The sequence below is a fragment of the Micromonospora sp. NPDC005413 genome (genome assembly GCF_040606435.1).
In the GTDB taxonomy this organism is placed as follows: domain Bacteria; phylum Actinomycetota; class Actinomycetes; order Mycobacteriales; family Micromonosporaceae; genus Micromonospora.
Genome location: NZ_JBEXEV010000001.1, coordinates 520,612 through 576,131 on the forward strand (window position 1 = coordinate 520,612; position 55,520 = coordinate 576,131).

The 55,520-nt window shown below is 70.1% G+C and carries 56 protein-coding genes (2 of these 56 only partly in view); 34 read left to right on the top strand and 22 right to left on the bottom strand.

The window, feature by feature from the left end:
* A protein-coding gene (locus ABZS37_RS02025; RefSeq protein ID WP_355164936.1) for a discoidin domain-containing protein crosses the window boundary here: on the top strand, nucleotides 1–267 show its 3' portion. Its footprint begins 3,045 nt before the window's first position; 267 of the gene's 3,312 nt are visible here — the last part of the coding sequence; its start codon lies beyond the left edge, outside the window; it ends in the stop codon at nucleotides 265–267.
* Nucleotides 268–434: 167 nt separating this feature from the next.
* Here the strand turns inward: ABZS37_RS02025 and ABZS37_RS02030 are convergent, their stop codons facing one another.
* Both ABZS37_RS02030 and ABZS37_RS02035 read right to left on the bottom strand, forming a co-directional pair.
* The gene (locus ABZS37_RS02030; protein ID WP_355164937.1) at nucleotides 435–1,889 is read right to left on the bottom strand and encodes an alkaline phosphatase PhoX; all 1,455 of its coding nucleotides are present in this window, start codon (nucleotides 1,887–1,889) and stop codon (nucleotides 435–437) included.
* Between the two features lie 117 nt (nucleotides 1,890–2,006).
* Nucleotides 2,007–2,918: an IclR family transcriptional regulator gene (locus ABZS37_RS02035; RefSeq protein WP_355164938.1), complete on the bottom strand. Its 912-nt coding sequence runs from the start codon at nucleotides 2,916–2,918 to the stop codon at nucleotides 2,007–2,009.
* Between the two features lie 94 nt (nucleotides 2,919–3,012).
* Here ABZS37_RS02035 and ABZS37_RS02040 point away from each other — a divergent pair, with 94 nt between their 5' ends.
* The 3 genes from ABZS37_RS02040 to ABZS37_RS02050 all read left to right on the top strand — a co-directional run bounded on the left by ABZS37_RS02040 (nucleotide 3,013) and on the right by ABZS37_RS02050 (nucleotide 7,574).
* A complete protein-coding gene (locus ABZS37_RS02040; protein WP_355164939.1) occupies nucleotides 3,013–4,221 on the top strand; it encodes a fumarylacetoacetate hydrolase family protein in 1,209 nt (402 codons plus the stop codon).
* A complete protein-coding gene (locus tag ABZS37_RS02045; protein ID WP_355164940.1) occupies nucleotides 4,218–5,735 on the top strand; it encodes an aldehyde dehydrogenase (NADP(+)) in 1,518 nt (505 codons plus the stop codon). Before ABZS37_RS02040 ends, ABZS37_RS02045 begins: the two co-directional genes overlap by 4 nt.
* 111 nt (nucleotides 5,736–5,846) lie before the next feature.
* Nucleotides 5,847–7,574 (top strand): IlvD/Edd family dehydratase, encoded by a 1,728-nt coding sequence (locus ABZS37_RS02050; RefSeq protein ID WP_355164941.1) that lies wholly within the window; start codon nucleotides 5,847–5,849, stop codon nucleotides 7,572–7,574.
* An 84-nt stretch (nucleotides 7,575–7,658) separates the two neighbouring features.
* On the opposite strand, the gene ABZS37_RS02055 is transcribed toward ABZS37_RS02050, so the two are convergent.
* Together ABZS37_RS02055 and ABZS37_RS02060 are read right to left on the bottom strand one after the other, a co-directional pair.
* A complete protein-coding gene (locus tag ABZS37_RS02055; protein WP_355164942.1) occupies nucleotides 7,659–8,915 on the bottom strand; it encodes an FHA domain-containing serine/threonine-protein kinase in 1,257 nt (418 codons plus the stop codon).
* A gap of 26 nt (nucleotides 8,916–8,941) precedes the next feature.
* Nucleotides 8,942–9,628, bottom strand: coding sequence for an SAVMC3_10250 family protein (locus ABZS37_RS02060; RefSeq protein ID WP_355164943.1), 687 nt, complete (start codon nucleotides 9,626–9,628; stop codon nucleotides 8,942–8,944).
* 96 nt (nucleotides 9,629–9,724) lie between these two features.
* On the opposite strand from ABZS37_RS02060, the gene ABZS37_RS02065 reads away from it, so the two are divergent.
* Nucleotides 9,725–13,318 carry a protein kinase gene (locus ABZS37_RS02065; RefSeq protein ID WP_355164944.1) on the top strand — a complete coding sequence of 1,198 codons (3,594 nt, stop codon included), beginning with the start codon at nucleotides 9,725–9,727 and terminating at the stop codon, nucleotides 13,316–13,318.
* Here ABZS37_RS02065 and ABZS37_RS02070 read toward each other — a convergent pair.
* Nucleotides 13,301–14,017, bottom strand: a complete 717-nt coding sequence (locus ABZS37_RS02070) for a hypothetical protein (RefSeq protein ID WP_355164945.1) — start codon at nucleotides 14,015–14,017, stop codon at nucleotides 13,301–13,303. The genes ABZS37_RS02065 and ABZS37_RS02070 overlap by 18 nt on opposite strands.
* 107 nt (nucleotides 14,018–14,124) lie before the next feature.
* The gene (locus ABZS37_RS02075; RefSeq protein WP_355164946.1) at nucleotides 14,125–14,616 is read right to left on the bottom strand and encodes a MarR family transcriptional regulator; all 492 of its coding nucleotides are present in this window, start codon (nucleotides 14,614–14,616) and stop codon (nucleotides 14,125–14,127) included.
* A gap of 238 nt (nucleotides 14,617–14,854) precedes the next feature.
* Here ABZS37_RS02075 and ABZS37_RS02080 point away from each other — a divergent pair, with 238 nt between their 5' ends.
* The gene (locus ABZS37_RS02080) at nucleotides 14,855–15,853 is read left to right on the top strand and encodes an IS481 family transposase (protein ID WP_355164947.1); all 999 of its coding nucleotides are present in this window, start codon (nucleotides 14,855–14,857) and stop codon (nucleotides 15,851–15,853) included.
* On the opposite strand, the gene ABZS37_RS02085 is transcribed toward ABZS37_RS02080, so the two are convergent.
* Nucleotides 15,850–16,560, bottom strand: a complete 711-nt coding sequence (locus ABZS37_RS02085) for a DNA alkylation repair protein (RefSeq protein ID WP_355164948.1) — start codon at nucleotides 16,558–16,560, stop codon at nucleotides 15,850–15,852. The genes ABZS37_RS02080 and ABZS37_RS02085 overlap by 4 nt on opposite strands.
* A 71-nt stretch (nucleotides 16,561–16,631) precedes the next feature.
* Nucleotides 16,632–17,264, bottom strand: coding sequence for a DUF6518 family protein (locus tag ABZS37_RS02090; protein ID WP_355164949.1), 633 nt, complete (start codon nucleotides 17,262–17,264; stop codon nucleotides 16,632–16,634).
* A gap of 316 nt (nucleotides 17,265–17,580) precedes the next feature.
* Here ABZS37_RS02090 and ABZS37_RS02095 point away from each other — a divergent pair, with 316 nt between their 5' ends.
* On the top strand, nucleotides 17,581–18,294 hold the full coding sequence (locus tag ABZS37_RS02095) for a GAF and ANTAR domain-containing protein (protein ID WP_355164950.1): 714 nt from the start codon (nucleotides 17,581–17,583) through the stop codon (nucleotides 18,292–18,294).
* 102 nt (nucleotides 18,295–18,396) lie between these two features.
* Here the strand turns inward: ABZS37_RS02095 and ABZS37_RS02100 are convergent, their stop codons facing one another.
* Nucleotides 18,397–18,744, bottom strand: coding sequence for a hypothetical protein (locus ABZS37_RS02100; RefSeq protein WP_355164951.1), 348 nt, complete (start codon nucleotides 18,742–18,744; stop codon nucleotides 18,397–18,399).
* Between the two features lie 46 nt (nucleotides 18,745–18,790).
* Here ABZS37_RS02100 and ABZS37_RS02105 point away from each other — a divergent pair, with 46 nt between their 5' ends.
* Nucleotides 18,791–19,129, top strand: coding sequence for a hypothetical protein (locus ABZS37_RS02105; RefSeq protein ID WP_355164952.1), 339 nt, complete (start codon nucleotides 18,791–18,793; stop codon nucleotides 19,127–19,129).
* 162 nt (nucleotides 19,130–19,291) lie between these two features.
* Nucleotides 19,292–20,176, top strand: coding sequence for a pyridoxal-phosphate dependent enzyme (locus tag ABZS37_RS02110; protein WP_355164953.1), 885 nt, complete (start codon nucleotides 19,292–19,294; stop codon nucleotides 20,174–20,176).
* A gap of 4 nt (nucleotides 20,177–20,180) precedes the next feature.
* Here ABZS37_RS02110 and ABZS37_RS02115 read toward each other — a convergent pair whose 3' ends face one another.
* A complete protein-coding gene (locus tag ABZS37_RS02115) occupies nucleotides 20,181–20,819 on the bottom strand; it encodes an HD domain-containing protein (RefSeq protein WP_355164954.1) in 639 nt (212 codons plus the stop codon).
* A gap of 185 nt (nucleotides 20,820–21,004) precedes the next feature.
* Here ABZS37_RS02115 and ABZS37_RS02120 point away from each other — a divergent pair, with 185 nt between their 5' ends.
* From ABZS37_RS02120 to ABZS37_RS02135, 4 genes are all read left to right on the top strand, one after another.
* Nucleotides 21,005–21,634 carry an AraC family transcriptional regulator gene (locus tag ABZS37_RS02120; RefSeq protein WP_355164955.1) on the top strand — a complete coding sequence of 210 codons (630 nt, stop codon included), beginning with the start codon at nucleotides 21,005–21,007 and terminating at the stop codon, nucleotides 21,632–21,634.
* Nucleotides 21,624–21,962 carry an AraC family transcriptional regulator gene (locus ABZS37_RS02125; protein ID WP_355164956.1) on the top strand — a complete coding sequence of 113 codons (339 nt, stop codon included), beginning with the start codon at nucleotides 21,624–21,626 and terminating at the stop codon, nucleotides 21,960–21,962. The genes ABZS37_RS02120 and ABZS37_RS02125 overlap by 11 nt, the downstream gene beginning before the upstream one ends.
* Nucleotides 21,963–22,113: 151 nt before the next feature.
* Complete coding sequence (locus ABZS37_RS02130) at nucleotides 22,114–22,530, top strand: MarR family transcriptional regulator (protein ID WP_355164957.1); 417 nt, start codon at nucleotides 22,114–22,116, stop codon at nucleotides 22,528–22,530.
* A gap of 195 nt (nucleotides 22,531–22,725) precedes the next feature.
* Nucleotides 22,726–23,355, top strand: coding sequence for a VOC family protein (locus tag ABZS37_RS02135; RefSeq protein WP_355164958.1), 630 nt, complete (start codon nucleotides 22,726–22,728; stop codon nucleotides 23,353–23,355).
* Between the two features lie 40 nt (nucleotides 23,356–23,395).
* On the opposite strand, the gene ABZS37_RS02140 is transcribed toward ABZS37_RS02135, so the two are convergent.
* Nucleotides 23,396–24,004: a TetR/AcrR family transcriptional regulator gene (locus ABZS37_RS02140; RefSeq protein WP_355164959.1), complete on the bottom strand. Its 609-nt coding sequence runs from the start codon at nucleotides 24,002–24,004 to the stop codon at nucleotides 23,396–23,398.
* Nucleotides 24,005–24,114: 110 nt separating this feature from the next.
* Between ABZS37_RS02140 and ABZS37_RS02145 the strand changes: the two genes are divergently transcribed.
* On the top strand, nucleotides 24,115–25,125 hold the full coding sequence (locus ABZS37_RS02145; protein WP_355164960.1) for an aldo/keto reductase: 1,011 nt from the start codon (nucleotides 24,115–24,117) through the stop codon (nucleotides 25,123–25,125).
* A gap of 29 nt (nucleotides 25,126–25,154) precedes the next feature.
* On the opposite strand, the gene ABZS37_RS02150 is transcribed toward ABZS37_RS02145, so the two are convergent.
* Nucleotides 25,155–26,450 (bottom strand): helix-turn-helix transcriptional regulator, encoded by a 1,296-nt coding sequence (locus ABZS37_RS02150; RefSeq protein WP_355164961.1) that lies wholly within the window; start codon nucleotides 26,448–26,450, stop codon nucleotides 25,155–25,157.
* A gap of 524 nt (nucleotides 26,451–26,974) precedes the next feature.
* On the opposite strand from ABZS37_RS02150, the gene ABZS37_RS02155 reads away from it, so the two are divergent.
* Both ABZS37_RS02155 and ABZS37_RS02160 read left to right on the top strand, forming a co-directional pair.
* Nucleotides 26,975–27,208 carry a hypothetical protein gene (locus ABZS37_RS02155; protein WP_355164962.1) on the top strand — a complete coding sequence of 78 codons (234 nt, stop codon included), beginning with the start codon at nucleotides 26,975–26,977 and terminating at the stop codon, nucleotides 27,206–27,208.
* 13 nt (nucleotides 27,209–27,221) lie between these two features.
* Entirely contained in the window at nucleotides 27,222–28,355 is a 1,134-nt protein-coding gene (locus tag ABZS37_RS02160) for a cupin domain-containing protein (RefSeq protein ID WP_355164963.1), read from the top strand.
* Between the two features lie 88 nt (nucleotides 28,356–28,443).
* Here the strand turns inward: ABZS37_RS02160 and ABZS37_RS02165 are convergent, their stop codons facing one another.
* The 5 genes from ABZS37_RS02165 to ABZS37_RS02185 are packed head-to-tail and all read right to left on the bottom strand — an operon-like array spanning nucleotide 28,444 to nucleotide 33,601.
* A complete protein-coding gene (locus ABZS37_RS02165) occupies nucleotides 28,444–29,124 on the bottom strand; it encodes an ATP-binding cassette domain-containing protein (protein ID WP_355164964.1) in 681 nt (226 codons plus the stop codon).
* Nucleotides 29,121–30,125 carry an ABC transporter ATP-binding protein gene (locus ABZS37_RS02170; protein WP_355164965.1) on the bottom strand — a complete coding sequence of 335 codons (1,005 nt, stop codon included), beginning with the start codon at nucleotides 30,123–30,125 and terminating at the stop codon, nucleotides 29,121–29,123. The genes ABZS37_RS02165 and ABZS37_RS02170 overlap by 4 nt, the downstream gene beginning before the upstream one ends.
* On the bottom strand, nucleotides 30,122–31,006 hold the full coding sequence (locus ABZS37_RS02175; RefSeq protein ID WP_355164966.1) for an ABC transporter permease: 885 nt from the start codon (nucleotides 31,004–31,006) through the stop codon (nucleotides 30,122–30,124). The genes ABZS37_RS02170 and ABZS37_RS02175 overlap by 4 nt, the downstream gene beginning before the upstream one ends.
* Nucleotides 30,999–32,015 (bottom strand): ABC transporter permease, encoded by a 1,017-nt coding sequence (locus ABZS37_RS02180; protein ID WP_355164967.1) that lies wholly within the window; start codon nucleotides 32,013–32,015, stop codon nucleotides 30,999–31,001. The genes ABZS37_RS02175 and ABZS37_RS02180 overlap by 8 nt, the downstream gene beginning before the upstream one ends.
* Nucleotides 32,012–33,601 carry an ABC transporter substrate-binding protein gene (locus ABZS37_RS02185; protein WP_355165083.1) on the bottom strand — a complete coding sequence of 530 codons (1,590 nt, stop codon included), beginning with the start codon at nucleotides 33,599–33,601 and terminating at the stop codon, nucleotides 32,012–32,014. Before ABZS37_RS02185 ends, ABZS37_RS02180 begins: the two co-directional genes overlap by 4 nt.
* Nucleotides 33,602–33,965: 364 nt before the next feature.
* Between ABZS37_RS02185 and ABZS37_RS02190 the strand changes: the two genes are divergently transcribed.
* Nucleotides 33,966–34,703 carry a VOC family protein gene (locus ABZS37_RS02190; protein ID WP_355164968.1) on the top strand — a complete coding sequence of 246 codons (738 nt, stop codon included), beginning with the start codon at nucleotides 33,966–33,968 and terminating at the stop codon, nucleotides 34,701–34,703.
* A 56-nt stretch (nucleotides 34,704–34,759) separates the two neighbouring features.
* Here the strand turns inward: ABZS37_RS02190 and ABZS37_RS02195 are convergent, their stop codons facing one another.
* The 4 genes from ABZS37_RS02195 to ABZS37_RS02210 are packed head-to-tail and all read right to left on the bottom strand — an operon-like array spanning nucleotide 34,760 to nucleotide 38,298.
* Entirely contained in the window at nucleotides 34,760–35,377 is a 618-nt protein-coding gene (locus tag ABZS37_RS02195; RefSeq protein WP_355164969.1) for an LUD domain-containing protein, read from the bottom strand.
* Nucleotides 35,374–36,843, bottom strand: coding sequence for a LutB/LldF family L-lactate oxidation iron-sulfur protein (locus tag ABZS37_RS02200; protein WP_355164970.1), 1,470 nt, complete (start codon nucleotides 36,841–36,843; stop codon nucleotides 35,374–35,376). Before ABZS37_RS02200 ends, ABZS37_RS02195 begins: the two co-directional genes overlap by 4 nt.
* Nucleotides 36,840–37,550, bottom strand: a complete 711-nt coding sequence (locus ABZS37_RS02205; protein ID WP_355164971.1) for a (Fe-S)-binding protein — start codon at nucleotides 37,548–37,550, stop codon at nucleotides 36,840–36,842. Before ABZS37_RS02205 ends, ABZS37_RS02200 begins: the two co-directional genes overlap by 4 nt.
* A gap of 28 nt (nucleotides 37,551–37,578) precedes the next feature.
* A complete protein-coding gene (locus ABZS37_RS02210; protein WP_355164972.1) occupies nucleotides 37,579–38,298 on the bottom strand; it encodes a GntR family transcriptional regulator in 720 nt (239 codons plus the stop codon).
* 126 nt (nucleotides 38,299–38,424) lie between these two features.
* Here ABZS37_RS02210 and ABZS37_RS02215 point away from each other — a divergent pair, with 126 nt between their 5' ends.
* From ABZS37_RS02215 to ABZS37_RS02260, 10 genes are all read left to right on the top strand, one after another.
* Nucleotides 38,425–39,474, top strand: coding sequence for a sugar ABC transporter substrate-binding protein (locus tag ABZS37_RS02215; RefSeq protein ID WP_355164973.1), 1,050 nt, complete (start codon nucleotides 38,425–38,427; stop codon nucleotides 39,472–39,474).
* Nucleotides 39,474–40,562: a mandelate racemase/muconate lactonizing enzyme family protein gene (locus ABZS37_RS02220; RefSeq protein WP_355164974.1), complete on the top strand. Its 1,089-nt coding sequence runs from the start codon at nucleotides 39,474–39,476 to the stop codon at nucleotides 40,560–40,562. Before ABZS37_RS02215 ends, ABZS37_RS02220 begins: the two co-directional genes overlap by 1 nt.
* On the top strand, nucleotides 40,559–41,632 hold the full coding sequence (locus ABZS37_RS02225; protein WP_355164975.1) for an ABC transporter permease: 1,074 nt from the start codon (nucleotides 40,559–40,561) through the stop codon (nucleotides 41,630–41,632). Before ABZS37_RS02220 ends, ABZS37_RS02225 begins: the two co-directional genes overlap by 4 nt.
* Complete coding sequence (locus tag ABZS37_RS02230; protein WP_355164976.1) at nucleotides 41,629–42,579, top strand: ABC transporter permease; 951 nt, start codon at nucleotides 41,629–41,631, stop codon at nucleotides 42,577–42,579. Before ABZS37_RS02225 ends, ABZS37_RS02230 begins: the two co-directional genes overlap by 4 nt.
* Nucleotides 42,576–44,108 (top strand): sugar ABC transporter ATP-binding protein, encoded by a 1,533-nt coding sequence (locus tag ABZS37_RS02235; protein WP_355164977.1) that lies wholly within the window; start codon nucleotides 42,576–42,578, stop codon nucleotides 44,106–44,108. Before ABZS37_RS02230 ends, ABZS37_RS02235 begins: the two co-directional genes overlap by 4 nt.
* Complete coding sequence (locus tag ABZS37_RS02240; protein ID WP_355164978.1) at nucleotides 44,105–45,082, top strand: aldo/keto reductase; 978 nt, start codon at nucleotides 44,105–44,107, stop codon at nucleotides 45,080–45,082. The genes ABZS37_RS02235 and ABZS37_RS02240 overlap by 4 nt, the downstream gene beginning before the upstream one ends.
* A gap of 109 nt (nucleotides 45,083–45,191) precedes the next feature.
* Nucleotides 45,192–46,031, top strand: a complete 840-nt coding sequence (locus ABZS37_RS02245; RefSeq protein WP_355164979.1) for a fumarylacetoacetate hydrolase family protein — start codon at nucleotides 45,192–45,194, stop codon at nucleotides 46,029–46,031.
* Nucleotides 46,031–47,335, top strand: coding sequence for an enolase C-terminal domain-like protein (locus ABZS37_RS02250; protein WP_355164980.1), 1,305 nt, complete (start codon nucleotides 46,031–46,033; stop codon nucleotides 47,333–47,335). Before ABZS37_RS02245 ends, ABZS37_RS02250 begins: the two co-directional genes overlap by 1 nt.
* Before the next feature lie 72 nt (nucleotides 47,336–47,407).
* Nucleotides 47,408–48,208: an SDR family oxidoreductase gene (locus ABZS37_RS02255; protein ID WP_355164981.1), complete on the top strand. Its 801-nt coding sequence runs from the start codon at nucleotides 47,408–47,410 to the stop codon at nucleotides 48,206–48,208.
* A gap of 12 nt (nucleotides 48,209–48,220) precedes the next feature.
* A complete protein-coding gene (locus ABZS37_RS02260) occupies nucleotides 48,221–49,129 on the top strand; it encodes a hypothetical protein (RefSeq protein ID WP_355164982.1) in 909 nt (302 codons plus the stop codon).
* A 59-nt stretch (nucleotides 49,130–49,188) separates the two neighbouring features.
* On the opposite strand, the gene ABZS37_RS02265 is transcribed toward ABZS37_RS02260, so the two are convergent.
* On the bottom strand, nucleotides 49,189–49,986 hold the full coding sequence (locus ABZS37_RS02265; protein WP_355164983.1) for a siderophore-interacting protein: 798 nt from the start codon (nucleotides 49,984–49,986) through the stop codon (nucleotides 49,189–49,191).
* A 239-nt stretch (nucleotides 49,987–50,225) separates the two neighbouring features.
* Between ABZS37_RS02265 and ABZS37_RS02270 the strand changes: the two genes are divergently transcribed.
* From ABZS37_RS02270 to ABZS37_RS02300, 7 genes are all read left to right on the top strand, one after another.
* Nucleotides 50,226–51,254, top strand: coding sequence for an iron-siderophore ABC transporter substrate-binding protein (locus ABZS37_RS02270; RefSeq protein WP_355164984.1), 1,029 nt, complete (start codon nucleotides 50,226–50,228; stop codon nucleotides 51,252–51,254).
* Entirely contained in the window at nucleotides 51,251–52,294 is a 1,044-nt protein-coding gene (locus ABZS37_RS02275; protein ID WP_355164985.1) for an iron ABC transporter permease, read from the top strand. The genes ABZS37_RS02270 and ABZS37_RS02275 overlap by 4 nt, the downstream gene beginning before the upstream one ends.
* The gene (locus ABZS37_RS02280) at nucleotides 52,291–53,325 is read left to right on the top strand and encodes an iron chelate uptake ABC transporter family permease subunit (RefSeq protein ID WP_355164986.1); all 1,035 of its coding nucleotides are present in this window, start codon (nucleotides 52,291–52,293) and stop codon (nucleotides 53,323–53,325) included. The genes ABZS37_RS02275 and ABZS37_RS02280 overlap by 4 nt, the downstream gene beginning before the upstream one ends.
* The gene (locus tag ABZS37_RS02285) at nucleotides 53,322–54,176 is read left to right on the top strand and encodes an ABC transporter ATP-binding protein (RefSeq protein WP_355164987.1); all 855 of its coding nucleotides are present in this window, start codon (nucleotides 53,322–53,324) and stop codon (nucleotides 54,174–54,176) included. The genes ABZS37_RS02280 and ABZS37_RS02285 overlap by 4 nt, the downstream gene beginning before the upstream one ends.
* A gap of 214 nt (nucleotides 54,177–54,390) precedes the next feature.
* Entirely contained in the window at nucleotides 54,391–54,822 is a 432-nt protein-coding gene (locus ABZS37_RS02290; protein WP_355164988.1) for a hypothetical protein, read from the top strand.
* The gene (locus tag ABZS37_RS02295; RefSeq protein WP_355164989.1) at nucleotides 54,786–55,220 is read left to right on the top strand and encodes a hypothetical protein; all 435 of its coding nucleotides are present in this window, start codon (nucleotides 54,786–54,788) and stop codon (nucleotides 55,218–55,220) included. Before ABZS37_RS02290 ends, ABZS37_RS02295 begins: the two co-directional genes overlap by 37 nt.
* A 17-nt stretch (nucleotides 55,221–55,237) precedes the next feature.
* On the top strand, nucleotides 55,238–55,520 hold the 5' portion of the coding sequence (locus ABZS37_RS02300; RefSeq protein ID WP_354992147.1) for a hypothetical protein. It continues 113 nt past the right edge of the window; 283 of the gene's 396 nt are visible here — the first part of the coding sequence; the start codon lies at nucleotides 55,238–55,240; its stop codon lies off the right edge, out of view.

Below are 55,520 nucleotides of genomic sequence, written 5' to 3' on the forward strand. Positions count from 1 at the left end.
TTGACCTGGCCAGCGGCGCAATCCATCAGATCGGCGCAGGTCTACTTCTTCGACGACAACGGCGGGGTGCGTCTGCCCGCCTCCTGGAAACTGCAGTACTGGACCGGCAGCGCGTACGCCGACGTGCCCGGCGTCAGCGGCTACCCGACCGTGCTCAACCAGTACAACCAGGTCACCTTCCCGAGCCTGAGCACGACCCGTCTGCGGGTGGTGCTGCAGAGTGGCACGGGTTCGGTCGGACTGCTGGAGGTGAAGGCGTTCGGCTGACGTGATGACGCGGGTGGCCGGCGCCGACGAGTACGCCGCCGGCCATCCGCGCTGGGTGCCCTGGTCAAGGCCTCGGGGCGTCCGCGCCGGACCGCGAGGGCGTCGGCCGAACCTGGCGTCGTAGATGCGGTGGGGGGCAGGCGGATCGCCTGCCCCCCAACGGTCTGTCAGCCCAGGTACTTCTCCCACGGGCCGGTGATGGCCAGGGTGAGGCCGGGGTCCTGCATGTTGACGAAGAGCACCTTGCCGTCGGCCGTAAAGGTCGGCCCGCAGAACTCTGAGTCGTTGAGCTGATTGCGGGCAATCGCGTACGTCGGGCCGCCCGGGACCGTGCTGAGCACGTGGGAGGCGCCCGAGCCGTCCTCGGCGAGCACGAGGCTTCCCCACGGGGTGACGGTCACGTTGTCCGGGCCGTCGAAGGTGAGATCGTTGTACCTGACCGGCGTCCCCTCCTCCGAGGCGGTCTGGTGCGGGAAGTACGTCACCAGCTGGATGGTCTGGGCCTTGTCGTTGTAGAACCAGACCATGCCGTCGTGCGGAGCCGCGTCCGCCGGCAGGTCACCGTCGTCCCAGGCGTAGGAGTTGACCACGTACACGCCCTCGTCGGTGCCCCACACGCCCTCGAACTTGCGCCCGCGGGTGACCTGGCCATCGGTGAACTGCTCGCGCACGGGCTTGTTCCGCGCGTCGCGGTCAGGCACCTCGATCCACCGTACGGGGAAGGGCCGGCCCAGCTGGGCGGAGGTCAGGTAGGCCACGTCCGGCAGCACCGAGCCGTCGTCCATGATGATCTGCATCGCGGCGAGCACGCCGGCGTTCGGTGCGAGGCGGGTGAGCACGCCGGGGCCCAGCTTGACGCCGCGTGGCGCCGCCCAGCGGTAGAAGAGGCCGTTGGGCTCGTCGGCGTCCTCGGAGAGGTAGATCCTGGTGCGGTCCTTGTCGATCGCCAGGGCCTCGTGGGAGTAGCGGCCCAGGCACTTGATCGGGGTGGGGTCCGCGCCGCCGTCGGCCCGAGCCTCGAAGACGTAGCCGTGATCCTTCTGGAAGACGCCGGACCGGCCGTCCTCCTCCCACTTGTCGCCGGCGCGGTCCTCGGTCTCCTCGCAGGTCAGCCAGGTCCCCCAGGGGGTAGGCCCGCCGGCGCAGTTGGCGACGGTGCCGGAGAGGGCGACGAACTCACCCAGGTTCCGGCCCGCTCGGTCAGTGGTGATCACGGTGCAACCGCCGGCGTCGACGGCGCCCGAGTCGTAGACCGTGCCCTTGACGTGCGGTACGCCGAATTCGGCGCCCGGGTCGTTCTCGTGGTTCTGGATCAGGATGTACCGGCCGTGGCCGCCGTCGTAGACAGCCATGCCGTCGTGGTCGGACGGGGTCATGCCCTGGCCGCGGTCGAGGCGGGTGACGCCGGTCCGGGTGACCACGGTGTAGCGGAAGCCCTCGGGCAGGGCCAGGACACCGTGGGGGTCGTCCACGAGCGGCGGGAAGGGCATGTGGCCGGCCTTGACCGGCGGGTGCGGCCGGCTCGGATTGGCCTGAGCCAGGGACGGCAGGCCGCCGGCGACGGCGAGGCCCACGCCAGCGGCGGCGCCGCCAGCGAGGAAGGTACGACGAGAGGAAGGCACGTGGATCAGCTCCTGATCAAGGCAAGCGCGACGACTGACAGCCAACTCCGGCGGGCAGACACCGACACGTCACCTATGGGAGCGACTGATGACATCGGAGTGAAGAATCAGGGTGACTCACGCATCGGCGAAGCCGAGCTCGTACGAGATCCGGTTCGCAGTCTCCATCAGGAGTGAGAGGTTGCTCTTCAGCTGGTCGAGGCTTGCGATGACCTCGATCGCCGTGATCGAGGCGGCGGCGATGACCAGCCCTCGCGAATCTCTGATCGGTGCGGCGATGCACATCACGTAGGCGTCGTGCTCCCCGTTGTCCGCGGCCCAGCCTTGTTCGGGAATGCGAGCGAGTTCTGCTTCGAGGGAGTCGCGGTCGGCGAAGGTGGTGTCGGTGAACCGTTCGAAGACGACGTGGGAGAGAAGACGGTCGCGTTCCTGCGAGGGTAGGTAAGCCAGGATGGTCTTGCCCACGGCGCTCGCGTAGATCGACACTGCGCGCCCTACCCGGGATGGCAGCTTTACCGAGTCGAACGCCTGACTGTCGACCTTGTCGATGTAGATGATCTCATCGCCGGTCAGCTGCGCCAGGTGCACGGTGTGGCCGGTCTCCCGTTGCAGCGCACGTAGGTGTGCGGCGGCGAACTGGCGCAGGTCCATCGAGCCGAGCGCAAGCTCGGACAGCTCGATCACCCCGCTGCCGAGTACATAGGTGCCCGCGCCGGTCCGGCGCACGAAGCGGGCGGCCTCCAGTGTCTGCAGGATCCGCAGAGCCGTGGACTTGTGGACGCCGAGCACCTCCGCTGCGTCCGTGAGCGACAGCGGGTGCTCCGCCGATCGACGGATGAGGTCGATCGCGCGGCGAATCGATTGCGCCAAGGTTCTGTCTCCCCTCGCGTGACGGGGGACCCCGTCGCTGCCGTTGCGTAATATGCAATGTAGTGCCTGCGATGCGCAACCATCCCTTGACACCGTTGCACATGACGCTACGATCGTTGCAATTTCATCGAGGTGAATCTCGATGCGATCGAGCAGCACCCGTTCACACCGCATCCGCTCCGGATGTTCCGGGACGCCGTCTACGACATCCGTCCTCGGACGAGCGGCCCTTCTTCAACCTGGGGAGCGGTTCATGACGGTCCCACAGCCCCGAGGGCTGGCCGTTGCTGCGGACTGGTTCGGGTCCGCCGCTGAGGCGCTGCCGGACGACGACCGCAGCGTCCTCATCGGCCGGGTCTGGGACCCGGCCGCCGACGGCCCCTCACCCGTGATCGTCCGGGACGGCGAGGTCATCGACATCAGCCACCGGTTTGCGACCGTCCGGGACACCTGTGAGCTGCCGGATCCGGCAGCGACGGTGGCCGGGCTCGACGGGCCGCGGTTGGGCGACTTCGGGGAGATCCTGGCCAACACGGGTGCCGCGTCTCCTGATCGCACCCGGCCCTGGTTGCTCGCCCCGGTCGACCTCCAGGCGCTCAAGGCCGCCGGCGTGACCTTCCCGGTCTCGTTGATCGAACGCGTCATCGAGGAGCGGGCACGGGGAGACCTGGCGGTGGCGGCGGACATCCGACACCGTATGTCCGCCGACATCGGCGCCGACCTGGACAGCCTGACGCCGGGCTCGGCGGAGGCGGAGCGGCTCAAGAACCTGCTGGTCGGCGAGGGGATCTGGAGTCAGTACCTGGAGGTGGGGATCGGGCCGGACGCCGAGATCTTCACCAAGGGTCAGATCCTCTCCGCCGTCGGCACCGCCGTTCCCGTCGGCGTGCTCGCCGCGTCGACCTGGAACAACCCGGAACCCGAGGTCACGCTCGTCGTCCAGTCCAGCGGCCGGATCGTCGGCGCCACCCTCGGCAACGACGTGAACCTGCGGGATGTCGAGGGCCGCTCGGCGCTCCTGCTCCCTTTGGCGAAGGACAACAACGCCTCGTGCGCCCTCGGTCCCCTGATCCGGCTCTTCGACGAGCGGTTCGGCCTGGAGCAGGTGCGCGAGCTCGAGGTGCGTCTGGACGTCCGCGGTGTGGACGGCTTCCAACTGGAGGCGGTCTCGGAGATGACACGGATGTCGCGCGACCCGGTGGCGCTGGTGCGGCAGTTGATCGGCCCACACCACCACTATCCCGACGGCGCCGTCCTGATGCTCGGCACGATGTTCGCGCCCATTCAGGATCGGGACCGCCCCGGTGAGGGCTTCACCCACAAGGTCGACGACGTGGTACGGATCAGCTGCCCGGCGCTCGGCACCCTGGTCAATCGGGTGCGGCACGCGGAGAGGTGCGAGCCATGGACGTTCGGCGTCCGGGATCTCATGGCGAATCTGGGGAAGAGAGGACTGCTGTGAACGTGGTCGGCACGGTCGATCCGCGCGATGGCCGACGTCGCGCGACGGATCTCACCGAGACGGACGAGTCCCGGCTGGAGGTGATCGCCGGCCAGGCGACCCGGGCCGTGCAGTGGCTGTCCGGCCTGGGGCGACTCGGCAGAGCGGAGCTGCTGGACGCGATCGCCGCGTCCCTGGAGTCCCGTCGCGTGGACCTGGTCGCGACCGCGGAGGCGGAGACCGGGCTGAGCCACGCGCGACTCGACCAGGAACTCACGCGGGCGGCGCTCCAGTTCCGGATGTTCGGCGACGTGCTGCGCGACGGAGGGTACGTCGAGGCAGCCATCGACCATGCCGCCGACACACCGCTCGGACCCGGCCCGGACCTGCGGCGGATGCTCGTACCTCTCGGGCCGGTTGCCGTCTTCGGAGCCAGCAACTTCCCGTTCGCCTTCTCGGTCGCCGGGGGCGACACCGCCGCCGCGCTCGCCGCGGGTTGTCCCACCGTCCTGAAGGCCCACCCGTCGCACCCGCTGACATCGCACGCCTCCGCCGAGGCGATCGAGTCGGCCATCCGCGACCTGGGCGGGCCCGAGGGCGTGATCGCCACCGTGTACGGGGAGCAGGCCGGCCGCTCACTGGTGGGCCACCCCGCGATTCGCGCGGCCGCCCTGACCGGCTCCGTCGGCGCCGCCCGTGCCATCCAGGCGGCCATCGACGAACGACCGGATCCCATTCCGTTCTACGCCGAGCTGAGCAGCGTCAACCCGATCGTCGTCCTGCCCGGCGCGGCCGCCGACCGGGGAGACCAGATCGCCGAAGGGTTGTTCGCCTCCTTCACAGGCTCGGGCGGTCAGCTGTGCACCAAGCCCGGTCTGGCGTTCATCCCGTCGGATCCAGCTGGTGAGCACCTGCTCGACACGGTGCGGGGGAGGGTCGCGGCCTCGGGCGGCACGGTCCTGCTGAACGAGCGCATCCGGGACGCGTACGAGAACGGGGCCAAGGGCCTTGAGCGGGCCGGCGCTCACGTCGCGGCGCGGCCTCAGGTCGACCCTGGCGTGGGCTTCACCGTCGCGCCGACGCTCCTGGAGGTTGGTCTGGCGGGCCTGACCGCCGAGATCGCCGACGAGTGTTTCGGCCCGATCATGGTCGTGGTCCGGTATCGCGACGTCGCCGAACTCGACGCCGTGCTGGCGACCGTCCCACCGTCGCTGACCGGCTCCGTCCATCGCGGACCGGGTGACGATGCCGGCGTCGTGGGCCGGCTGGTCGACGTGCTCGCCGCTCGCTCGGGTCGCATCGTCTTCGACGGCTATCCCACAGGTGTCCGCGTGTCGTGGGCTCAGCACCACGGTGGGCCCTGGCCCTCGACCAACGCCGTGCACACCTCGGTGGGCGCCACGTCGATCCGGCGATTCCTTCGCCCGCTCGCGTGGCAGAACGCCCCGGAATGGATTCTTCCCGAGGAATTGCGAGACGAGTTCACCGCCATTCCACGACGAGTCGACGGGAGGCTGGAATCAGGGGTGGAATAGCCCTGTGGAGCCTCATCATCCTGGGCTTGCTCGTGCCACCAGCCCAATTCACCACGCGCCCATTGATCGCCGCGCACCCCGCGGCCGGACGGATGACAGAGAGGTGTGCTGATGTCGACGACGAATCGACCGCTGCGCAGCGGGCAGTGGTTCGGTGCGGAAGGCCGCAACGGCTTCATCCATCGGTCCTGGATGCGCAACCAGGGTTTCGCGGACGACGTCTTCGACGGTCGCCCGGTGATCGGCATCGCCACCACCTGGTCGGAGCTGACACCCTGCAACGCCCACCTGCGCGACCTGGCCGAATCGGTGAAGCGGGGCGTGTGGGAGAGCGGCGGCCTGCCGCTGGAGTTCCCCGCGATGAGCCTGGGCGAGCCCCTCATGCGACCCACGACCATGCTCTACCGCAACCTGCTGGCGATGGAGCTGGAGGAGCTGGTCCGAGCCAACCCGCTCGACGGGGTGGTCCTGCTCTCCGGCTGTGACAAGACCACTCCCGGCCTGCTGATGGGTGCGGCGAGCGTCGACCTGCCGACTCTGATGATCACCGGCGGCCCGATGCTGAACGGCAAGTTCCGTGGCCAGGACATCGGCTCGGGCACCGTCGTCTGGCGCTTCACCGAGGAGATGCGGGCCGGCCGGATGACCGCGGCCGACTGCGCCGAGGCAGAGGTCGGCATGTCGCGCAGCCGCGGCCACTGCATGACCATGGGTACCGCCTCCACGATGGCCTGCGTGACCGAGGCGCTGGGCGTGCAACTGCCCGGGGCCGCCGCCGTGCCGGCGGTCGACTCGCGGAGGTACGCGCTCGCGCAGGCCGCCGGGCGTCGGATCGTCGCCATGGTCGAAGAGGACCAACGGCTGTCCACGGTGCTCACCCGCCACGCGTTCGAGAACGCCATCCGGGTCAACGCCGCGATCGGCGGTTCCACCAATGCCGTCGTACACCTGCTGGCGATTGCCGGACGCCTCGGCGTCCCCCTGTCACTGGAGGACTTCGACACACTCACCGCCGACGTGCCCATGATTGTCAATTTGATGCCGTCCGGGGCGTACCTGATGGAGGATTTCGCCTACGCGGGCGGAGTTCCGGTGGTGATGAGCGAGATCGCCCCGCTGCTGCACCTGGACCACGTCACCGTCAGCGGGACGAGCGTGGCCGACAACATCAACGGTGTCCAGTGCTGGAACCGGCAGGTCATCGGCACCCTGGCGGAGCCATTCCAGCCCGCCGGCTCGGGCACCGTGGTGCTGCGCGGGTCGCTCGCACCGTCCGGGGCCGTTCTGAAGGTCTCCGCCGCCTCCGCCCACCTGCTCACGCACACCGGGCCGGCGCTCGTCTTCGACCGGATCGAGGACTACGTGGTCGCCTCCGACGACCCGGACCTCGATGTCACCCCCGAGACCGTGATCGTGGTACGAAACGCCGGACCACGCGGCTACCCCGGCTTCCCGGAGGTGGGTAACGTGCCCATGCCACGGCGGCTGCTCGCCGACGGCATCACGGACATGGTCCGGATCTCCGACGCCCGCATGAGCGGCACCGGCTATGGCACCTGCGTCCTGCACGTGGCCCCGGAGGCGTCCGTCGGCGGCCCTCTCGCGCTGGTGCGCACCGGCGACCTGGTCCGTGTCGACGTTTCGACGCGGCGCCTGGACCTCCTGGTCGACGACGCGGAACTCGCAGAACGCCGTTCCGTCTGGCAGCCACCACCGCTGGCGGCCGATCGGGGTTGGGCCCGGTTGTACAGCGAGCACGTCCTGCAGGCCGACAGGGGCGCGGACCTCGACTTCCTTGTCGGTGGCAGCGGCAGCGACGTGCCCCGTCATTCACACTGACCACCACGGAACGGACGAGGCCCAACGGTGTGCCGAGTCTTCAACCTCGCGTCCCGTGCGCCCACCAGCCGCGCTGGGTTTCCGTCAGAGGGCCTGCCGTAGAGCGTCGGCCAGTTCGGCCGCCGTTGTCGCGGGGACGCGAGGGTTGTCGACGAGCATCTCGTCGATCACGCCGGCCAGCCGCGGCGGGAGGGACCCGAGGCGCTGCCGCACGGGCACCGGCCGCGTACGCAGGACCACCGCGATCGGGTCGGTTCCGGAGGGAAAGTCCCGGGGTGTCATCCCCGTCAGCATCCAGTAGAGGCAGGCGGTGACCGCCCAGAGATCGACTTCTGGCCGGGCGTACTTGTAGTCGATCAGTTGGGCGCGGGCCTGGAAGGCGATGCTTCCGCCGATGGCGCCGGTCCTGGTGTGTCCGGACAGGCCCGCCTGGTCGAATGCCTTGGCAAGCCCGAAGTCCGCGACCTTGGTGACGGTCTCACCGTGGGGCCCGGCGGTGAGGAGGAGGTTCTGTGGCGTGATGTCCCGGTGCACCAGGCCACGGGCCACCTCGGTCCGGCTGTCGGCCAGCATGACCGGAAGCTCCGCCCGATGGGCGTAGGCCAGGCCGGCCAGGGCGTCGAGCGCGATCGGTACGGCCTCGTCGACCGTGAGACGGCCACCCCGCCGGGCGACGAGCTCGGCCACGCTGCCGCCCGGGCAGTATTCGCAGGTGAAGAAGAACGCTGTCCCTGCCGAGCCGCCGCTGTGCAGGGCAACGACATTCGGGTGCCGCAGCCCTCTGGTGCAGGCGAACTCCCGCAGGAAGCCGTCGCGGGCGGCCGGATCCACGGCCCGGTCGGCAAGAAGGGTCTTCAGCGCGACGATCCGGCCGGACGGCTCATGGCGGGCCAGGTAGACCACGCTCTGGCCGCCCCGGCCGATCTCGTGGAGCACTCGGTGGTCGGTGAAGTCGTCGAGACCGGGGGAGCCGTCCGCCGCGGCGGCCAGCAGCGCCGGCAGGGCTCGACCCGGATCCGGACCGGTCGGTGCGGCGGCTGTGGGCGTCCGGTTGTCGGGGACGGTGACTCGCAGCCTCGCGCGCCCGATGCGGACCTCGTCGCCATGCGACAGATCCTGCTCGCCGTCGATCGGGTGACCGTTGACGTAGGTGCCGTTACGGCTGCCGAGGTCCCGCACCCGTACCGTCGGCGGGTTGATGTCGAGCAGGCAGTGGTAGCGGGAGATCCGTCGCCGCTCGTCGTCGACGCGGATCCCGCAGCCGGGGGCACGCCCCACCACGACGGTCGTGCGGTCGACGAACACGTGCGCGTCGGTGGTGGACCCAACCTGAACGGTCACCGTGACGGGTGGGCAAGCCTGCACTGTCAGTCGACCAGCGCCACGTACAGCGGGCTGCCCAGCAGCACGGTCATGCCGGGTCGGCCGTCGAGCTCGGGGTACGGGCTGGGCCCGGACAGCAGTCGCTTGGCGAGGAACTCGACGTTCTGCACAGGCCCTCGGAGACGGGTGCCGGCCCGGTGCACCGAGGCCAACGCCTGCGCGTCAGCGGCGTCCGCGCCCGTGATGCCGTCGTTTAGCACGCCCGGGTCCAGGTCGGTGTCGTCGCCTTCGACGAGCCCGTCGAGCAGAGCGGGCATCGTGGACGATCCGCCGAACGCGTGCGAGGCCGGGTCCGGCGGAGACGCGCCGATGACGTGAAACGGTGACCCGCCGAGGCCGATGATCGTGTCCTCGGTGCGGCCGCCGAAGTAGACCAGCGCACGTTCGTTCGTGGTCGGGACGATTCCCCACTGCATCGGCAGCAGCCCGCGGAAGAACTGCCCGGGCGCGTCCACGTCTCCGACGTCGGCGTGGTCGTCCAGATAGCGCGTCACCCGTTCCAGCCGGGCCACCTGATCCGCGGCAGGGCTTTCGACGGTGTGCTTCGCGCCGACGAACGTGAGGTTCACGCTGAACTCGGCGGATCGTTTGCGGTGATAACCCGGGTCGATCTGTGACAGCAGCATGTCGACCTTGGCGTCGCTGATGTAAAGGTAGTAACGAAAGCTCACTGTCACTCCCTCACCGGCCCGGTCCGCCACCCGAGATTACCGTCCGCCATCGACCGGCAGTTGTCCCGCGCGCTGTCGGGGTGCCAGGCTTCCGCTATGCCGTGGCGTCCCGGGGATCTGATTCTGGACCTGTACGAGGTGCTCGACCAGCCCCTCGAAGGCGGCATGGGCCTGGTCTACCGGGTCCGACACCGCGGCTGGGGCACCGACCTCGCCATCAAGGTGCCGCGCCCCGAACAACTGGCCTCCGAGGTGAAGCGCGGCCGCTTCGAGACCGAGGCGGGCACCTGGGTCGGGCTCGGACTACACCCCCACGTGGTCAGCTGCGCGTACGTGCGCCGTGTCGACGGGCTTCCCTGTGTGTTCGCCGAATGGATTGCCGGTGGGTCACTGGAGCAGGTCGTACGGGCCGGGCGGCTGCACGGAGATCCGGACGACCTCGGCGGCGGTTTCCTCGCCCGTGCGCTCGACCTCGCCGTGCAGTCCGCGTGGGGCATCGATCACGCCCACCAGCAGGGCCTCGTTCATCAGGACATCAAACCCGCGAACATCATGGTGGACCTCGACGGTGACTGGACCGCGAAGGTCACCGACTTCGGGTTGGCAGGTGCCCGGGCCGCGGCCGACGAGAGCGCCAACACGGTGGCGCAAGCCAGTCTGGGGGCCAGTTTCGGTGGAATGACCCCGGCCTACTGCTCGCCCGAGCAGGCCGAGGCCGCCGCTGGCGGGCAGGTCACGCTCACCCGGGCCACGGACGTGTGGTCGTGGGCTCTCTGCGTACTCGAAATGTTCGCCGGTCGCCGGCCCTGCCGCTACGGCCAGACGGCGCGGGAGGCTTTTGCCGACTTCCTCGCGGCGGGGCAGACCTGGCCGGGCGCCCAGCCGATGCCGCCGGGGCTCGCCGACCTGCTGTGGCGGTGTTTCGACGTCAACCCGGCGACGCGGCCGCACAGCCTCGCCGAACTGGCCACGGCAGTCGCCGAGACATACGCCGACAGCGTCGGCGCACCGTACCCCCGAGTGCCGCCACAGGCGGCGAGCCTGCTCGCCGGCAGCCTCTCCAACCAGGCGCTCTCCCTCCTCGACCTCGCCCGCACGGAGGAATCGGAACGGCTGTGGCGTAGCGCCATCGACATCGACCCGCACCACCCCTCCGCCGTCTACAACTGGGCGTTGTACCGGTGGCGACGCGGGACGATCACCGACGAACAGGTCCTGGCCGAGTTGCGAACCACGCAGGTGATCGCGGGGGAACGCTGGCAGGCCGATCACCTGTTGGGTTTCGTGCACGCCGAACGGGGAGATGACGAAGCCGCCCGCGAGCTGTTGGCCCCCGCTCCGGCAAGCCCCGACGTGGATGCCGCGGCCAGCGCTCTGGCGCGCCGCGCGACGGTGCCGGAACCCGAGCGCCTGCCCGGCCAACCCGGTGCCGTGACCGCCGTCGCCATCGACGAGAGCGGTCGCGTGGCGATCACTGGGGGCGGGGACGGGTGCATCCGGATCTGGTCCCTGAGCGACGGCCGCTGCGAACGCGAGCTGACGGCTGATGACACCACGGCGGCAGCTGTCACGGCCCTCGCGATCGCCCGGGACGGTCGTACCGCGCTCGTCGCACGGCCCGAGGGTCGGGTCGAGCTGTGGGATCTGAGGCAGGCCGTCCTCGTACGGGCATTGAACAGCCAGCGGTCGACCGTGACCGCGCTCGCGCTGAGCAGCTCGGGTGCCGCCGCGATCGGGTACGACAACGGACGGATCGAGGTGTGGGACACGACCCGCGGGCGCGTGCGGCGCAAACTCGACCACCCGCCCCACACGTACCAGAAGGTCGATCCGGGAACGGGTCGCGTACTGCCGAAGATCCATGAAAGCCCCGCACCCGTTACGGTGCTGGGCTTGAGCGAGGACGGCGCGGTCGCGGTGTCGGCCGCGCCCGAGGACGGCAGTGTGGTGGTCTGGGACGTCCGGGGCGGCCGCCGGATGCACTGGCTGCTCAAGTCCGCGGACATGCGGATGACCGGCGTCGACCAGGTGGCGTTGAGCCCGTCCGGCACGTACGCCCTCCTGATCGGTCACCAGACACGCGTGACACACCTCTGGGAGACCAGGCCCAACCGGCTGCGGGAGCCGGTGCCGAACAACCTGAACCGCTACTCCACGATCGCGCTCAGCGGCGACGCCGGCCGGGCCGTCTCGATCGGAACCAGCGGCCTCGACAAACCGGTACGGATCTGGGAGACGAGTTCCGGCCGCTGCCTGCGGACCATCGTTCCCCGCTCCGACGGGCTGCCACCGGAGTTGTCCGGCCTCGTCTCGCTCACCTGCGTGGCGATCAGCGCGGACGGCAGCGCGGCCGTCGTCGGCGACGGGTATGGCGGCCTGCACCTCTACCGGCTGCCGCGACCTGAGTTCCGGGCGCCGTGGAGCTACGAGCGGCCGCTGGCGGTCAGAACGCTGCTGTCGACCGAGGCGCAGGTCCGGGAACGGATCGGGCGCGCGGCCGATCTCGCCGAGCGGGGCATGACGGCCAGGGCTGCCGAGGAACTGCGTACCGCCCGTGACGTCGTCGGGTTCGAGCGTCATCCGGAGCTGCGTGAGCTGTGGGAGCGACTGGGCCGGACGGCGGGGGAGCGGACCGACCTGCTGGGCATCTGGCAACGGTACGAACTGCGTGGCGGCACGTTCACCTTCGTGCCAGGGCTGAGCCCGGCACTGAGCGTCGACGGCGAGCTGGCGGTGACGGGTGGCGTCGACGGACGGGTGCGGGTGTGGGAGTTGCAGACCGGGCAGCAGCTGCACACGTTCCCGGAGCGAGTGGGCAAGCCGCACACCATCGAGCTCTCCGCGGATGCGCACCTCGCGGTCACCGCCGACTGGGGTGGCCCCGCGCACCTGTGGGATCTGGAGGCGGGGACGAGGCGGGCGGTGCTGCACGGCGATCACGGTGCGGTCAGGGCGGTCGCCATGGATCGCGCGGGCCAGTACGCGATCGTCGGCGACGCCGACGGTGCACTGTGCCTGTGGCGCCTACGGCCGGCCCACCTGGTCCGCACGATGGTGGCGCATCAGGGACCGGTCGGATCGGTACGCCTCAGCGACGACGGTCGCTACGCCGTTTCCGCCGGCGTCGAGGACCGGACGTGCCGCCTCTGGCGAACGGGCACTGGCAGCCCGCTGCTCACGATTCCCACCGGATTCGGGACGGTGCCGCTGCGCTTCACCCCCGACAGCCGGCGGCTACTGGTCAACACGCCGGGGCAGTTGACCGCCTGGGACGTGCTCACCGGCCGGCAGTTGTACGCCAAGGAGAGCTGGGGCGACGCCATGGCCCTGAGCAGGGACGGCCGCGTCGGGCTCGTCTCCGCGTACAGCGAGACGCACGGGCGGGTGACGTCGGTGTGGGACGTGGCGAGGGGCGGGGTGCTGTGCGACCTCGCGTCCGACACCGACGTGTTCGACGTGAGCCCGGACGGGCGTTACGTGGTGACGGCCGACCGGGACCGGGCGCTGCGCATCTGGGACGTACGGACGGGCCGCTGCGTACACACGTGCGAGGGTCACCCGGAGCCCGTCTCGTCCGTGGTCTTCACCGCCGACGGCCGAAACCTGGTGTCGGTGGACAGCCGACCGGCGATCCGGCTGTGGGAGCTGGATTGGGACTACGACTTCACGGTGTCACGAGCTGAGCCGTAGGCGTGCCGATCCGATCCGAGTGGTGAGCCCGCCGCGCCCCCATGGCTCCAACGGCTGATCGGTGTACGCCGCCGCGCGCAGCGCCTCGTCGTGGACGGCACGCTGCTTCCGGGAGAACCGACTCCGCTCGACCGTGATGTCGGCCAGGACCGGCGAGATGAGATGCCGGAACTCCTCCGGCACCTGGGCGACGTTCCGCTCGTAATCCGGATCGTCCGGATAGGTCAGCGTCAGCGTGATCGGCGGCTCACCACGCAGCCGCCCGCCCAGGGCGCGCAGGGATTTGGCAACGTATTCCAGTGCGATGGTGACATCGCCGGCCAGCCCGACGTTGTTCGACTCCGGCTGATATCCGGGTGGGGCGTCCTCCGGCACCACGTAACGCACGACCACCCGCCTGGCGGGCAGCTCCACGAGCAGGCGAGGCCACGGCCCGCCGCCCTCGATGGTCACGTTCACCGGCTCGGATGTGACGGAGAACCGCAGGCCGATCCAGTCGACCATCGCCATGGCCTCGGGCGGCAGGTCGTCCTGGCTGTACGGGCCCCGGCTGCGCGTCCGCAGCGCCTCGGCGCGCATAGCGGCCAGGACGCGCGCTCCGTCGCCGTCGATCTCAAGGGTCAGCGGATGTATCGCCAGATCTCTCATGACGCGGACAGCCGCGCCGATCAGTGCCGACGGTTCCGGAACGGTGGTCATCATCCACCCTCCGCTCTGCGCGGGACAGGCCTCATCTCGCGACAATGCCAGTCTTCCACAGTGGATGCCCTGCGGCCGACCTCGATCTCCGTAGGGGCCGGCGCGGCTCAGCAGGCGGCGAGCAGCGTACGGAGCAGGCCGGCCAGTTGCTTGCGCTGCGCGGCCGGGAGCTGGTTCAGTGCCGCCGCCTGCTCGGCGAGCCCGGCGGTGAGCGCCTCGTCCACTACCTGCCGGCCTTTGTCGGTCAACTGGGCCCGCAGCGCACGACGATCCGTCGGGTCGGGAATGCGCTGCACCAACTCGGCCCGTTCCAGCTTGTCGAGTCGGCCGGTCATGCCGCCGGTGGTGAGCATGAGGGTCGCCGCCAGCTGGCTCGGCGACAGTGTGTACGGCTCGCCGGACCGGCGCAGGGTGGCGAGCACGTCGAACTCACCGCGCCCGATGCCGAACGGCGCGTACACGCGCTCGACCCGGTCGCCCATCAGCCGGGAGATCCGGTAGATCCGGCCGAAGACCTCCATCGGGAGGGTCTCCAGGTCGGGCCGCTCGACCGCCCACTGGCCCACGATCACGTCCACCCCGTCGCCGGTCGATTTCACTCTCTCTCCTGCCATGAGTTACTTAATGGCAAGCATCTTATGGCTAATCGCTGAGCTGGGTCGGTGATGGTCGTACGGCCGGGGTTGAGTCAGTGCGCGGATCGCTCGGTCTAGATGTGCTGTCCAGGGAGGTTGGTCGAGGTTGTGTGACGACGCGATCTGATGTCGTAGGTAGGTGAAGGCCTCCGGTTGTGGAGTGGAGCTGTCGAGGAACCGCTCCGCCAACCAGGAGGCCTTCATGTCCCACGCTAACGCTGCTTTGACTCCTCGCGCGCGTCTGCGTCTGGCGCGTCTGATCGTGGATGAGCGTTGGTCGGTCTCTGCGGCGGCGCGTCGTTTCGAGGTGTCCTGGCGCACCGCGGACCGCTGGGCTCAGCGATATCGGCAGCAGGGTGTCGAGGGCATGCAGGATCGTGCGTCGCGGCCGCATCACAGCCCCACGAAGACGACAGGGCCGGTGGTGCGCAAGATTGTGCACTTGCGGTGGAAACAACGTCTCGGACCCGTGCAGATCGGCGGGCTTCTGGGCATGCCGGCCTCAACCGTGCACGCGGTGCTGACCCGCTGCCGGCTGCATCGGCTGTCACACATCGACCGGATCACCGGGGAACCGGTCCGCCGCTATGAGCACCCGCATCCGGGCGCGATGCTGCACGTGGATGTCACCAAGTACGGCAACATCCCCGACGGCGGCGGCTGGCGTTTCGTCGGCCGCCAGCAAGGTAAGCGCAACCGCCAGGCCACCGCTGGGCGCACCGGGGCACGCAACAGCGTCTACGAACCTCAGATAGGCACCGCGTTCGTGCACACCGTCATCGATGATCACTCCCGGGTCGCGTACGCCGAGATCCGTGACGACGAGAAAGCCGCCACGGCTATCGAGGTATTACGCAACGCGGTTGGCTGGTTCGCCGCCCGCGGCGTCACGGTCGAACGCGTCCTGTCCGACAACGGCTCGGCCTACAAGTCGCATGCCTGGCGCGACGCCTGCCACGAACTGAACATCACCGTGAAGAAGACCCGCCCCTACCGGCCCCAGACCAACGGCAAGGTCGAACGGTTCCACCGCACCCTGACCGACGGCTGGGCCATCGCCCGGTTCTACAACTCCGAACAAGCCCGCAGGAAAGCCTTACCGGCCTTCCTGCATCACTACAATCACCACCGACCCCACACCGCCACCGGCGGCCTACCCCCCATCACCAGGTTGACCAACCTCCCTGGACAGCACATCTAGACCACGCCGGACAGGTACTCCCGACGTCGCTGCGATTCGAACTTCTCGATCGCGTACCGCAGCATGACCCGTGGCATGACCCGGTAGCGGCGGGCCAGGAACTCCTCCTCCGCCGCTCTGTCACGGTTGCCCACCTCGCGCAGCATCCAGCCCACCGCCTTTCGAACAAGGTCGTGCGGGTCGCGCAGCAGTCGCTCACTGATTCGGAAGGTCCACTGGAAGTCGCCGGCCTTGATGAAGGCGAAGGTCGCCATGATGGCGATGCGCCGGTCCCACACCAGGTTCGACCCGGCCAACCGATCCAGGACGCTCCGGTCCTTGTCCATCAGCCAGGGGCCGACGATGTACGGCGCGGACGAGTCCACCAGATCCCAGTTGTTGATGCGCCCGGTGTTGGCCAGGGTGATGCTGAAAATCCGGGCCCGTTCGTCCTCGTCTCCCGTGGCGAACTTTCGCACCAGGATGAACAGCGACGTCAGTCTCTCCTCGTGCACGCCGCTGCTGAGCAGCTTCGTTGTTTCGGCCAGGGAAAGCTCGCGCCAGTACCGGGCGGCCACCCTGCGCTGTTCCGGCACGGAGACCCCAATGGCCCTGTCACCCTCGCCGTAACCGCCGGGAGTCATCTGCAGAAACCGGCTCGACGCCTCGGCTCGACGCGGGTCGGCAAGGCTGGCGAGTTCGTGACGCACATCGGCGATAGTGGCCATGACCGTCCAAGCTACCGCTACCGCCAGTCCCTACGGTGCTGTTGTTCCACAGCGAACCGGCCACTCTCACGTCAGCTCGGCATGGCTGAAGGCACCAGTGGCCGCCGACGACCCCTGGCCCAGCTGACCAGCACCGTGGCTGCCACCGCGGCAACCCACACCGTCAGGCGCACCGGCTGAGCCATCAGGCTTTCCGCCGGCGGAGGCAGAACCACCATCTGCAGTGCGGCGCCGGCAGGCACCAGCAGGGTGGCGATTACCCCGGCGGGGCCGGAGCGCCGGATCAACGTGCCGGCTACCCCGAGCACAGGGCCGAGCACCACGCTGCCGATCAGCCAGTACCGGGTTGCCATGCCCCACCATGCGCCGCCGTCGAAGATCACGTCCATGCCGTAGTACGCGGTGGTGGCGAACACCAACGTGAGCGCACCGGCGGCCGCGCCGCGCACCATTCCCGCAGCGGGCCTGACGCGCCGGCTTACCAGCCAGCCCGCAAGGACAGCCACCGCGGCCCATGCCCATCCGGCGTCGAGGACGAGGCTGGCGAATTCCGCGACCTGTGACCAGGCACTCCGGTCGGCCCGCGCCGTGCCGACTTCGCCAAGCCAGATCGGCACATGGTTCACGGCCGAGTCGACGGCACCCAGGGCGGTCCCCACGATCGGTCCGATTGCCACCCACCGCACCCGATCCTGCTTCCGCATGACGATCATTGTGCTCGACCCGTACGTGAGCGGGTGGACCGAAGAAGTCGTGCCACTTCGCGCCGCCGAGGAAGCTGGTGGCTGTGCCGCCCGCCGTCGCGGCCCGGCCCTGTCACTCGCGGCCCCGGACCTGCTCGGGCTGATCGGGAAAAAGGCAGTCCACCCTGCAGTGAGCCGGCGGGTGACTGGGTAAGTCACGGGTAAGGACAGAATTCAACGGCCGCCCCGGCAAGATGCCGCCGGGCACCTGATGGCGTGACCGGCAAACCATGAACCACAAATGCCGGTGTACGCCGATCGAGAAGGATGGACTGCGATGATGCAGCCGACTGTGGATCCCGCCGCTGCGTTGGCCGAGCTGGGCCGGGTCAGACTCGACGAGATCAGCCTTGACGACATGCTGCTCCGGATCGCCGAACTTGCCAGCCGGAGCGTCCCCGGGACCAGGGAGGTATCGGTCATTCTGGTCCGGCGCCAGGCCGGTTGGACCGCGGCGTTCACCGGCAACCTGGCCCGTGAGTTGGACGAGCGGCAGTACGAGCAGCACCGGGGTCCGTGCCTCGATGCCTCCGCTAGCGGTGACACGATCTCGGTGCCGGACATGGCTGCCGAGCAGCGTTGGCCCGCATGGGCGGCGAGGGCTCGGGCGGCCGGGGTGGGAAGTTCCCTGTCGATCGGGCTCCCGATCCAGGGGTCGGTGGTGAGTGCGCTCAACGTCTACGGCGACTCGGCACACGCATTCAACCCGTCGTCGATCGCCAGCGCGGAGGGCTTCGCCGCGTACGCGGCAGTGGCACTGGCCAACGCGCACCTGTACGACAACGCCGCCACGCTGGCGGAGCAGATGCAGGAGGCAATGCGGAATCGGGCGGTGATCGAGCAGGCCAAGGGGATCATCATGGGTGACCGACGATGCTCGCCGGAGGAGGCCTTCGCGCTGCTGTCGAAGATCTCTCAGGACACCAACCGGAAGGTGCGCGAGGTCGCTGAGGCCCTCGTCGCCCAGGCAGTTCGGCGAACCCGGGTGTGAGTGTCTCGCAGGTGAACACTGCTCGGCCGAAGGGCCGCCCGCGTGCGGGCGGCCCTTCGGCAAGTCGCGCAGACGATGACGCCACTGCCCGACCGCCTCGGGTCAGTTGGCCGAGGGCTTCCGGATCGAGTCGCGTACCCGGTCGATGACCGCCAGCGCGGGACCGACGGCCAGGTTGCCCTTCGCCGACTGGGCGCTGGGATGCGGCCGAGTTGGCGCGGACGCTTCCGCCGCCCGGACGGCTGTGGCGAGGCTGCGCAGCCGGCCCGCCGGGACGTGCTGGCGAAGCTGGGGGAATTCGTAGCGCTCCTCGTAACGGGCGTGGATGAGCACGGCGTCGCGCAGCAGGATGATGCCTGTGTCGAAGCCGTCGGCGTCCACCCCGCCAGCGATCAAGGTCTGCAGCGTCTCCTTCGCTTGCCGCTCCTCGTCGAGCCGGTCGTCGACCATGGCGTCACCACCCCCGCCAGGCAGCGTCCGAGTGGGGGCGGTGGCGATGACGGCTGCGGAGAAGGTGGAGCAGCGGGTGACAGGTCGCCCCGACTCCTACGTGCCGGCCCGCGTTCTGGCACGGCTGGTTGGCCTGTCGGAATCCCCGCAGCGACAGCCGCGGTGGCAGAACCTGACGATGCACTATGGTCAGGGCGCGTTGGTCGGCGTGCTGCGGAGCGTGATGGCGCAGGCCGGCCTGCGGGGCCCACTGGCTTCGGGAATGTTCACGGTGCTGCGGTTGACCAGCGATCAGATCCTGGAAAACGCCACCGGTGTGGGGGCACCCCCGCAGACCTGGCCACACCGGGAACTCGCCATCGACGTGCTGCACAAGTCCATCTAGGGGTTCGTTACCGGAGCGGTGGCGGATACGCTCGCCGCTCGCGACGGCGCCGGTCCGGGGCAGAGGCATGCGGAGCTCCGCCCGGGTCGCCATTCGGACATCGGCCCTCTGTCGCGAGCCGCAGTACGCCGGGCATGAGCAGCGGAATGGTTAGGTGTACGGATGATCACCCCAGTTTCTCTCGGTACGTGGCCGACACCGCTGGAGTCCGCGCCCCGGCTCGCCGCCCGGCTGGGGCTGGCCGAGTTCTGGTTCAAGCGCGACGACCTCAACGGCCTCGGCGGAGGCGGCAACAAGATCCGCAAGTTGCAGTACACCTGCGCCCAGGCGATCGCCGTCGGCGCCACCACCGTGATCACTTCGGGGGCGCCGCAGAGCAACCATGCGCGGCTCACCGCTGCTGCGGCCGCGCGGCTCGGCCTTGCCTGCGTGCTGGTGCTCGCCGGCCCGCCCTCAACGAACCGGCGTGGCAACCTGCTCCTCGATGAGCTTGCCGGCGCGGAGATCGTCTGGGCCGGCGAAAGCCCGCTCGCCGAGGTGGTGGCGCTTGAGGCGGAGAGGCGATCGGCGTACGTCATCCCGTTCGGTGGCACCTCACCCGCATCGACCCAGGCTTATGTGGATTGCGGCCGGGAGCTGCGCGCCCAGCTGCCGGACATCGACGGGACCGAGGTCGTGGTGGCGCTCGGCTCGGGCGGAACGATGGCTGGGTTGGTGCGTGAGCTGGGCGCTGAGCGGGTGGTCGGCGTGGATACCGGGGCCTTGCCCGACCCTCGTGCGACCGTCGCCGGGCTGCTGGTCGGCGAGGTCGAGCCGGACGCGCTGCGGATCGACGGCTCACAGGTGGGTGCGGGTTACCGCGCGCTCACCGACGCGGCGCGGGCGGCGCTGGAGACGACCGCCCGCGACGAGGGAGTTTTCCTGGATCCGACGTACACCGGCCGGGCGATGGCGGCGCTGCTGGCCGGCAGCTTCCCGCGCGGCGACAGGGTCGTCTTCCTGCACAGCGGCGGGCTGCCGGGGCTCTTCGGCCATCCCGAGCTCTAACGGCTCATTCGGGCCAGGCGGACTCCTCGATGACCCGGACGAAGTCGATGTGGTGGTAGCCCGGCACCCGGTGCTCCAGGACGTCACCGTTGACGGTCCCGAAGGTGGTGTCCGGCCGGTGCCGGAAACCATCGGCGAACGCGTCGACGATGGCTCGTTTGAAGTTCGGCCGAGGATGCGCCGCGGTCACCGCCGCGATGTCAGCGGGCGACAACTCGCGGTAGCCGATGCCGAGCACGTCCGTCTCGACACCCGCGGTGACGAGGGCGACCTCGGGCTCCAGGCGGTACGGAACCTCGGGCGTGGTGTGCAGGGCGATTCCTTCCCACACGAGCCGCGCCTCGTGCTCGCCGATGCCGTTCGACCGGAGGAAACGGCGTGCCTCGTCCGCGCCGTCGAGCTCGAAGCGTTGATCGTCGCGGCGGTAGCGTTCGGTCAGCCCCAGGTCGTGGAACATCGCCCCCACGTAGAGCAGCTCAGGATCGGCCTTCAGGCCGAGCCGCCGACCCTGGAGCGAGCCGAAGACGAAGACCCGCCGGGAGTGATGGAACAGCAGATCGTCGGTGGCCTGGCGGACAAGCTCGGTGGCGTCGTTGGCGAGCTGCGAATCGGGGATCCCGATGCCGGCGATCGTCTGGCTCATGGATGTCCTGTCGGTTCGGGAGCCCCGGGCCGGGCTCCGATGCGTCAAGCGTCACCCGAGCGGACTGTCCGGTGCCCTGTCCTATCTGCCATGCTTCCCTCGGATCAGGACATCACGGAGGGGTTGGCGCTGTGGGGAGCCGGGCGGCAGAGGCACACCGGGTCACAGCTCTCGTTTTCGACGGGATGAAGCTCCTGGACCTGGTCGGACCCTTCGAGGTCTTCGCGGAGGCCGCCAAGTTCGGCGCACGGTACGAGCTGGAGGTGCGCTCCACCGATGGTGCCGCCGTCCGCGCCTCGACGGGTATGCGCGTCGCCGTGGATGGCGCCATCGACTCGGCGACCGACGTCGGGACCGCCCTCGTGGTCGGCGGCGACGCCCTGCCGGTGAGCCCGATCAGCCCCGAACTCACCGCCGCCGCGGCGGCGCTGTCACACCGCGCCGCTCGTACCGCCTCGGTCTGCACCGGCGCGTTCCTCCTGGCTGGCGCCGGTCTGCTCGACGGTCGCCGGGCGACGACGCACTGGCGGCACGCCCGGATGCTCGCAGCCGCGTTTCCGCGGGTGCGGGTGGAGCCCGACGCCATCTTCGTACAGGACGGGCCGATCTTCACGTCCGCCGGCGTGTCCGCGGGCATCGACCTCGCGCTGGCCCTCGTGGAGCGCGACCACGGCGAGGAGATCGCCCGGTCCGTCGCTCAGTCGCTGGTCGTGTTCCTGCAGCGACCCGGCGGCCAGTCGCAGTTCTCGCCCTCTCGCCCTGCCCCGACCCCGCACTCCCGTGCTGCGGCAGGTGACCGACGCGGTGGCAGCTGACCCGGCCGACGACCACTCGGTGACCGCCCTCGCCACCCGGGCGCATGTCAGCCCGCGTCACCTCTCCCGGATGTTCCGGCAGGAACTCGGCAGCAGCCCCAGCAAGTACGTGGAAGGCGTGCGGATTGACGCGGCCATCCGTCTGTTGCACGCAGGGCAGTCGGTCACCGCCTGCGCCCAACAGGTCGGCATCGGCAGCCCGGAGACACTGCGCCGGATGTTTCTCGCCCGGGTGGGGGTCTCCCCGCGCGCCTACCAGCAGCGGTTTCGCAGAACGACGCGTGACTCGGCGCCGATGATGGACGACGAGGACGCCACCGAGCCGTGACTCGTACGGCTGCGCGGCGGCGCCCTTCGGTGAGATCGCACCGAAGGGCAGCCGCAGGCGGATCAGGCGCTGGCGAAGTGCTCGCGGTGATCGCGGACGAACTCGCCGAAGAGCACTGAAGGAGCAGGATCCCGACCTCGGCATCCTGGCCGTGCAGCTCTCCGGGCGTGTCCAGCGCGAGATCTTCCGGCGGTCCGCCGAGCACGGGTTCGACGACGTCCGGCCCCGCCACGGCGCGGTGCTCGCGTACCTGGACGCGGAGGGCACCCGCCCCGGCGAACTGGCTCGGCTGGCCGGACGCAACAAGCAGACGATGGGCGCGATCCTCGACGAGTTGGAGCGGCTGGGCTACGTCCGCCGCGCGCCCGACCCTGCCGACCGCCGGGCAAAGCTGATCATGCCGACGGATCGGGGCCTCAGATTCATGGAGGTCTCCGACGGCGTCGTGAACCTGATCGAGCAGAAACTCTCCGACACGCTCGGTCCCGACCTCTACCGGGATTTCCGGACCGCGCTGGGTCGTGGCGTGGCGAGCCTCCCGGCAACCGGCCACGACACCGAGGGCTGAGACGGCGTCGCCCCGCGCTGGCTGCCCTGATCGGGGTACGCGGGAAGCCGGCACCGGGCAAGGGCGCGACCAGTAGCGTGCGGAGTGAGGGCGGCGTCGCAGGCGGCGATCGGGCCCGTCGCGGCACGCCGGCCGGAGAATCCACGAGTACGCCGGGCAGGCGCATGAACCGCACGCGAGCCAGGGGAGGCCCCGATGAGCCCGAAGAGTGCCCAGGGCGACGCGAGTGGGATGTCGCGCGTCGAGAGCCTCGACCTGAAACTTGAGGTGATCGTCGTCCCTGTTGCGGATGTCGACCGCGCGAAGGAGTTCTACGTACGCCTCGGGTGGCGGCTCGATCAGACGCCGCCCGGCGTGGTCCAGTTGACGCCGCACGGCTCCGGGTGCTCCGTGCAGTTCGGCCCGAAGCTCACGTCCGCGGCACCCGGTTCGGCCATGGCGTACCTGGTCGTCTCTGACATCGAGATGGCCCGGAACGCCCTGGTCTCTGCCGGTGTCGAGGTCGGTGACATCTTCCACGTCAGCCCGGACGGCCCGGCCGACGGGCCGGATCCCGAGCGGCGCAGCTACTTCTCGCGCGCCACGTTTCGCGACCCGGACGGCAACACCTGGCTGATGCAGGAGATCACGACCAGGCTTCCCGGGCGCGTCGAGGGTGGGCTGACGTCGTTCGGCTCCGCGAGCGACGTGGCGAGCGCGCTCCGCCGCGCGGCTGCCGCCCACGGCGAGCACGAAGAGCGCACCGGCGAGCGGGACGAGAACTGGCCCGACTGGTACGCGGCCTACATGGTCAGCGAGCAGTCGGGGGCCACGCCGCCCGAGTGAGCCGCGACCGGCTTGTTCGCCTGGTTGGCGGCGATCTTGGTCAGCGCAGCCCGCGGATGAGGTTGTCGACCAGCGTGCGGGCGAAGTCCTCGGTGAGCGGCAGGTCGGGGACGAGGAGCCGGTGGTAGCAGGCTCCCCAGAGCTGGTCGACGACGGATTCGGGGTCGATGTCGGCGCGGAGCTGCCCGCGGGTCACGGCTCTGCCGAGGGCTTCGACGGCGAGGGCTCGGCGGGGGCCGGAGTAGCGCTGCCGGTAGGCCGTGGCCAACTCGGGGTCGGTCTGCGCCTGCGCGATGAGTTGGCTGATCACCCGCCCGGCGGAGGTGTCCCGCATGAGGTGGACGAAGGCGACGAGCTGGTTGGTCAGGTCGGCGACGATGTCGGCGGTGTCGGTGAAGGCCAGCGTGGGTGCGACGACGGTGAAGTAGCCGTCCAGGGCGAGTGCCCCCTTGGAGGGCCACCACTTGTAGATCGTCATCCGGCTGGCCCCGGCGAGGGCTGCGACCTTCTCGATGGTGAAGCCGGCCATGCCCTCTGCCAGCAAGAGATTGCCGGCGGCAGTGAGGATCTCGGCCCGTACCTGGTCGGCGGGCCGGCGGCCGCGACCCCGGCGGGGTGGCGTGTCGGCATCCGGCGTGAGCTGGGCCACGGGTCCTCCCGGTTATATGGACAGAGTGTCTCTACGGTGGTTATATGGACACAGCGTACACAGCGATGCCACGCGATCCACCGCAGTGACGACCGAAGGAGACGAGTGACATGACGGGTCTACGACGGCGACGGTTGGGTGCCTCCGGTCCGGAGGTGTCGATGATCGGGCTCGGCGCGATGGGCATGTCGGACCTGTACGGGCCGGCGGACGAGGCCGAGAGCGTCGCGACGCTGCACGCGGCCATCGACGCCGGCGTGAATCTGATCGACACCGCGGACTTCTACGGGTCGGGTCACAACGAGATGCTGATCGGTCGGGTGCTGCGGGAGCGTCGTCGGGAAGAGGTGGTCGTCAGTGTGAAGTTCGGCTCGCGCCGAACGCCGGACGGCGGCTTCCAGGCGGCACCGTACGACGTGTCGGCGGTGGCGGTGAAGGACCGGCTCGCGTACTCGCTGCGCCGGTTGGGCACCGACTACATCGACATCTACCGGCCATCGCGGCTGAACCCGCAGGTGCCGGTGGAGGAGACCGTGGGCGCGCTGCTCGAGATGCAGCAGGCCGGCTACATCCGGCACATCGGGCTCTCCGAGGTGAGCGCGGACACCATCCGTCGGGCAGCGGCGGTGGCACCGATCAGTGATGTGCAGATCGAGTACTCGCTGCTGTCCCGTGGCCCGGAGGCCACGATTCTGCCGGCGTTGCGAGAGCTGGGCATCGGGTTGACCGCCTACGGGGTGCTGTCACGAGGGCTGCTGAGCGGGCACTGGTCCGCCGACCGTGAGTTGATCGGCACGGACTTCCGGGCGAACAGCCCGCGGTTCCAGGGGGAGCACCTGACCGCGAACCTGCGCCTCGTGGACGCGCTCGGCCGGGTCGCGCAGCGGCTGGGGGCGACCACGAGCCAGGTGGCGATCGCCTGGGTGGCGGCGCAGGGCGAGCAGATCGTGCCACTGGTCGGCGCGCGGCGGCGGGATCGGCTGGCCGAGTCACTGGCCGCGGTCGACCTGGTGCTGGACCGGGCGGCGCTGGACGAGATCGAGCGGGCCGTGCCGGCCGGTGCCGCCTCCGGGCAGCGGTACGCGACGACGATGATGGCTGCCCTCGACAGCGAGAAGTGACCCCGGCTGGCTGCGAGGTCAGGTGGTCATCAGCCGCTGGTCGCCTTGTACCGGTCCCAGGCCCGCACCAACTGCATCCGATTGTGGATCCCCAGCTTCTGATAGACCGATCGGAGTTGGGTGTCCACAGTGTGGAAGGACACGAAGAGGTTCCCGGCCGCCTCCTTCTTCGTGGCGCCCGTGGCGAGCATTTCTGCCACCCTCTCCTCGGCGGGGGTGAGCGCGTCGATGCCCGAGCGGAGCGGCTCGTCGGTCGACGGCCGGTGGTGTGGGGTGGCAGCGAGATCGACGCATCGCCTGTCGGCCAGCGCCTGGTCGCCTGGGGCGCCGATCCGGGCGTAGAGGGCAGCCGCCTCGTGCGCGGCATCCCACGCCTCCGCAGGCCGTAGCCCAGAGCTGTTCGCGAGGTCGAGCAACGCGTCGGCCAGAGCCGGCCACGCGGCGGTGGTGCGCAGTCCGTCGACGGCCGATCGGAGTGCGTCCGGGTCGCGATCGAGCAGCCCTCTGGTCTGGTCGGCCAGTGCGTGCCAGAGCGGGACCGGGGTGCGCGTGGCTACCAGCGCGACCAGCTCGGTGACTCGGCGAGCGGCCTGGGTGTCGCCAGCGACCATCGCCGCGCGTACCAGTCGGGGGCCGAACTGTGGCACGGGCAGGAGTGACCGGACCGACCGGTGCAGGTCAGCGACGACTGCGGTGAGCAGCCCCGCCGGCTCGCTGAGGGCAGGGTCGCGGACTGCGACACAGAAGGCGGGCGTCCACATCGTACTGTCCGGCCATCGTCCTTCCGTGAGGCAACTGCGGAGGACGGCGCGCGCGGCGTCGTGTTCGCCACGGCGGTAGCGAACCTCGGCGATCACCGCGACCAGCAGGGCGCGCGCCTCCTGGCTGATGTCCGCCGAGCCCGAGTTGAGCGTCGTGACAGCCAGCGCGGCCGCCTCGGGCAGCTCGCCCACCGCGACCATGCGCAGGCAGTCCAGGGCGGTCAGCCTGCTGCTCACCGGCGTGCCGGGCGACGCCGTGTCATCGAACGCCTGGCGGGTCGCGGTCTGGGCGTCCTGGTGCCGGCCCAGGCCGAGCTGCACCAGGATTCGTTCGGCCCGGATCGACGTGGCGTCCCGTCGTGCCGACCAGGTGTCGGGATCCAGTGCTGCCAGCACGGCGTGGGCACCCGGTAGGTCCCCGTGCGACAGCGAGCGAGCGGCCCGGCCGAGGGCGAGATGGCGAGCGGATGACTGGTCACCCGATGCGGCGTGGGCGGTGCCCGCGTCGCGGAGCAGGGCGTCGGCGTCCGGATGTCCCACGCGGGCTGCGACGGTGGCGATCATGGCGAGCAGAGTACTTCGGCTCCGAGCGTCCAGTCGCTGGCTTAGCGCCTCCCGCAAGCCGGCGAGAGCGACCGACGGCTGCTCCAGTGCCGCGATCTGCGCCAGGCGACCGAGTAGGTGGGGAACCGTTACGGCGTTGAAGGGTGATTCGGACAATGGCGTTCTCCCCGGTGGTTACCCGGCGCGTCGAAATACCGTCCCGAGATCGAGCCTAACCACGGCGGCAGGGGCCAGCGACCAGATCGACGAACCGACAGGATGTGGCCCGGCAGCTGCTGGTGCCCACCTGCCGTCGTTTGCGCTCAATGGCCCGTAGCGCCCGGGATCTGACGTGCCGCAATGGCGCAATCACGTGATGCGACGTCAAGGCCTCGCCCCCGATCATCGAGTGCATGGCCCACTCGACGTCGTCGCCCCTTGATCGTTGGCTGCTGAGCAGTGCGACACGCCGGTCCGACTGTTGCTCAGCAGCCAACGATCAAGGGCGGTGCGGGCGGCACCCGGGCCGGACCAGGCTTCCCGGTGTGCACCGGCTCCGGGCCGTACTGGTGGTGTTCGTTCTGTTCGCCAGCACCGGCGCGGGTGGAGACGCCCCGGCGTGGACCCGCGTCGTGCTGGCCGTGACCGCGGTGGCGATTCCCGCCACGATCGCGGTGCACTACGGCCGGCCCGCCGTGCGCACCCTGCTGGGGCTGCCGTCCCGGCTACGCCTGCGAGGCGGATCCGTTCCCCCGCCCCATCCGATCCAGCCGGAGTGAGGAGACAGCGATCATGGCGAACAGCGATCCCGAGCCGCGACGCGGCGACCAGGGTGGCCCGCCCTTCGCGGGGCGTAACGTCGAGGTCGAGCGACAGAACCCCGACCTGTTGGTGCCGCCAACGACCGACAGCCGGCTGGTGCCCAACCTCAAGTTCTCGTTCTCCCAGGCGCACACCCGCGTGGAGAAGGGCGGCTGGACCCGGGAGGTCACCGCCCGCGATCTGCCGATCGCCAGCCAGATGTCCGGCGTCCAGTTCGGCCTGGAACCGGGCGCGTACCGGGAGATCCACTGGCATCAACAGTCGGAGTGGGCGTACATGCTCAGCGGCAGTTGCCGGATCAGCGCGGTCGACCACGAGGGACGCAACTTCATCGAGGACGTCAAAGCGGGCGATCTGTGGTTCTTTCCGCAGGGCGTGCCGCACAACATCCAGGCGCTGGCCGATGGCGCCCAGTTCCTGCTGGTCTTTGACGACGGCGCCTTCTCGGAGAACAACACGTTCCTGCTCAGCGACTTCTTCGCACACACGCCTCGGCACGTCCTGGCGAAGAACTTCGGCTGGACGATGGAACAGATGGAGAACCTGCCCGAGCGGGAGAAGTACATCTTCCAGGGCGAAGTCCCACCGCCCCTGCAACAGGATCGGGTGATCAGCCCGACCGGCGACATCCCGCGAAGCTTCAAACACCGGATGATCGCGCAGACCCCGCAGCGTTTCCGCGGTGGAACGGTCCGGATCACCGACTCGACCAACTTCGCCGCGTCCGTGACCACCGCCGCCGCCCTCGTCGAGGTCGAGCCCGGAGGAATGCGCGAGTTGCACTGGCACCCCACCACCGACGAGTGGCAGTACTACATCTCCGGCACCGGCCGGATGGGCGTCTTCGCGGCTCAGGCCGCCGCTCGGACGTTCGACTTCCAAGCCGGCGATGTCGGCTACGTCCCCTTCGCGTACGGCCACTACATCGAGAACACCGGCGACGAGCCGCTGGTGTTCCTGGAGATGTTCCGGCATCCCCGGTTCGAGGACATCTCGGTGATGCAATGGATGGCCAACACACCCCACGAAATCATCGCGGACACGATCAACGTGCCGAAGTCGATCGTCGACGAGTTGCCGAACACGAAACAGACCGTGGTCTGAGGTCCCGGTCTCGTGGACATCGCCGGTTGAGGGACGCCGTTCGTGCCCACCGCCCGGATCCGGCTACCTGGCCGCGTCGAACCGCGACTTAGTGACGTGCCCTCGCCATGCCGACCAGGTCGACGATCCGGTCGGCCCAGCGGTCCATCAGGGTCTGGTCGTGGGTGACGACCAGGACGCCGGCGTGCTGGGTCTGCTGGTAGTCGCGGATGACGGCGGCGACGTGCGCCTGGGTCGAGGCGTCGAGCATCGCCGTGGCCTCGTCGCAGAGCAGGTAGTCGGGACGGTGCACGAGGGCCCGCGCGAGGCAGGCCCGTTGCAGTTGCCCGTCGGACACCGCGTGTGGACGACGGGTGCGAAGGTCCGAGGTGAGGCCGACGAGGTCGGCAAGTTCGGCCACCCGCTCGCGGACCGTCGGCTCGGGCGTTCGGAGGGCGCGTAGCGGTTCGGCTATCAGGTCAGTGAGGCTCAGCCGGGGGTCGGCGGCGGCGCGTGGGCTCTGGAAGAGAACGGCGACGCGGGTCCGCAGGTCGACCGGTACGGCGTAGCGGACGGCGTTGACCGGGGTGCCGTCGATGCTGACCTGGCCGCGATCGGGGCGGTGCAGAAGGGCGAGGACCCGGACCAGGGTGGATTTGCCGCAGCCGGACGGTCCACGAAGCCCGACCGTCTCGCCACGACCGACTCGCAGGCTGACGCCGTCGAGTACGACCTGACGGCCGTAGCCGACGGTCACCTCGTCGGCGAGGAGGTGCTGCGGGCTGGTCACGTGACGGCTCCGGTGAGGATCGGATGGTGGCAGGCCACCGTGCCGCCGCCGACGACCGGTGTCGGCTGTGGCCGGCTCGCGCAGTTGTCCGTGCGGCGCGGGCAGCGGGGCGCGAACGCGCATCCCGGGGGCAGTGCGGTGAGCATCGGCGGGTCGCCCGGGACCGGCCGGAAAGCCCGGTCCGGCAGGGCGTCGAGCAGCGCCGCGGCGTACGGGTGGGTTGGTGCGGCGAAGAGTTGGGCGGTTTCCCGGTGCTCCACGATCCGGCTGGCGTACATGACGGCGACGGTGTCGGCGACCCGCTGCGCGGCGGCCAGGTCGTGCGTGATGAGCACGACGGCCGAGCCGTTGTCGCAGCGGCGGCGGAGCAGGTCCAGGGTGTGATCCACCAGCGGGCGGTCGAGGCCGGTGGTGGGCTCGTCGGCGATGAGCAGCGACGGGTCTGGTGCCAGGGCGAGTGCGGTGACCAGACGCTGTGCCATGCCGCCGGACAGCTCGTGCGGGTAGCGGTCCAGGTCCGCCGGGTCGAGCCCCACGTCGACCGCGAGCTGATCGGCGTCCTCGCGGTCCCGGCGGTGGACCCGGAGCGTCTCGGTGAGCAGTCGCCGTCCGGTGCGGACCGGGTTCAGAGCGGTGGCCGGGCTCTGCGGGACCAGCCCGACCCGACGACCGCGTACCTTCCGGGCCAGGTGGCGCTGGCCGCAGGTGACCAGGTCGACCGGCTCGGTGTCCGGGTGGTGCAGGACGGCGTGGCCGGTGATCATGGCGTTGGCCGGCAACAGGCCGAGCAGCGCGTGGGCCAGGACGGACTTGCCGCAGCCGGACTCGCCGACGATGGCCAGCAGCTCGCCGGCCCGTACGGTGAGGCTGAGGTCGGTGACGGCGCGCACGCTCGCGTCGCGTAGCCGGAACTGGACGCCGAGGCTGTCCACGGCGAGCAGGGGCCGACTCGCGGCGGCGCGGGGAGACGCCGGGGCGGCGACGCGTTCGGTGGTGGTCACAGGTGCAGCTCCGCTCGGACCCGGGGATCGAGGCGGTCGCGCCAGCGGGCGGCGAGGACCGCGATGGCGAGGGTGACGACGACGATGACCGCGCCCGGCGCCAGGCTGGCCCACCAGGCGCCGGTCAGCAGCGATCCCTGGCCGTCGTTGATCATGTTGCCGAGTGAGGCGAGGTGCGGCGGCAGGCCGAGGCCGAGAAACGACAGCGCGGTCTCGTGCCACACCGCGTGCGGGATCATCAGGGTGGTGGCCAGCGCCAGCCGGGGCAGGACGTGCGGCAGCAGGTGCCGCATCAGGACCCGACGCCGGCCGGCTCCGCCGCTGATGGCGGCGTCGATGAACGGCCGGGTACGCAGGCTCAGCAACTCGGATCGGACGATGCGGGCCGTGGAGAGCCAGTGGGTGAGCGCGACGGAGGCGATCACCGCGCCGAGGCTGGGACGCAGCATGGCGACGATGAAGATGCCCAGCAGCAGGTGCGGCATCGCGGCGATGGTGTCGACGATCCGCATCAGGATGCGGTCCACCCGGCCGCCGAGGGTGCCGGCGATCCCGCCGACCACGCCGCCGAGGACGGTGGCGACGAGCGCGGCGACCGCGCCGACGAGCAGCGACACCCGCAGCCCGTAGACGGCACGGTGAGCCACGTCCCGGCCGAGGTCGTCGGTGCCGGCGAGGTGGGTCCAGGAAGGTGTCAAGCGGGTCTGGTCCAGCGCGACCGCGCTCTGGTCGAGCGGCCAGAAGAGCGGAGCGAGAAGCGAACCGACGACGGCGACGAGGAGGACAACGCCGGCCGCGACAGCACTGGCCTGGCCGGGCCGCAGTCGGAGCCGGGACCGGGCCGTCCGCAGCAGCGGTCGTCGGGCAGCGAGGTCAGTCATCGAGTCGTACCCTCGGATCGGCGGCGGCGTAGGCGAGGTCGGTCACGAGGTTCGCGGCCAGCACCACCGCGGTGGTGACCAGCGTGATCGCCGCCAGCAGCGGGAAGTCGCTGCCCAGCGCGGCGGCGACCGTGACGGCACCGAGGCCCGGCAGCGAGAAGACCGTCTCGACCAGCACCGCCCCGCCGACCAGTTCGGGCAGATGGGTGCCGACCAGGGTAAGGAACGGCAGCAGCGCGGTCCGCAACGCGTGCCCGAACAGCACCGTCCGCCCGGGCAGTCCACGGGCCCGCGCCGCGAGCACGTGGTCGTCGCGCATGCTCTCCGCGACCGCGTCCCGGACGAACAGCACGAACCACGGCGCCTGGGACACGGCCAGCACCCCGACCGGCAGGATCAGGTGGTGCGCCACGTCGGACCACGAGGTGCTGGTCGCGGTGACGTCGGTCAGCCCGCCGGCCGGGAACCACCCCAGGGCCAGCGCGAAGATGGCGATCGCCGCCAGGCCCAGCCAGAACACCGGCATCGACTCCACCGCGTACGCGGCCGTCCGCAACGCCCGGTCGAACAGCCCACCCCGCCGGTACGCGGCCAGCGCGCCCAGCAGCAGACTCGCGACCAGGACCAGGGCAAGGGTCACGCCGATCAGTAACAGCGTCCAGCCGGCCCGGGCGGCGAGCACCGAGGCGACCGGCTCGTGTCGGCTGGTCGACCAGCCCAGGTCGCCCTGGACCAGGTTGCTGATCCACCGCAGATACTGCACCGGGAGCGGGTCGTCGAGACCCCAGTTGGCGCGGATCTGCGCCAGGTTCTCCTCCGTGGCGGTGAAGGCCGCCGCTCCCGCGTACTGCTTCGCGGGGTCGACCGGCGACGCGGCGCCGAGGGCGAACATCCCGATGCTGGTCGCGATGAGCACCGGGACGGCGACCAGGAGCCGGCGCCGGACCACCGCCCCCGCCCCGGCCAGTCGACCGGAGCGACGGCGAGGCGACGTCGTCCGACCGGTCACGACCGGGTCCAGGTGTTGATGTTCCACCAGACGCTGTTCGCCACCCCGTGCTCGTGCGCCTCAACCCGGGGGGTCACGCCCTGGACCGAGGACTTCAGCACGTAGGTGTGCCGCAGGTAGGTGAGGAACAGCCACGGTACGTCGGCCGCGAGCTGCTTCTGGAACTGGGCGTACGCGGCCTTGCGTCGGTCCGGATCGATCTGGTCCCGGCCCTCCTGCAGGGCCCGGTCGACCGCCTCGGAGCGGTACGAGCCGGGGTTGAAGTAGCCCTGCCCCGCGAACTGCGAGCCGAAGAGCTTGTACGAGACGAAGTCCGGGTCGTACGGCGTGCCATAGCCCATCAGCAGGGCGTCGGAGGTCATCCGCGGGTCGATGGCGTCCCAGGTGAGCCCCGCCGGGGTCACCTCGATGCCGATCTTCTTCGCGTCGGCGGTCACCGCCAGGGCCAGGTCCTTGCGCAGGGTGTCGCTCGCCGGGTACATCAGTGTGAATCGGGCCGGTCGACCGTCCTTGGCCCGCACCCCACCCGCACCGGGCGTCCAGCCGCCCGCGTCGAGCAGCGCCGCCGCGGCCGTCGGGTCGGCGGTCGACCTGGCGATGATCGAGGGCTCGGCGAACTCGGAGGTCGGGGGGATCGGGCCGAAGGCCGGTTCGCCGGCGCCGCCGAGGATGCCGGAGACCATCGCGGACCGGTCGACGGCCAGGCTGAGCGCCCGGCGGATCGCCGGGTCGGCGAGGACCGGGTTGCCCATCGGCAGCATCACGCCGCGGTAGTCGGCGGTCGGCACCCGCTGCACCCGGTAGGTGGTGTCCTGGTCGAAACCGGAGGCGAGCTTCGGCGGCAGCTCGGCCGCGTCGAACTCGCCGGCCCGCATCCGCTGGGCACGGACGTTGTCGTCCGCGACGAACGCGACCACCACCCGGTTGTTCGCCGGCCGGCCGCCGAAGTAGCGCTCGTTCGCCGAGAGCACCAGCCGGTCGCCCGGCGTCCAGGACTCGACCTTGTACGGCCCGGTCCCGACCGGCTTTCGATTGAACCCGGCGGTGTTGATGTCCTGCCCGCTGAGCAGCTTGGCCGGCACGATGCCGAGGGTGAGCCGCTGCAGGAACGGCGCGTAGGGGTAGCGCAGCCGGAACACGACCGTGGCCTGGTCGGGTGCGGTCACCGACTCCACCATGTCCAGATCGGACCGCAGCGTCGAGTCGACCTTCGGATCCAACACGGCCTGATACGTGAAGACGACGTCCTGTGCGCTCAGTGCGGTGCCGTCATGGAACAGCACGCCATCGCGGAGCTTCGCGGTCACGGTGCGACCGTCCGGCGACACCGTCGGCAACGCGGCGGCCAGGCCGGGGACGAGCCGGTTGTCATTGTCGCGGGAGACGAGCCCGTCGAAGATCAGCGCGGCGCCGTCGACGCCGTAGTTGAGGACCGGGTTCAACGCATCCGGCTCGTCGGACGTGGCCACGACCAGCGTCGCGCCGCCGGCTGAACTGTCGGGGGTGGTCGGGGCCGAGCAGCCGGCGAGGACGAGCATCCCGGCCGCTGCGGTCGACGCCACGAGGCGCCGGAAGGTCGGACGCATCCGGGTCACAGAACGCTCCTGTGGTGTGGGGAGTGGATGTGGACGTGCTGGCGCAGCGCCTGCAGCCGCAACCTTTGATGATCACGGTGGCATAGTTGCAACTCTTTGGCAATTGCAAGTTACCTGCATCATGAACGTGCGCGGCGACGGCAGGCCGTGGCATGACCGCGACCACCGTCCCCGCTGGTGGTCACGGTCGGGGCCGACCGGTCAGGGTGTCGGGGTGTTCCGCGCCGTCGTGTTGAGGGCGGACTGAAGCCGGTGTCGACGTCGGTCACAGCCACTCGTTGATGGCGGCGACACGCCGAACGGTCACTTCAGGTCGGGCACACCGCCCCTCGACGCAGGCCTTAGCATCGCCGGCATGGCAACGCGGCTCGTTCAAATCAACATGAAGGCTCGGGACGACTCGGCGCTGGGCGGTTTTTGGGCAGAGGTGCTCGGTTGGGCGGTCTCCAGCGAGGGACCCGGCGTCACCAACCTCGAACCCGAGGGCTTCGTCTACCCCGACCCCGTCGCCGTCTGCCTCGACCTCATCGCCTCCCCGGAACCCAAGACGGTGAAGAACCGGGTGCACGTCGACCTCGCCACCACCTCGGCGGCCCATCAGGCGGAGTTGGTCGCGCGCCTGGTGGATCTCGGCGCAACACCCGCCGACGTGGGCCAGGGCGACGTCCCATGGACGGTCATGGCCGATCCGGAGGGCAACGAGTTCTGTGTGCTGGACTGGCGCGACCCGATCCGAGACACCGGACCGATCGCCACGGTGGTGGTCGACTGCGCGGATCCGCGAGCCATGGCCCGCTTCTGGGGCAAGGCCATGGACTGGACTCTGCACAAGGTGACCGACCACAACGCGGTACTCCGCTCGGCCAAGGGCGTTGGCCCATATCTGCAGTTCCTCTGCACACCCGACGTGAAGAGCGTTTGGAACCGCGTCCATCTCGACGTCCGCCCATACCCGGGTGACGATCCAGAGGTCGAGGCCGCCAGATTGCTGACTCTCGGCGCCACCGCCATCGACCTGGGCCAGAACGACGTCCCGTGGACGGTCCTCGCCGACCCGGAAGGCAATGAGTTCTGCCTCCTCGCCCCAGCCTGACCCCAACCCTCGTCAGCCGCCAGCCCGGACTTCGCGACGCGCCCCCAGGCTGCCTGTCAGCGTCCCGTGGGACTGTCGTCGAGACCGACCAGGACGACTTCCAGCCTGCGGGGGCCGTGCACCCCCTCGACCCGGTTGAGCTCGATGTCGCTGGTCGCGGACGGGCCCGAGATCCAGGTCTGTGGCGCGCGCGGGTCCAGCCGGGTCAGCGCCTCCGGCAGCAGTCCGACGACCTGGTCGGCGCGTACGACGCAGATGTGCCGGTCGGGCACCAGGGTGAGCGCCCGCCGCCCCTGTGCCGGGCCGGCGTCGAGGATGATGGTGCCGGTGTCGGCGACCGCCACCGCACAGCCGGTCAGGACCGCGTCCAGGCCGTCCAGGTCGGCCGGTGACAGCGGGGGAGCGTCGCGGTGAACCTGCCCGGCGTAGCCGGCCAGCCAATCGGCGGGGATGTCGGTGGGAACGGCGAGCCGGTCGACCTCGGCCAGCAGTCCGGGCAGGCTGTCGATGCCCCGGTGGACGACAGCCCGGTAGTCCTCCAACCGGTCGATGAGGATCTCGACCAGGTTGGAACGATCGTCGACCCGGCGGTACCGGCGGGGCACCTCCACCGGCGGCGGGCTGTCGGCCAGGGCCGTCCGGAGCCGCGCCAGGATCTCGTCGCGTGCGGTCACTGCTTGTCCCACCATTCCCGGAAGGTCTGAGGCGCGGGCAGCGGCAGGTCCCGCGACCGGGTCCAGGCCGAGGCGGGCCAGGGCAGCCTGCGCAGCGTACGAGAGCCGGTGCGCCGTTCGCGGTACGCCCCGAGAGGGCCGGCGCCGCCCCGGGCCAGGCGTAGGGCGGCGGCCCACCGTCGAGGGCTGCGCATGATCCACGACAGGACGCGCATGGTGGCCCGTTCAGCCAGCGGATGCGGTGCCTGCTGGCGGAGGTGGACCAGGATCTCCGGAATGTTGATCTTTACCGGACACACGTCGTAGCAAGCGCCGCAGAGGGTCGACGCGAACGGCAGCGAAGCGTTGTCGGCCACGCCGGTCAGCTGGGGCGACAGGATCGCGCCGATCGGCCCCGGGTACACCGAGCCGTACGCGTGCCCGCCGGCCCGCTCGTACACCGGGCAGACGTTGAGGCACGCGGAGCAGCGGATGCAGGACAGCGCCGGCCGCCCGACCGGGTCGGCGAGCACCGCGGACCGGCCGTTGTCGACCAGCACGACGTGCACGTCCTGAGGGCCGTCACCAGGGGTGACGCCGGTCCACATCGAGGTGTACGGGTTCATCCGCTCGCCGGTCGAGGATCGCGGCAGCAGTTGCAGGAAGACCTCCAGGTCGCTGAAGGTCGGCAGCAGCTTCTCGACGCCGACGACGCTGATCAGCGTCTCCGGGAGGGTGAGGCACATTCGCCCGTTGCCTTCGGACTCCACGACCACCAGCGTGCCGGTGTCGGCGATGGCGAAGTTGGCGCCGGAGACGGCGACCCGGGCCGAGAGGAACCGTCGTCGCAGGTGGGTGCGGGCCGCCTCGGCCAGTGCCGCCGGTTCGTCGCTGAGGTCGGCCGGTACGTCGGGCATTCGACGCTGGAAGATCTCCCGGATCTGTGCCCGGTTGTAGTGGATCGCCGGCACCAGGATGTGCGAGGGAGTGTCCTCGCCGAGCTGCACGATCAGCTCGGCGAGGTCAGTCTCGTACGCGGCGATGCCGGCCGCCTCAAGGGCCTCGTTGAGCTCGATCTCCTGGGTTGCCATCGACTTGACCTTCACGACCTCGTCGGCCCCGGCGGCCCGGGTCAACGCGACCACGATGCGGCAGGCCTCGGCGGCGTCGCGGGCCCAGTGCACGGTGGCGCCGGCAGCGGTGGCGGACGCCTCGAACTGCTCCAGCAGCTCCGGTAACCGGCGTTGGACGTCCGCCTTGATCGCGGAGCCGGCGTCCCGGAGGGACTCCCAGTCAGGGACCTCGTCGACGACTCGGGCGCGCTTGCCGCGGATGGTGCGGGTGGCCCGGTGCAGGTTGGCCCGCAGTTGCGTGTCGGCGACGGCCGACGCGGCTGCGGTGGGGAAGGGCAGTGGTGTGCGGATCCGCCCGCCTCCGGTGGCTGGGGCGACCGACCCGCCAGACCGGTCGACGCCGGGACGGTTCATGAGGCGGCCCCTGTCGCGGCGAGGATCTCGGCGTAGTGCATGGCCCGCACGCCCGACCGGTGGCGGTCGAGGCCGCCCCCGATGTGCGCCAGGCAGGAGTTGTCGGCGGCGGCGAGCACCCGTGCTCCGGTGTCGCGGACCCGGGCGCACTTGTCGGTGAGCATCGCGGTGGAGACGTCCGGGTTCTTCAGGGCGAACGTGCCGCCGAAGCCGCAGCATTCCTCGGCGTCACCGAGCTCGACGAGCCGGATCCCGCGCACCTGGCGCAGCAGGTGCAGCGGCCGGTCGCCGAGCCGCAGCATGCGCAGGCCGTGGCAGGTGGGGTGGTAGGTGACCGTCTCCGGGAACTCGGCACCGACGTCGGTGACGCCGAGGACGTCGACGAGCAACTCGGACAGCTCGTAGGTGCGGGCGGCCACCGACGTGGCCGGCGGGTGCAGGTGCGGGTACTGGTCGCGGATCATCGCCGTGCACGACCCGGACGGCGCCACGATGGCGTCGTACCCGTCGAAGACGTCGACGTAGTTGCGCACCATGGGCATCGCCTCGGCCCGGTAGCCGGTGTTGGCGTGCATCTGCCCGCAACAGGTCTGGCCGGTGGGGAAGTCGACGGTGTGGCCGAGTCTTCGCAGGATGCGGGTGACCGCGATGCCGGTGGCCGGGTAGGCGATGTCGTTGACGCAGGTGATGAAGAGGGCTATCCGCATGGCGGCTCCTCGGATGTCTCGGGGCGGGTCACACCGGGTCGCGCGGTGCGCCAGGGTCGGGAAGCCGGTCGAAGGCGGGCAGGTGGCGCTCCCGGGCGGCGGTCAGGTGGGCCCGCATCGCCTCGGTGGCCGCCGCGGAGTCGCCGGCGGCGATGGCGGCGGCGATGCGCTGGTGCTCCGTGTTGGTGTCCGGAGCGCCGGCGACAGGGAAGTACAGCCGGTGCAGGTGCAGGTGCGAGTGCAGCCGCGTGATGCTGTCCCGCAGCAGTGGGCTGCCGGCGACCTCGGCGATGAGGTCGTGGAATTTCGCGTCCAGCGCGGTGAAGGCGGCGTGTCGGCGGTATCCGTCGCCGGCCTCCACGTCGATGCGCGCCGCCGCCTCGGCGCTGATCCGTTGCCGCGCCTCGGTGGAGGCGTGCGCGGCGGCCCGGCCGGCGGTGGCGCCCTCCAACAGGAGGCGGACGTCGAACAGGTCGTCGAACTCTGTGCGGCTCAGCAACGGCGTGGTGGTGTAGCCGGACAGCGGGCGTTTGCGGACCAGGCCGTCGGCTTCCAACCGGGCGAGGGCCTCGCGCACCGGTGTGGGGGAGACGTCGAGTTCCCGGGCGAGAGCGTCTATGTTGACCCGCTCGCCGGGGGGAAGGATGTGGTCCATGACCAGCGTCTTTATCGACTCGTAGACGTCCTCGGCGAGGGTGAGTCGTCGGGCGGGACGGAGCCGACCCTCGCGAGCTTCCTGCTGGGCCATCTCGTCTCCTAACAACCCCTTGACTGTGCCGGTGTGAGCGAGTACACACTAGCAAAGCAACATCCTATAGGAAATAGGTTTCCCCCGCTTCGCCTCCGCCTCACCACCACCCCCGAGGAGACGTTCATGTCGCGCAGCATGCTGTCCCGGATCGGCTCTGGCCTCACCGTCCTGGCCCTCGCCACGACGACCGTGGCCTGCACGAAGAAGAGCGACGCCACCGACACCGAAGCCGGCGGTCGGGAGCCAGCGCAGGTCAAGGTCGCGCTCGTACCCGGCGGCTCGCACCCGTACTTCCAGCCCTGGAAGGACGCCGGGGGCACGGCGAAGACGGAACTCGCACTCGGCGACGTCACCTTCAACGAGACCGCAGGCTGGGACCAGACCAAACAGAACGACGTGCTCAAGTCCCTGGCCGCCCAGGGATACAACGCTTTCGGGGTCTTCGGCGTCTCACCGGACAACATCAACTCCACCTTCGAGGACCTCAAGCGGCAGGGCTTCCCCGTCGCCTCCCTGGCCTCCTGCCCGGCTGGGGACAACAAGGCCGACTTCTGCCTGTCCACCGACGTGGAAGTCGCCGCGTACAAGGGCGCCAAGGCCGCCATCGACTCCATTGGCGGCCAGGGCAACCTGGTGCACCTGACCGGAAACAAGGTCGACTCCAACACCCAGCGCCGGATCAAGGGCGTGGAGAAGGCGGTCGCCGAGACCGGCGGAAAGGTGGTGCTGATCCAGAGCGTCACCGACATCGACAAGGACCTGCAGAGCGCCCAGAAGGCCGTGGCCGACCTGCTCGCCGCCAAGGGCCGGCAGATCCAGGCGATCGTGAACACCGCCTACAACCCGGCGGTCGCCTCCACCGAAGGCGTGCGCCAGTCGAAGCTGCCCATCAAGGTCATCGCCATCGACGACGACCCGGCGGTCCTCGACGGACTTCGTGGCGGGTGGGTGGCTGCCACCGTCCTGCAGAACCCGGTCGGCCAGGCCCGTGTCGGCTCGTACGCCCTGATGAAGCTCAGCGGCGGCTGCACGATGGTCGAGCCCGGAGTGACGATCGACTCCGGATCGTTCGTGGTGACCAAGGACAACCTGGAGGGCTACGAGGCCGACCGCACCGCGACCACCGACGCACTGAGGAAGAAGTTCGACGGCGACCTCCTCAAGTGCAGCTGATGTCGAAGATCACGAAGGCCGAGGCGTACCTCGTCGACATCCCCGTCGAGACCGTCCGCACCGACGCCGTGCAGGCGTTCCTCAAGCAGGAAACGATCTTCGTTGAGGTGCGGACGGCCGACGGCGGGCACGGCACGGGGTACGCGTACACGATCGGGACCGGTGGCACCGCGGTGCTCGCGCTGCTGCGTGACTACCTGCTGCCACACCTGGTCGGCCGCGATGCCGCCCGGGTGGAAGCGGTCTGGCGTGACCTGCATGCCGCTACCCGCGCCACCGCGGTGGGTGCCATCACCTCCCTGGCTCTCGCCGCGGTCGACACCGCGCTGTGGGATCTGCGCGCCCGAGCCGCCGGCCTGCCCCTGTGGGTGCTCGCCGGCGGCGCCAAGGAACGGATCCCGCTGTACGACACCGAAGGTGGCTGGCTGCACCTCACCGAGGACGAGCTGGTCGCTGGGGCGAAGGAGTCCCAGGCGGTCGGCTGGCCCGGCGTCAAGCTCAAGGTGGGCAAGCCGAACCCGGCGGAGGACGCCGCACGGATCGGCGCGGTCCGGGCGGCCCTCGGCGACGGTTTCGACGTGATGGTCGACGCCAACCAGTCCCTGACCGCCGCCGAGGCGATCAGCCGAGCCCGGCTCCTCGAACCGCACCAGCTCGCCTGGTTCGAGGAGCCGTTGCCGGCCGACGACGTCGCCGGGCACGAGCTGCTCGCCCGCGCGACCAGCATCCCGGTCGCGGTGGGGGAGTCGATGTATTCGATCGGCCAGTTCGCCGAGTACCTGCGCCGCCAGGCCGCCGGCATCGTCCAGGTCGACGTCGCGCGGATCGGCGGCATCACCCCGTGGCTCAAGGTCGCGCATCTGGCCGAGGCCTGCAACGTCGTCGTCTGCCCGCACTTCCTCATGGAACTGCACGTGAGCCTCTGCGCGGCCGTGCCGAACAGTCGCTACGTCGAGCACATCCCGCAACTGCGCGCGATCACCCGGACCGAGATCGCGATCGTCGACGGCCATGCGCTCGCCCCGGGCGAGCCTGGCCTCGGCATCGACTGGGACCGCGACGCGATCGAGGACAGGAGGGTGGCGTGAAGACGGAAACAGCGCCGGAGGCGCCAGCGGTGCCTCCGGCCGCCGACCCCAGGCCACCGGCCCGGACCCTACCGGTCTGGGCGAACCCCCGGCTCGGGCTGCTCATCGTCATCGCCGTGCTGGTTGTCCTCTTCTCGTCGCTGACCCCCGCGTTCCTCGATCCCCGCCTCACGCTCGCGCCGCTACAGGCCGACATCAGCGTGTACGTGGTGGTCGGTCTGGCCCAGCTCGCTGTGCTCTCGCTCGGGCACATGAACATGGCCGTCGGCCGGATGGCCGCGCTGTCCACCTTCGCGATGGGCCTGGCCTACGACCGGCTCGGCGTACCCCTGCTGGTCGGGCTGCTGGTGGGTCTCGTCGTCGGGGCGGGCATCGGCGCGCTCGCCGGCCTGCTCATCGCCAAGACCGGCGTGAACTCCTTCGTGGTGACCCTCGCGCTCGACTTCGGGCTGCTGGGTCTGGTCACGATCCTCTACACATGGGCGACCGGCGGGGTGGCGTTCGCGGTGCAGCCGAGCGGGCTGGCCGCTTTGCGCTTCGACACCTTCGCCGACTACTGCATGGGCGACGTCTGCGGACCTCGGATCCCGCTGATCGTGCCGATCGCGGTGGCCGCGGCGCTCGGCGTCGGGCTGCTGTTCCGGCATGCCCGGTTGGGGCGGGAGATCCTGATGACCGGCTCCAACACGGTCGCCGCCAAGCTGTCCGGCATCCCCACGCACCGCCGAGTCGTCGCCGCGCACGCGTTGAGCGGGCTGCTCGCCGCACTGGCCGGTTTCCTGCTGGCCGCCAACAACGGGGCCTTCTCGGCCAACATCGGTGAGTCGTTCCTGCTGCCGTCGTTCCTGGCCCCGGTGCTCGGCGGCACACTGCTCGCCGGTGGTGCGGTCAGCGTCCTCGGCACCGCACTCGGCGCAACACTCACCCAGGTCATCTACAAGGGCCTCAACCTGCTGCAGTTCTCGCTGGAGGAGCTGAAGCTCTACATCGGACTGGTCCTGCTCGCGGCGTTGTCGCTGGACCGGCTTCGGGCTGTGATCGCCGAGCGAAGGGCGGTGTCGACATCATGAGGAGCCTGATCCGGACCAACGAGTTCACCCTCGCGGTGATCGCCGCTGTCGGGTTCGCCGCGCTCGCGGTCGCCACCGACTTCAACCTGCTCACCGCCGGCACCCTGGACGCGTTCCTGCGGTTCCTCGCCCTGCCGATCGTCATCGGCCTGGCCCAGATGGTGGTGCTCGCCGTCGGTCAGATGAACCTGTCGGTGGGTGTGCTCACCGGGTTCTGCGCGGTGGCCTCGGGGTGGCTGATGGTCGACGCCGGGCTGCCCGCCCCGGTCGCGGTGCTCGCCGCGCTGGTCCTCGGCGCCGCCGTCGGACTGGTCAACGGTCTGCTGGTGATCTTCACCCGGATAAACGGGTTCATCGTCACCCTCGCCACCATGACGATCCTGGAGGGGCTGCGGTACGGGGTGAACGGCACCGGCACCTACCAGGGCTACTCGCCCGGCCTGCGGGAGTTCGGGCAGGCGTCCCTGGCCGGGGTGCCCGTGGTGTTCCTGTTGGCGGTCGCCATCGCGGTCGCGACGGCACTCTTCTTCCGTCGCACCGTGCCCGGGCGGCACCTGCTCGCCTCCGGCGGCAACCCGTTCGCCGCCCGGCTGTCGGGCATCTCCAACGACCGCGCGCTGGTGCTGGCGCACACCCTGTCGGGGCTGCTGGCCGGCTTCGCCGCCGTGATCGTGGTGGCCGCCTTCGGGTCGGTGAACGCCTCCATCGGCGACGACCTGCTGCTGCCCAGCTTCGCCGCGCCGATCATCGGTGGGGTCGCCCTGGCCGGGGGCATGATCAGCGTGACCGGCACGGTGCTCGCGGCCTTCCTCGTGCGGCTGGTCGACGTGAGTCAGTCGCAGTTCAACATCAACCGACGGTGGGTGGATCTCATCATCGGCGCGGTCGTCCTCGGCGCGGTGTTGCTCGGTCAGTTCCGGAACAAACTGTCCGGAGGTACGCGATGAGCGTCGTGCTGTCCGCGGAGAAACTGGTCAAGACATTCCCCGGGGTGCGTGCCCTGGACGAGGCGACGCTGACCCTGACCGCTGGCAGCGTGCACGCGCTGCTCGGCGAGAACGGCGCCGGCAAGAGCACCCTGATCAAGATCCTCACCGGGGTCTACCGGCCGGACGGCGGGCAGCTGCGGGTGCCCGGGCCGGACGGGCAGCCACGCGCGGTGCAGCTCGGCAACCCGCAGGACGCCCAGCGGGCCGGCATCGGTGTGGTGCACCAGGAGCGGAACCTGATCCCGGCGTTCACCGTCGCGGAGAACATCTGCCTGCAAAATCTGCCCCGGCGTGCCGGCCTGCTCGACCGGGCGGCTCTGCGTACCGAGGCACGCCGTTGCCTCGACCTGCTCGACCTTGACCTCGACCCCGACCTGCCGGTGTCGCGGCTGTCGGTGGCCCAGATGCAGTTGGTGGAGATCGCCAAGGCGTTGTCGGCCGACTCGACAGTGCTGTTGCTCGACGAGCCGACCGCGTCGCTCACCAACGACGAGGCCGACCGGCTCTACGGGATCGTGCGTCGGCTGTCGGAGCGGGGCCACGCCACGGTGCTGGTCAGCCACAAGCTGGAAGAGGTCTTCGCGGTCGCCGACACGGTGACCGTGCTGCGCGACGGGCGCAGCGTCGCCGAGGCGGAGTCCCTCGCCGACCACAGCCGCGAGCAGATCGTCGACCTGATGGTTGGCCGGGCGTACCAGCAGGTGCACCTCGCCACCCGCACCGTCGCGGCGGACGCCGAACCGGTGCTGGCGCTCGATCACGTCGCCACCACCGCCGGCCACCACGACGTCAGCCTCGCCGTACGCCCCGGTGAGATCGTCGGCCTGTACGGGCTGGTCGGCGCCGGCCGCAGCGAGCTGGCCAAGGCGCTCCTCGGACTCGACCGGATCACCGCCGGCGAGGTGCGGGTGCACGGGCGCCCGGCCCGGATCCGGGACGTGGGCGACGCCCTGCACCGGTACCGGATCGGATACGTCACCGAGAACCGCAAGGAGGAGGGCCTATTCCTCGACCAGACCGTAGCCCGCAACACCGCGGTGACGGTGTGGCGCCGGCTGGCCCGGCTGGGACTGGTCCGCGATCGGGCGGAGCGGTTGTTGGTCGACGAGTACGCCGATCGGCTGGGCATCCGCCTCGCCTCGCCCGACCAGCACGCCGGCCAGCTCTCCGGTGGCAACCAGCAGAAGGTCAGCCTGGCCAAGTGGCTGGCCGCCGACTGCGACGTCCTCATCATCGACGAACCCACCGTCGGCATCGACGTCCGCACCAAGGCGGCCTTCCACGAGTTGATCGCCGGCCTCGCCGCGCGGGGCATGGCCATCCTGCTGATCTCGTCGGACCTGCCCGAGATGGTCACCCTCGCCGATCGGATCGCGGTGATGCGGGAGTTCGCCATTGTCGGCGAACTGGACAACGACCACGACTACGACCGGATGAGCCAGTCGGTGATCCGGTTCATCCACGACGGGCAGGGGGTCGCCGCGTGAAGGCCACCGAACAGGTGACCCTGGGGCGTACCGACGTGGCCGTGACCCGGCTCGGGCTCGGGCTCGCCCCGATCGGTGGGCTCTTCACCGCCGTCGGTGACGAGGTCGCCCACGCCACCGTCGAGGCAGCCTGGGACCTCGGGCTGCGCTACTTCGACACCGCCCCGCTCTATGGCTGCGGCCTCTCCGAGCGGCGGGCCGGGGCGGTCCTCACCGGCAAGCCGCGGAGCGCGTTCACCCTCTCCACGAAGGTGGGTCGGCTGCTCCTGCCCAACGGTGGCGACGGGCAGGAGTTCTGGGCCGAGCCGACCGACCTGGCGCCGCGGTTCGACTTCTCCGCCAACGGGGTGCACCGCTCACACGCGGAGAGCCTCACCCGGTTGGGGCTGGACCGGATCGACATCGCCCACATCCACGACCCGGACGACCACCTCGCCGAGGCGGTCGCCGGGGCGTACCCGGCGCTGGCGCGGTTGCGGGAAGCGGGCGAGATCGGCGCGGTCAGCGCCGGGATGAACCAGGCCCCGGCGCTGGTCGAGTTGGCCCACGCCGGCGACTTCGACTGCTTCATGCTCGCCGGCCGGTACACCCTGCTCGACCAGTCCGGTCTCGACGAGCTGCTGCCGCTGTGTCAGGAGAAGGGGATCTCGATCCTCGCCGCCGGGGTCTACAACTCGGGCCTCCTGGCCGACCCGAGGCCGGGCGCCCACTACGACTACGTCCCGGCCGACGGGGAGCTGCTCCACCGAGCCACGGCGATCCGGTCGGTGTGCGAGCGGCACGGCGTGCCACTGCGGGCCGCGGCGATCCAGTTCCCGCTCGGTCATCCCGCGGTCGCCAGCGTGGTGATCGGCGCCCGCGACCCGGAGCAGGTCGCCGACAACGTGGCGATGTTCGAGTGGGACGTGCCCGGCGCACTGTGGGCAGATCTCAAGGCCGAGGGTCTGCTGCCGGGGGACGTGCCGACGCCTTGAACATCGATGCGGAGCACCACCTGTGGGCCGCTGACCACCCCTGGCTCGCCGCAGGGGCGTGGAGCCGAACCGGCACCGCGATTCGTACCTATGCACTGGAGGTTGGTTCGTGAGATTCATGCGCGTCGGGCCCGTGGGGCGGGAACGCCCCGTGCTGTACGTCGACGGGCGGCACGTCGACCTCTCGTCGCTCACCGCTGACATCGATGGGGACTTTCTCGCCGGCGACGGCGTCCAGCGGGTCCGCGAGGCCACCGACCTGCCCGAGATCGACATCACCGGTCAGCGGGTCGGCGCGCCGATCGCCCGACCCGGGGTGGTCCTCTGCGTCGGGCAGAACTACGCCGCGCACGCCGCCGAGTCCGGCGCCGAGCCACCGACCGCCCCGATCATCTTCTACAAGGCGCCCAACACGGTCGTCGGCCCCCACGACGACGTCCTGATTCCGCGTGGATCGACGAAGACCGACTGGGAGGTGGAGTTGGCGGTGGTCATCGGCCGGCGGGCCCGCTACCTCGCCTCGCCGGCCGACGCCCTCGGGCACATCGCCGGGTACGTGCTGTCCAACGACGTCTCCGAGCGAGACTTCCAACTCGCCGTCTCCGGCGGCCAGTGGTCGAAGGGCAAGTCCTGCGAGACGTTCCAACCCCTCGGCCCGTGGCTGGTCACCGCCGACGAGATCGGCGACCCGCAGGCACTGCGGCTGCGCTCCTGGGTGAACGGCGAGCCCCGGCAGGACTCCAGCACGAAGGACATGATCTTCGACGTGGCGTACCTGGTGTGGCACCTGTCCCAGTACACCGTCCTGGACCCGGGCGACGTCATCAACACCGGCACCCCACAGGGAGTGGCGCTCTCCGGCCGGTTCCCGTACCTGGCCGCCGGCGACGTGATGGAGGTCGAGATCGCCGGTCTCGGCCGGCAGCGCAACACGCTGCGGAGCGCCTGATGGCAGTGATCACCTCCGTCGACACGTACGACATCCGGTTCCCGACCTCGCGTGACCTCGACGGTTCCGACGCGATGAATCCCGACCCCGACTACTCGGCCGCGTACCTGGTGCTGCGCACGGACGACGGCCCGGACGGGCACGGGTTCACCTTCACCATCGGGCGGGGCAACGACGTCTGCCGTGCGGCGATCGACGCGCTGGTGCCGTACGCCGTCGGCCTCGACCCGGACACCGTCGACCTCGGCGCGTTCGCCCGCTCGCTCACCCACGACTCGCAGCTGCGCTGGCTCGGCCCGGAAAAGGGGGTGATGCACCTGGCCGCCGCAGCCTTGATCAACGCGATGTGGGACCTCGTCGCCAAGAGAGCCGGCAAACCGGTCTGGCGGTACCTGGCCGACCTGAGCCCCGAGCAGATCGTCGACCTGGTCGACTGGCGGTACCTCACCGACGCTCTCACCCCCGACGCGGCGCTGGAGATCCTGCGCGCAGCCGAGCCGGGGCGGGACGAACGAATCGCCCAGCTGACCGAGCGGGGCTACCCCGCGTACACCACGTCGCCCGGCTGGCTCGGCTACCCCGACGACAAGGTGATCCGGCTGGCCGAGCAGGCGGTGGCCGACGGGTTCACCCAGATCAAGCTGAAGGTGGGCGCGGACGCCGCCGACGACGTGCGCCGCCTGAAGATCGCCCGCGAAGCGGTCGGCCCGGACATCCGGATCGCTCTCGACGCCAACCAACGCTGGGACGTCGCCGAGGCAATCGCCCGGATGCGGGAGCTGGCGCCGTACGACCCGTGGTGGATCGAGGAGCCGACCAGCCCCGACGACGTGCTCGCCCACGCGGCGATCCGTGCCGCCCTCGCCACCAGCGCACCCGACGGCGGGCCGATCCGGGTCGCCACCGGCGAGCACGTGGCGAACCGGGTGGTGTTCAAACAGCTGCTGCAGGCCGGCGCGGTCGACATCGTGCAGATCGACGCGTGTCGGGTGGGCGGCGTCAACGAGAACGTCGCCATCCTGCTGCTCGCCGCGAAGTACGGGGTGCCGGTCTGCCCGCACGCCGGGGGAGTCGGCCTCTGCGAACTGGTTCAGCACCTGTCCATGTTCGACTTCGTGGCGGTGACCGGCTCGACGCGGAACCGGGTCGTCGAATACGTCGATCACCTGCACGAGCACTTCCTCGACCCGGTGGTGATCCGGGAGGGGCACTACGTCGCGCCCGCAGCCCCCGGGTTCTCCGCCGCGATGCGTCCCGAGAGCCTCGCCACGTACGCGTACCCCGACGGGCCGGCATGGGTCTGACAGACCTCGACACGCTCGACCGCACGGCCTTCCTGACGGCGGTGCGTCAACTCAGCGGAATGGGAGAGAAACATGCGGTGTGACGGACTCGTGGCGGTGGTGACCGGAGGTGGCTCGGGGATCGGCGACGCCTGCGTGCGGGCGTTGGTGGCCGCCGGCGCCCGGGTGGGTGTTCTGGACCTGGATCTGTCGGGTTTGCCCGAGGATCCTCGCGTCCATGGAGTCCGGGCGGACGTGGCCGACCGATCCTCCCTCGCCGGGGCTGTCGCCTCGGTCGCCGAGGCGTTCGGCGGGATCGACATCCTGGTGAACAACGCCGGCATCTCCGCCGTGGGCACGGTGGAGGACAACGACGACGAGCAGTGGAGCAGGGTGCTCGACGTCAACGTCACCGGCGTGGCCCGTACGAGCGCCGTCGCCCTGCCGTACCTGCGCCGGTCGTCGTCCGCGGCGATCGTCAACGTCTCCTCGATCGCGGCCGGCGTCGGCCTGCCCCGACGCGCTCTCTACTCGGCGTCGAAGGGAGCCGTGCACGCCCTCACCCTCGCCATGGCAGCCGACCTGGTGACGGAGGGGATCCGGGTCAACTGTGTCGCCCCTGGCACCGTGGACACGCCCTGGGTGGCCCGCCTGCTCGCCGGTGCCGCCGACCCGACGGCGGAGAAGCGGCAGCTCGCTGCCCGCCAGCCAACCGGGCGCCTGGTGACCGCCGACGAGGTGGCCGCCGCCGTCGTCTACCTCGCGTCGCCCACGACCGGGTCGGTGACCGGGTCGTCTCTGGCGGTGGACGGCGGTATGTCCGGCCTGCGACTGCCCGCCCAGGTCACACCCGCACCCGCTGGTCAGGCTCGCACCGCCGGACCGGGCGCGTGACATGATTACGCCATGGGGAAACAGCAGGACGTCGGCGAGCCCGACCGTCAGAGCGAGTCTGGCACCACCGCCCACCGTCCGATCGGTGGCAGCGCTGACGCACGGCTCACCCTCGCGCAGGACCCCACAACGCCACAGATGACCCTTATCGACCTGGCTTCCGACCCGTCGCCATTGGTCCGTAAGGCGGTCGCCGCTCGGGCCGACGCACCCGCGCAGGCACTGCGACCGCTGACGCGGGACCATGATCGTCAGGTCCGGGAGGCCGTGGCGAGAAACCCTTCGACCTCGATCGCCAACCTCCTGCGCCTCGTCAAGGACGCCGACCGGTGGGTCCGCTGGGCGGTCGCCAGCAACCCGGCCTGTGACGAGTCGATCCGCCGGACGATGTCAGAGGCATCGGACAAGGAGCTTCGCGGTCTCCTCGCGGAGAGTCGGGAGTTGGAGCCCGAGTTGGCCGCCAAGCTGACCGGCGACGTCTCACCCGAGGTACGGGAACGACTCGCCACCCACACCCATGACCCCGACGCGATCACCGCGCTGCTGGCCGATCGCACGGCACGCGTACGCAAGGGGGTTGCCCGCAACCCGCGGACCACCGCCGAGCAGCGCAGCGTGCTCGCCGCGGACCCGGTGGTCGACGTCCGTGCCGCGTTGGTCCGTGCCGTCGAGTTGGACGAGGCGGATCTGGCGCGCCTGGTCGACGACCGTTCGGTGCAGGTCCGACTGGCGATGGCGACATCCGAGGTCATTCCGCCACACATTCGGCAGGCACTCGCTCAGGACCCCGACGAGATGGTGGCCAGCGCGGCACGGGACTTCCGCCCGGGATCCGGCAGCTCCCCGGTGGTGCGGGCTCCCCGCATCGGTCACCGACCCTCCGCTGCCGGTGCAGGTCGACCGGGCGGCACCGCCCGGTAAGGGCGTGCGGCACCGGCTGGGTCAGCGTCACGCCGGCATCAGCCGCAGGCACCGAGGGCTCAGTGCGCGGAGACCTTCCAGTAGCCGGCGAAGTAGATCCGCTCCTTGGCGATGCCGCGCTCGGTGCACAGATGCCGGCGGACGGTGGTGACCATTGTGGATTCCCCCGCGACGAAGGCGTACGGCGTGCCGGCCGGCAACGCCAGCTCGCGCAGCGTACGGATCACCACGTCACTGCCGCCCGCCGGTGTGCCGCCGCGGTGCAGCCAGGTCAGCGTGACACCGACGGGTGTGCGTACCTCGATCTCGTCCTCTGCGGAACCCACCTCGATCAGCGCGATCGCGCGTGCTTCCGGCGGCAGCGCCTCGATGGCCGCGGTGATCGCCGGCAGAGCGGTCTCGTCGCCGACGAGCAACTGCCACTCGGTGTCGGCGGGCGGGGCGTAGTCGGCGCCGTCACTGAGTACGCCGATCCGGTCGCCGGGCGCGGCTCTGCGTGCCCAGGCGGACGCCGGTCCGCCGTCACCGTGGAGCACGAAGTCGATGTCCATCTCGCGACGTCCGGCGTCGAGCCGCCGGACGGTGTAGTTGCGGACCACCGGCTGCAGCTCCGCCGGCATGGCCTGAATGCCGGGCCACCACTGCTCGGAGTCCGGCAGGTGCAGTTCGACGCCGGGTGCCGGGGCGAGGAAGATTCGCGCCAGCTGGTCCGGCCCCTCGTACGCGAAGCGGTCCAGCTCCGCGCCCGTCACGGTGATGCGCCGCAGATGGGGCGTGAGTAGCCGGCTGGCGACAACCTCGACGAGCATCGGGCGCCTGATCAGCGTGGCCTCGACCGGCATGGCGTCGACGGTCATCATGTCGCTCCTTCGTGGATCGTGAGCCACCATCCGTGTTCGGCGACCAGCCGATGGTGCGTCTCACATCAGGCGATGCGTCCGGTCGCCGATGCGCCGAAGGTTTAGGTTAGCCTAGCCTCAGTTCACGGCCCTCCGCGCCTGGTCGATGGCCGCCTCCACCGAACATCGATAGTGAGAAGCGCTCACATTCGTGTGTTAGGTTAGCCTCCCCTTACCTAGCAACGGAGTGCTGTTCTATGCGTGCAAACCGCTTCCTCGCCGGGGCCGTCGCCCTGGCCGCCACGTTGGCGCTCGCCGCCTGTGGCGAGTCGTCGAAGGCCGAAGACGCCCCTGCCGGTGGCAGCTCCGCCGCCTTCCCGATCACGATCAAGCACGCGCTCGGCACGACGACGATCAAGGAGAAGCCGAAGCGGGTCGCCACCGTGGCCTGGGCGAACCACGAGGTTCCGCTTGCCCTCGGCATCGTTCCGGTGGGGATGGCGAAGGCCAACTTCGGCGACGACGACGGCGACGGCATCCTGCCGTGGGTCGCCGAGAAGCTCAAGACGCTCGGCGGGACCGCGCCGGTGCTGTTCGACGAGAACGACGGCATCAACTTCGAGGCGGTCGCGGACACGCAGCCCGACATCATCCTCGCCGCGTACTCCGGCCTGACGACGCAGGATTACGAGACCCTCAGCAAGATCGCCCCGGTCGTCGCCTACCCCGAGGCGCCCTGGGCCACGGCGTGGCGCGACACCATCAAGCTGGAGAGCCAGGCCCTCGGCCTGGCGACGGAGGGCGACGCGCTGATCGCCGACTTCGAGAAGCAGATGACCGACGCCGCCGCGAAGCACCCGCAGCTGGCGGGGAAGTCGGCGATGTTCATGACGCACGTCGACCCGACCGACCTGAGCAAGATCGGCTTCTACACGACGCACGACACCCGGGCACAGTTCTTCGCCGACCTCGGGTTGAAGGTGCCGGGCAGCATCGCCACGCTGTCCGCCGGCACGGACAAGTTCAGCCTCAACCAGAGCGCCGAGCAGATCCAGGTCTTCAACGACGTGGACGTCATCGTCGCCTACGGTGACGACAAGCTCCTCGCCGCCGCCCAGGCCGACCCGCTGCTGTCGAAGATCCCCGCGATCAAGCGCGGCTCGGTGGTCATGCTCTCCGGCGCCACCCCGTTGGGCACCGCGGCGAACCCGACGCCGCTGGCCATCCCGTTCGTGCTGAACGACTACGTCGCGATGCTCGCCAAGGCTGCCGATCAGGTGTCATGACCCAGCTCGACTCGCGTGCCCTGCCGGACGCCGCCGTTGTGCGGCGTCCGGCACGTGTGCGCCTGCTGTGGTTTCTCGTCGCGGCAGCAGTGCTGCTGGCGCTCATGACGGCATCGGTCGCGCTGGGTTCCCGCAACGTCGGCTGGTCGGACATCCTCGCCGCGTTCCAGGGCGTGGACGAGACCATGGAACAGGCCGCTGTCACCAAACGGATCCCGCGGACCCTGCTCGCCGTGCTCGTCGGCGCGGCGCTCGGCCTGGCCGGCGCGGTGATGCAGGGCGTGACCCGCAACCCGCTGGCCGACCCCGGCATCCTGGGCGTGAACATGGGGGCGTCGCTCGCGGTGGTCACCGGGATGGTCGCGTTCGGTCTCTCCTCGCCCACCAGTTACCTCTGGGTGGCGATCCTCGGCGCCGGCCTCGCGGCCGTCTTCGTGTACGCCGTCGGCTCCCTGGGACGCGGCGGCGCGACGCCGCTGAAGCTCGCCCTCGCCGGCGCCGCCACCTCCGCCGCGCTCGCGTCGCTGATCAGCGCCTTCGTGCTGCCCCGCAACGACGTTGCCGGAAACTTCCGTTCATGGCAGATCGGCGGGGTCGGCGGTGCCACCTACGACAGCATCCGGCAGGCTCTGCCGTTCCTCGCCGTGGGTCTCGTGATCTGCCTCCTGTCGGGCCGAGCCCTGAACTCGCTCGCGCTCGGTGACGACCTCGCGGCAGGGCTCGGCGAGCGGGTCGCCATGGTGCGGGTCGTCGCGGGTGCCGGTTCCGTGCTGCTGTGCGGCGCCGCCACGGCGGTCGCCGGACCCATCGGGTTCGTCGGCCTGGTCGTGCCGCACGTGTGCCGCCTCCTGATCGGGCTCGACCACCGCTGGCTGCTACCGTTCGCCGCGCTCCTCGGCGCGTCGTTGCTGACCGCCGCGGACGTCGTCGGCCGGGTGGTGGCACGTCCGGCGGAGATCGATGTGGGCATCGTGACGGCGCTGATCGGCGCCCCGTTCTTCATCTACATCGTCCGCCGGCAGAAGGTGCGCGAGCTGTGAGCACCACGACTCTCCAGGCCGTCACCCACGGCCGGGTCCGCCGTACGCGCCGACGGCTCGTCGTGCTGATCGTCCTCGCCGTCCTCGTCGTCGCCGCGTTCGCCGTCTCGCTGATGGCGGGACGCACCTTCTATCCGCCGGCCGACGTCCTGGCGGTGATCGCCGGCGAGGACGTCCCCGGGGCCTCCTTCACGGTGGGCACGCTCCGCCTACCGCGGGCGGTCCTCGCGGTCCTGGTCGGCGCCTGCTTCGGGCTCGGCGGCGTCACCTTCCAGACGATGCTGCGCAACCCGCTCGCCAGCCCCGACATGATCGGCATCAGCTCCGGCGCGAGCGCCGCAGCCGCCTTCGCCATCGTGACACTGCACCTCGGTGGGGCGGGGGTGTCCGCCTTCGCGATCGTCGTCGGGCTGGCGGTGGCGCTGGTCATCTACCTTCTGTCGTTCAAGGACGGCGTCGCCGGTACCCGTCTCGTCCTGATCGGCATCGGCATGGCCGCCATGCTCGACAGCCTGACCGCGTACGTCCTGACCCAGGCCGCCGAATGGGACCTGCAGGAGGCGCTGCGCTGGCTCACCGGCAGCCTCAACGGCGCCACCTGGAAGGAGACCATTCCGGTGGCCATCGCCGTGGCCGTCCTGGCGCCGGTGCTGCTGAGCCAGGCCCGCAACCTCTCCATGATGCAGTTGGGTGACGACACCGCGGCGGCGCTCGGGGTCCGCCTCGAACGCACCCGGATCCTGATCATCATCGCGGCCGTCGGCCTGATCGCCTTCGGCACCGCGGCGACCGGGCCGATCGCCTTCGTGGCGTTCCTCTCCGGGCCGATCGCCGCCCGGATCATTGGGCCGGCCGGGTCGCTGCTGCTGCCGTCCGCCCTGGTCGGCTCTCTCCTGGTGCTGGTCGCGGACTTCGCCGGCCAGTTCGCCTTCGACACGCGCTACCCCGTGGGTGTCGTCACCGGTGTGCTCGGCGCTCCGTACCTCATCTACCTGCTCATTCGTACGAACCGCGCGGGAGGCTCGCTGTGACCACCACTCATACGCTCGCGGTCGAGAGTCTCATGCTCGGCTACAAGGACCGCGTCGTCATCTCCTCGCTCGACCTCGACGTGCCGCCCGGGAAGATCACCGCGATCGTCGGCGCGAACGCGTGCGGCAAGTCGACCCTGCTGCGGTCGATGTCGCGCCTCCTCGCGCCCCGCGCCGGCCACGTCCTGCTCGACGGCAAGCAGGTGCACCGGCTGCCGGCCAAGCAACTGGCCCGTACCCTCGGCCTGCTTCCCCAGTCACCGACAGCGCCCGAAGGGATCACCGTGGCCGACCTCGTCGGGCGCGGGCGCAATCCGCATCAGCGCGTACTCTCGCGCTGGAGCAGGGAGGACGACGCCGCCGTGGCGGCGGCCCTGGACGCGACCCAGACGGCGGACCTCGCCGACCGCTCGGTCGACGAACTCTCCGGTGGCCAGCGGCAGCGGGTCTGGATCGCCATGGCCCTGGCCCAGCAGACAGACCTGTTGCTGCTCGACGAGCCGACGACGTTCCTCGACGTCAGCCATCAGGTCGACGTCCTCGACCTGCTCACCGACCTCAACCAGACGCGCGGAACGACGATCGTCATGGTGCTGCACGACCTCAACCTCGCGGCCCGGTACGCGGACCACCTCATCGCGCTGGCCGATGGGAGGCTGCACGCCGCGGGTGAGCCGGCGCAGGTCCTGACGGAGGAATGCGTCCGCGCCGTGTTCGGCCTCGAAAGCAAGGTCATCATCGATCCGACGTCGGGTAAGCCGCTGATGCTGCCGATCGGCCGCCATCACGTCGTCCCGCCCGCTGGGGTTCTTGCGCCTGGCGCGGGCGCATCACCTCGCCGGCACGCGTGACCCAGGCCAGTGCCGAGGAGCCTCTTGCCGAGGCGGCACCCACTCTCCGGCGACTCTCGGTGGGGGAGCGGTAGCCGACGCTGCAAGCCGTTTGCAGGGGACCTGCAGGGCGGCCGTCGAATAGTGGGTGTCCCGGCGAGCGACAGCTCGCCGGGACACCGCGTCAGGTTGGGCGCGGACGATCGATGGGAGGACGTTCGTGAAGCTTCGGCGGATGGCCACGATGTTCGTGGCTATCACGATGGCACTTTTCGGAACGGTCATGGTGGGCAGCCCGGCGCAGGCCTATGCCGGTCCGCACTACTGGATGTACACCAATGACGGGACGCCGGGCGGACGCGTCGACTTCTGGCCGGATGGCGACATCATCCAGGTGTGCGACATCCAGGCGGACGGCGCGCACGTGAACATGGTGGTGACCCACATCTTCACGGGCGCGGGCTTCAGCATCCAGGCGTCCGGAAACGGCAACTGCACCACCCGCCGGGCAAGCCAGGGCGGCGCGTACGACCTCGTCGAGCGTGGGGTCGGCAAGGGCTGCTACCGGTTCAACATCAGGCTGTGGGACGACATCCACTATGTCCAGGGCAGTGAGGACAAGGCTGCCTGGTGGAACGACAACAGCACAAAGGTCGCGGATTGTTGAGGAGTGTGTTGAGAACAAAGCGCTGGTTCGCTGCGGCGGGCATGTCGTTGGCCCTGATCACCGGGTCGTTCCTGTTCGCCGCACCGGCAATGGCAGACACCTGGATCAGGACCTCGGACGACAACCCCGGCGGCGACCTGATGTTCAAAGCCTACGGCGACATCGTCGAGATCTGTGACCTCCAGGCCGACGGGTTCTATGTCGATGGCCGGGTGTATTACGGCTCCAAGCTGATCTACGTGATTCAGGCCCATGGTAACGACACCTGCACGATGGCGCGGGCCAGTCAGGGCGGGTCACATGACCTCGTCGAGGGCCGGGAGTACCGGATCGTGGTGTGTCTCGACAACGCCGACGGCGGGTTGCGGTTCTGCCGGAGCATCAACCAGACCGCGTAGGTCGGGGAGGAAACGCAATGAGAATGCGTCGTACGCTGACCAGCCTCGGCATGTCCGGTGCCGCAGTCCTGGCGGCACTGGCGGTGGCCGTGCCCGCCCACGCGAGCTTTGGTCCGGTGTGGACGTGGAACGGCGATGCCGGTTCGATGACCTTCACCAGCTACGGGGACGTGCTCACCGTGTGCGATGAAGAGGCAGACGGCCGTTACATCGACCTGCGGGTCTACACCGCCAGCACCAACACCCACCGCTACACCATCCAGGCCAAGAGCAACGGGAGTTGTGTCACCCGGTCCGCCT

Excerpts from the sequence above, each read along its gene's own strand:
- ABZS37_RS02040 (WP_355164939.1), top strand. The coding sequence starts at position 3,013 with ATGACGGTCCCACAGCCCCGAGGGCTGGCCGTTGCTGCGGACTGGTTC.
- ABZS37_RS02050 (WP_355164941.1), top strand. The coding sequence starts at position 5,847 with ATGTCGACGACGAATCGACCGCTGCGCAGCGGGCAGTGGTTCGGTGCG.
- ABZS37_RS02065 (WP_355164944.1), top strand. The coding sequence starts at position 9,725 with ATGCCGTGGCGTCCCGGGGATCTGATTCTGGACCTGTACGAGGTGCTC.
- ABZS37_RS02070 (WP_355164945.1), bottom strand. The coding sequence starts at position 14,017 with ATGACCACCGTTCCGGAACCGTCGGCACTGATCGGCGCGGCTGTCCGC.
- ABZS37_RS02080 (WP_355164947.1), top strand. The coding sequence starts at position 14,855 with ATGTCCCACGCTAACGCTGCTTTGACTCCTCGCGCGCGTCTGCGTCTG.
- ABZS37_RS02085 (WP_355164948.1), bottom strand. The coding sequence starts at position 16,560 with ATGGCCACTATCGCCGATGTGCGTCACGAACTCGCCAGCCTTGCCGAC.
- ABZS37_RS02090 (WP_355164949.1), bottom strand. The coding sequence starts at position 17,264 with ATGCGGAAGCAGGATCGGGTGCGGTGGGTGGCAATCGGACCGATCGTG.
- ABZS37_RS02095 (WP_355164950.1), top strand. The coding sequence starts at position 17,581 with ATGATGCAGCCGACTGTGGATCCCGCCGCTGCGTTGGCCGAGCTGGGC.
- ABZS37_RS02100 (WP_355164951.1), bottom strand. The coding sequence starts at position 18,744 with ATGGTCGACGACCGGCTCGACGAGGAGCGGCAAGCGAAGGAGACGCTG.
- ABZS37_RS02105 (WP_355164952.1), top strand. The coding sequence starts at position 18,791 with ATGACGGCTGCGGAGAAGGTGGAGCAGCGGGTGACAGGTCGCCCCGAC.
- ABZS37_RS02110 (WP_355164953.1), top strand. The coding sequence starts at position 19,292 with ATGATCACCCCAGTTTCTCTCGGTACGTGGCCGACACCGCTGGAGTCC.
- ABZS37_RS02115 (WP_355164954.1), bottom strand. The coding sequence starts at position 20,819 with ATGAGCCAGACGATCGCCGGCATCGGGATCCCCGATTCGCAGCTCGCC.
- ABZS37_RS02120 (WP_355164955.1), top strand. The coding sequence starts at position 21,005 with ATGAAGCTCCTGGACCTGGTCGGACCCTTCGAGGTCTTCGCGGAGGCC.
- ABZS37_RS02135 (WP_355164958.1), top strand. The coding sequence starts at position 22,726 with ATGAGCCCGAAGAGTGCCCAGGGCGACGCGAGTGGGATGTCGCGCGTC.
- ABZS37_RS02145 (WP_355164960.1), top strand. The coding sequence starts at position 24,115 with ATGACGGGTCTACGACGGCGACGGTTGGGTGCCTCCGGTCCGGAGGTG.
- ABZS37_RS02150 (WP_355164961.1), bottom strand. The coding sequence starts at position 26,450 with ATGATCGCCACCGTCGCAGCCCGCGTGGGACATCCGGACGCCGACGCC.
- ABZS37_RS02160 (WP_355164963.1), top strand. The coding sequence starts at position 27,222 with ATGGCGAACAGCGATCCCGAGCCGCGACGCGGCGACCAGGGTGGCCCG.
- ABZS37_RS02175 (WP_355164966.1), bottom strand. The coding sequence starts at position 31,006 with ATGACTGACCTCGCTGCCCGACGACCGCTGCTGCGGACGGCCCGGTCC.
- ABZS37_RS02185 (WP_355165083.1), bottom strand. The coding sequence starts at position 33,601 with ATGCGTCCGACCTTCCGGCGCCTCGTGGCGTCGACCGCAGCGGCCGGG.
- ABZS37_RS02190 (WP_355164968.1), top strand. The coding sequence starts at position 33,966 with ATGGCAACGCGGCTCGTTCAAATCAACATGAAGGCTCGGGACGACTCG.
- ABZS37_RS02200 (WP_355164970.1), bottom strand. The coding sequence starts at position 36,843 with ATGAACCGTCCCGGCGTCGACCGGTCTGGCGGGTCGGTCGCCCCAGCC.
- ABZS37_RS02205 (WP_355164971.1), bottom strand. The coding sequence starts at position 37,550 with ATGCGGATAGCCCTCTTCATCACCTGCGTCAACGACATCGCCTACCCG.
- ABZS37_RS02210 (WP_355164972.1), bottom strand. The coding sequence starts at position 38,298 with ATGGCCCAGCAGGAAGCTCGCGAGGGTCGGCTCCGTCCCGCCCGACGA.
- ABZS37_RS02215 (WP_355164973.1), top strand. The coding sequence starts at position 38,425 with ATGTCGCGCAGCATGCTGTCCCGGATCGGCTCTGGCCTCACCGTCCTG.
- ABZS37_RS02220 (WP_355164974.1), top strand. The coding sequence starts at position 39,474 with ATGTCGAAGATCACGAAGGCCGAGGCGTACCTCGTCGACATCCCCGTC.
- ABZS37_RS02230 (WP_355164976.1), top strand. The coding sequence starts at position 41,629 with ATGAGGAGCCTGATCCGGACCAACGAGTTCACCCTCGCGGTGATCGCC.
- ABZS37_RS02235 (WP_355164977.1), top strand. The coding sequence starts at position 42,576 with ATGAGCGTCGTGCTGTCCGCGGAGAAACTGGTCAAGACATTCCCCGGG.
- ABZS37_RS02250 (WP_355164980.1), top strand. The coding sequence starts at position 46,031 with ATGGCAGTGATCACCTCCGTCGACACGTACGACATCCGGTTCCCGACC.
- ABZS37_RS02255 (WP_355164981.1), top strand. The coding sequence starts at position 47,408 with ATGCGGTGTGACGGACTCGTGGCGGTGGTGACCGGAGGTGGCTCGGGG.
- ABZS37_RS02260 (WP_355164982.1), top strand. The coding sequence starts at position 48,221 with ATGGGGAAACAGCAGGACGTCGGCGAGCCCGACCGTCAGAGCGAGTCT.
- ABZS37_RS02265 (WP_355164983.1), bottom strand. The coding sequence starts at position 49,986 with ATGACCGTCGACGCCATGCCGGTCGAGGCCACGCTGATCAGGCGCCCG.
- ABZS37_RS02270 (WP_355164984.1), top strand. The coding sequence starts at position 50,226 with ATGCGTGCAAACCGCTTCCTCGCCGGGGCCGTCGCCCTGGCCGCCACG.
- ABZS37_RS02275 (WP_355164985.1), top strand. The coding sequence starts at position 51,251 with ATGACCCAGCTCGACTCGCGTGCCCTGCCGGACGCCGCCGTTGTGCGG.
- ABZS37_RS02290 (WP_355164988.1), top strand. The coding sequence starts at position 54,391 with ATGGCCACGATGTTCGTGGCTATCACGATGGCACTTTTCGGAACGGTC.